The sequence below is a fragment of the Pseudozobellia sp. WGM2 genome, assembly GCF_017810075.1.
GTDB lineage: Bacteria > Bacteroidota > Bacteroidia > Flavobacteriales > Flavobacteriaceae > JADNYK01.
On the sequence record NZ_JADNYK010000004.1, the window covers coordinates 57,672 to 115,342 of the forward strand.

Annotated in this window: 51 protein-coding genes (2 of these 51 cut by a window edge); 23 read left to right on the forward strand and 28 right to left on the reverse strand. The window is 37.7% G+C overall.

Annotated elements, in window-relative coordinates; all coding sequences use genetic code 11:
- On the forward strand, positions 1–2,134 hold the 3' portion of the coding sequence (gene uvrA, locus IV512_RS10140; protein WP_209403007.1) for an excinuclease ABC subunit UvrA. The gene continues 644 nt to the left of window position 1, outside the view; only the last 2,134 of its 2,778 coding nucleotides appear in the window; the start codon falls outside the window, past its left edge; it ends in the stop codon at positions 2,132–2,134.
- A 264-nt stretch (positions 2,135–2,398) separates the two neighbouring features.
- Positions 2,399–3,556 carry a hypothetical protein gene (locus tag IV512_RS10145; RefSeq protein ID WP_209403009.1) on the forward strand — a complete coding sequence of 386 codons (1,158 nt, stop codon included), beginning with the start codon at positions 2,399–2,401 and terminating at the stop codon, positions 3,554–3,556.
- 71 nt (positions 3,557–3,627) lie between these two features.
- Here the strand turns inward: IV512_RS10145 and IV512_RS10150 are convergent, their stop codons facing one another.
- The 7 genes from IV512_RS10150 to IV512_RS19965 form a co-directional block, all read right to left on the reverse strand.
- Complete coding sequence (locus tag IV512_RS10150; RefSeq protein ID WP_209403011.1) at positions 3,628–5,931, reverse strand: FdhF/YdeP family oxidoreductase; 2,304 nt, start codon at positions 5,929–5,931, stop codon at positions 3,628–3,630.
- A 105-nt stretch (positions 5,932–6,036) separates the two neighbouring features.
- Positions 6,037–6,849, reverse strand: a complete 813-nt coding sequence (locus IV512_RS10155; protein ID WP_209403013.1) for a hypothetical protein — start codon at positions 6,847–6,849, stop codon at positions 6,037–6,039.
- An 88-nt stretch (positions 6,850–6,937) separates the two neighbouring features.
- Complete coding sequence (locus IV512_RS10160) at positions 6,938–8,398, reverse strand: lipopolysaccharide biosynthesis protein (RefSeq protein WP_209403015.1); 1,461 nt, start codon at positions 8,396–8,398, stop codon at positions 6,938–6,940.
- A gap of 23 nt (positions 8,399–8,421) precedes the next feature.
- Positions 8,422–9,702, reverse strand: a complete 1,281-nt coding sequence (locus tag IV512_RS10165) for a glycosyltransferase family 4 protein (protein WP_209403017.1) — start codon at positions 9,700–9,702, stop codon at positions 8,422–8,424.
- Between the two features lie 45 nt (positions 9,703–9,747).
- Entirely contained in the window at positions 9,748–12,198 is a 2,451-nt protein-coding gene (locus IV512_RS10170; RefSeq protein ID WP_209403019.1) for a YfhO family protein, read from the reverse strand.
- Positions 12,199–12,350: 152 nt separating this feature from the next.
- The gene (locus IV512_RS10175; RefSeq protein ID WP_209403021.1) at positions 12,351–12,614 is read right to left on the reverse strand and encodes a DUF4834 family protein; all 264 of its coding nucleotides are present in this window, start codon (positions 12,612–12,614) and stop codon (positions 12,351–12,353) included.
- Between the two features lie 62 nt (positions 12,615–12,676).
- Positions 12,677–12,802 (reverse strand): hypothetical protein, encoded by a 126-nt coding sequence (locus IV512_RS19965; RefSeq protein WP_256439295.1) that lies wholly within the window; start codon positions 12,800–12,802, stop codon positions 12,677–12,679.
- On the opposite strand from IV512_RS19965, the gene IV512_RS10180 reads away from it, so the two are divergent.
- Positions 12,801–13,868 (forward strand): transporter, encoded by a 1,068-nt coding sequence (locus IV512_RS10180; RefSeq protein WP_245224723.1) that lies wholly within the window; start codon positions 12,801–12,803, stop codon positions 13,866–13,868. The genes IV512_RS19965 and IV512_RS10180 overlap by 2 nt on opposite strands.
- Positions 13,869–13,961: 93 nt before the next feature.
- Complete coding sequence (locus tag IV512_RS10185) at positions 13,962–15,080, forward strand: GNAT family N-acetyltransferase (RefSeq protein WP_209403025.1); 1,119 nt, start codon at positions 13,962–13,964, stop codon at positions 15,078–15,080.
- A 13-nt stretch (positions 15,081–15,093) separates the two neighbouring features.
- Here IV512_RS10185 and IV512_RS10190 read toward each other — a convergent pair whose 3' ends face one another.
- Positions 15,094–17,148 (reverse strand): HAMP domain-containing sensor histidine kinase, encoded by a 2,055-nt coding sequence (locus IV512_RS10190; RefSeq protein ID WP_209403027.1) that lies wholly within the window; start codon positions 17,146–17,148, stop codon positions 15,094–15,096.
- A gap of 303 nt (positions 17,149–17,451) precedes the next feature.
- On the reverse strand, positions 17,452–19,530 hold the full coding sequence (locus IV512_RS10195) for an ATP-binding protein (RefSeq protein ID WP_209403029.1): 2,079 nt from the start codon (positions 19,528–19,530) through the stop codon (positions 17,452–17,454).
- Positions 19,531–19,684: 154 nt separating this feature from the next.
- Here IV512_RS10195 and IV512_RS10200 point away from each other — a divergent pair, with 154 nt between their 5' ends.
- The 3 genes from IV512_RS10200 (at position 19,685) to IV512_RS10210 (ending at position 22,184) form a co-directional block, all read left to right on the forward strand.
- Complete coding sequence (locus tag IV512_RS10200) at positions 19,685–21,145, forward strand: potassium/proton antiporter (protein WP_209403031.1); 1,461 nt, start codon at positions 19,685–19,687, stop codon at positions 21,143–21,145.
- Between the two features lie 68 nt (positions 21,146–21,213).
- The gene (locus IV512_RS10205; RefSeq protein ID WP_209403033.1) at positions 21,214–21,582 is read left to right on the forward strand and encodes a hypothetical protein; all 369 of its coding nucleotides are present in this window, start codon (positions 21,214–21,216) and stop codon (positions 21,580–21,582) included.
- A gap of 104 nt (positions 21,583–21,686) precedes the next feature.
- Positions 21,687–22,184 (forward strand): hypothetical protein, encoded by a 498-nt coding sequence (locus IV512_RS10210; RefSeq protein ID WP_209403035.1) that lies wholly within the window; start codon positions 21,687–21,689, stop codon positions 22,182–22,184.
- 56 nt (positions 22,185–22,240) lie between these two features.
- Here the strand turns inward: IV512_RS10210 and IV512_RS10215 are convergent, their stop codons facing one another.
- The 3 genes from IV512_RS10215 to IV512_RS10225 form a co-directional block, all read right to left on the reverse strand.
- Positions 22,241–23,500 (reverse strand): aminotransferase class I/II-fold pyridoxal phosphate-dependent enzyme, encoded by a 1,260-nt coding sequence (locus IV512_RS10215; protein ID WP_100871914.1) that lies wholly within the window; start codon positions 23,498–23,500, stop codon positions 22,241–22,243.
- 122 nt (positions 23,501–23,622) lie between these two features.
- Positions 23,623–24,666, reverse strand: a complete 1,044-nt coding sequence (locus IV512_RS10220; protein WP_209403037.1) for a PLP-dependent cysteine synthase family protein — start codon at positions 24,664–24,666, stop codon at positions 23,623–23,625.
- A gap of 80 nt (positions 24,667–24,746) precedes the next feature.
- Complete coding sequence (locus IV512_RS10225; RefSeq protein ID WP_245224724.1) at positions 24,747–26,804, reverse strand: S9 family peptidase; 2,058 nt, start codon at positions 26,802–26,804, stop codon at positions 24,747–24,749.
- Between the two features lie 141 nt (positions 26,805–26,945).
- Between IV512_RS10225 and IV512_RS10230 the strand changes: the two genes are divergently transcribed.
- A complete protein-coding gene (locus tag IV512_RS10230; RefSeq protein ID WP_100871911.1) occupies positions 26,946–27,275 on the forward strand; it encodes a YbaB/EbfC family nucleoid-associated protein in 330 nt (109 codons plus the stop codon).
- 133 nt (positions 27,276–27,408) lie between these two features.
- Positions 27,409–27,732 carry a YegP family protein gene (locus IV512_RS20025; RefSeq protein ID WP_209403041.1) on the forward strand — a complete coding sequence of 108 codons (324 nt, stop codon included), beginning with the start codon at positions 27,409–27,411 and terminating at the stop codon, positions 27,730–27,732.
- Here the strand turns inward: IV512_RS20025 and IV512_RS10240 are convergent.
- On the reverse strand, positions 27,727–28,749 hold the full coding sequence (locus IV512_RS10240; RefSeq protein ID WP_209403043.1) for a low specificity L-threonine aldolase: 1,023 nt from the start codon (positions 28,747–28,749) through the stop codon (positions 27,727–27,729). The genes IV512_RS20025 and IV512_RS10240 overlap by 6 nt on opposite strands.
- 225 nt (positions 28,750–28,974) lie before the next feature.
- Between IV512_RS10240 and IV512_RS10245 the strand changes: the two genes are divergently transcribed.
- The 7 genes from IV512_RS10245 to IV512_RS10275 all read left to right on the forward strand — a co-directional run bounded on the left by IV512_RS10245 (position 28,975) and on the right by IV512_RS10275 (position 37,145).
- Positions 28,975–30,438, forward strand: coding sequence for a circularly permuted type 2 ATP-grasp protein (locus IV512_RS10245; protein ID WP_209403045.1), 1,464 nt, complete (start codon positions 28,975–28,977; stop codon positions 30,436–30,438).
- A gap of 62 nt (positions 30,439–30,500) precedes the next feature.
- Positions 30,501–31,448, forward strand: a complete 948-nt coding sequence (locus IV512_RS10250; RefSeq protein ID WP_209403047.1) for an alpha-E domain-containing protein — start codon at positions 30,501–30,503, stop codon at positions 31,446–31,448.
- A 122-nt stretch (positions 31,449–31,570) separates the two neighbouring features.
- Positions 31,571–32,350, forward strand: coding sequence for a transglutaminase family protein (locus tag IV512_RS10255; RefSeq protein ID WP_245224725.1), 780 nt, complete (start codon positions 31,571–31,573; stop codon positions 32,348–32,350).
- Between the two features lie 95 nt (positions 32,351–32,445).
- Positions 32,446–33,547, forward strand: a protein-coding gene (gene prfB, locus IV512_RS10260; protein ID WP_209403905.1) for a peptide chain release factor 2 whose coding sequence is annotated in 2 segments (ribosomal slippage) — positions 32,446–32,508 and positions 32,510–33,547 — 1,101 coding nt in all. Because the reading frame shifts where the segments join, the coding sequence is not laid out codon by codon here.
- Positions 33,548–33,586: 39 nt separating this feature from the next.
- Positions 33,587–33,934, forward strand: a complete 348-nt coding sequence (gene arsC, locus IV512_RS10265) for an arsenate reductase (glutaredoxin) (RefSeq protein WP_209403049.1) — start codon at positions 33,587–33,589, stop codon at positions 33,932–33,934.
- Between the two features lie 191 nt (positions 33,935–34,125).
- Positions 34,126–34,635, forward strand: coding sequence for a hypothetical protein (locus IV512_RS10270; protein ID WP_209403051.1), 510 nt, complete (start codon positions 34,126–34,128; stop codon positions 34,633–34,635).
- Positions 34,636–34,637: 2 nt separating this feature from the next.
- On the forward strand, positions 34,638–37,145 hold the full coding sequence (locus IV512_RS10275) for an outer membrane beta-barrel family protein (protein WP_209403053.1): 2,508 nt from the start codon (positions 34,638–34,640) through the stop codon (positions 37,143–37,145).
- A 103-nt stretch (positions 37,146–37,248) separates the two neighbouring features.
- On the opposite strand, the gene IV512_RS10280 is transcribed toward IV512_RS10275, so the two are convergent.
- Positions 37,249–37,419, reverse strand: coding sequence for a hypothetical protein (locus tag IV512_RS10280; RefSeq protein ID WP_209403055.1), 171 nt, complete (start codon positions 37,417–37,419; stop codon positions 37,249–37,251).
- Between the two features lie 170 nt (positions 37,420–37,589).
- On the opposite strand from IV512_RS10280, the gene fumC reads away from it, so the two are divergent.
- On the forward strand, positions 37,590–38,987 hold the full coding sequence (fumC, locus tag IV512_RS10285) for a class II fumarate hydratase (protein ID WP_209403057.1): 1,398 nt from the start codon (positions 37,590–37,592) through the stop codon (positions 38,985–38,987).
- Positions 38,988–39,059: 72 nt separating this feature from the next.
- Here the strand turns inward: fumC and IV512_RS10290 are convergent, their stop codons facing one another.
- A complete protein-coding gene (locus IV512_RS10290) occupies positions 39,060–39,947 on the reverse strand; it encodes a hypothetical protein (RefSeq protein WP_209403059.1) in 888 nt (295 codons plus the stop codon).
- Between the two features lie 207 nt (positions 39,948–40,154).
- Here IV512_RS10290 and IV512_RS10295 point away from each other — a divergent pair, with 207 nt between their 5' ends.
- The 4 genes from IV512_RS10295 to IV512_RS10310 all read left to right on the forward strand — a co-directional run bounded on the left by IV512_RS10295 (position 40,155) and on the right by IV512_RS10310 (position 42,417).
- Positions 40,155–40,676, forward strand: a complete 522-nt coding sequence (locus tag IV512_RS10295; RefSeq protein WP_209403061.1) for a hypothetical protein — start codon at positions 40,155–40,157, stop codon at positions 40,674–40,676.
- Entirely contained in the window at positions 40,673–40,948 is a 276-nt protein-coding gene (locus tag IV512_RS10300) for a hypothetical protein (RefSeq protein ID WP_209403063.1), read from the forward strand. The genes IV512_RS10295 and IV512_RS10300 overlap by 4 nt, the downstream gene beginning before the upstream one ends.
- A 156-nt stretch (positions 40,949–41,104) precedes the next feature.
- Positions 41,105–41,617, forward strand: a complete 513-nt coding sequence (locus IV512_RS10305; protein ID WP_209403065.1) for a GNAT family N-acetyltransferase — start codon at positions 41,105–41,107, stop codon at positions 41,615–41,617.
- Positions 41,614–42,417: an MBL fold metallo-hydrolase gene (locus IV512_RS10310; RefSeq protein WP_209403067.1), complete on the forward strand. Its 804-nt coding sequence runs from the start codon at positions 41,614–41,616 to the stop codon at positions 42,415–42,417. Before IV512_RS10305 ends, IV512_RS10310 begins: the two co-directional genes overlap by 4 nt.
- Before the next feature lie 62 nt (positions 42,418–42,479).
- Here IV512_RS10310 and ettA read toward each other — a convergent pair whose 3' ends face one another.
- From ettA to IV512_RS10325, 3 genes are all read right to left on the reverse strand, one after another.
- Complete coding sequence (gene ettA / locus IV512_RS10315) at positions 42,480–44,171, reverse strand: energy-dependent translational throttle protein EttA (protein ID WP_209403069.1); 1,692 nt, start codon at positions 44,169–44,171, stop codon at positions 42,480–42,482.
- 64 nt (positions 44,172–44,235) lie between these two features.
- Positions 44,236–44,418, reverse strand: a complete 183-nt coding sequence (locus tag IV512_RS10320; protein ID WP_100871896.1) for a CAL67264 family membrane protein — start codon at positions 44,416–44,418, stop codon at positions 44,236–44,238.
- 87 nt (positions 44,419–44,505) lie between these two features.
- A complete protein-coding gene (locus IV512_RS10325) occupies positions 44,506–45,486 on the reverse strand; it encodes a Gfo/Idh/MocA family protein (RefSeq protein WP_209403070.1) in 981 nt (326 codons plus the stop codon).
- Positions 45,487–45,559: 73 nt separating this feature from the next.
- Between IV512_RS10325 and IV512_RS10330 the strand changes: the two genes are divergently transcribed.
- Positions 45,560–47,188: an acyl-CoA carboxylase subunit beta gene (locus tag IV512_RS10330; RefSeq protein ID WP_209403072.1), complete on the forward strand. Its 1,629-nt coding sequence runs from the start codon at positions 45,560–45,562 to the stop codon at positions 47,186–47,188.
- A gap of 12 nt (positions 47,189–47,200) precedes the next feature.
- On the opposite strand, the gene IV512_RS10335 is transcribed toward IV512_RS10330, so the two are convergent.
- Genes IV512_RS10335 through IV512_RS10345 form a run of 3 tightly spaced genes read right to left on the reverse strand, consistent with a single transcriptional unit; the run spans position 47,201 to position 50,242 of the window.
- Positions 47,201–48,280: an AMP-binding protein gene (locus IV512_RS10335; protein ID WP_209403074.1), complete on the reverse strand. Its 1,080-nt coding sequence runs from the start codon at positions 48,278–48,280 to the stop codon at positions 47,201–47,203.
- Positions 48,252–49,199, reverse strand: a complete 948-nt coding sequence (locus IV512_RS10340; protein WP_209403076.1) for a CPBP family intramembrane glutamic endopeptidase — start codon at positions 49,197–49,199, stop codon at positions 48,252–48,254. Before IV512_RS10340 ends, IV512_RS10335 begins: the two co-directional genes overlap by 29 nt.
- A complete protein-coding gene (locus IV512_RS10345) occupies positions 49,190–50,242 on the reverse strand; it encodes an o-succinylbenzoate synthase (RefSeq protein WP_209403078.1) in 1,053 nt (350 codons plus the stop codon). The genes IV512_RS10340 and IV512_RS10345 overlap by 10 nt, the downstream gene beginning before the upstream one ends.
- A gap of 45 nt (positions 50,243–50,287) precedes the next feature.
- On the opposite strand from IV512_RS10345, the gene IV512_RS10350 reads away from it, so the two are divergent.
- Positions 50,288–51,082, forward strand: a complete 795-nt coding sequence (locus tag IV512_RS10350) for an SDR family oxidoreductase (protein WP_209403080.1) — start codon at positions 50,288–50,290, stop codon at positions 51,080–51,082.
- A gap of 29 nt (positions 51,083–51,111) precedes the next feature.
- Here IV512_RS10350 and IV512_RS10355 read toward each other — a convergent pair whose 3' ends face one another.
- From IV512_RS10355 to menD, 7 genes are all read right to left on the reverse strand, one after another.
- Complete coding sequence (locus IV512_RS10355) at positions 51,112–53,079, reverse strand: sensor histidine kinase (protein WP_209403082.1); 1,968 nt, start codon at positions 53,077–53,079, stop codon at positions 51,112–51,114.
- Positions 53,080–53,721: 642 nt separating this feature from the next.
- The gene (locus tag IV512_RS10360) at positions 53,722–54,474 is read right to left on the reverse strand and encodes a LytTR family DNA-binding domain-containing protein (protein ID WP_100871889.1); all 753 of its coding nucleotides are present in this window, start codon (positions 54,472–54,474) and stop codon (positions 53,722–53,724) included.
- Between the two features lie 33 nt (positions 54,475–54,507).
- The gene (gene menA / locus IV512_RS10365) at positions 54,508–55,416 is read right to left on the reverse strand and encodes a 1,4-dihydroxy-2-naphthoate octaprenyltransferase (RefSeq protein ID WP_209403084.1); all 909 of its coding nucleotides are present in this window, start codon (positions 55,414–55,416) and stop codon (positions 54,508–54,510) included.
- A gap of 1 nt (position 55,417) precedes the next feature.
- Positions 55,418–56,017 (reverse strand): SPOR domain-containing protein, encoded by a 600-nt coding sequence (locus IV512_RS10370; RefSeq protein WP_100871887.1) that lies wholly within the window; start codon positions 56,015–56,017, stop codon positions 55,418–55,420.
- Positions 56,018–56,207: 190 nt separating this feature from the next.
- Positions 56,208–57,038, reverse strand: coding sequence for a S1 RNA-binding domain-containing protein (locus IV512_RS10375; protein WP_209403086.1), 831 nt, complete (start codon positions 57,036–57,038; stop codon positions 56,208–56,210).
- A 79-nt stretch (positions 57,039–57,117) separates the two neighbouring features.
- Positions 57,118–57,459, reverse strand: a complete 342-nt coding sequence (locus IV512_RS10380) for a DUF2853 family protein (protein ID WP_209403088.1) — start codon at positions 57,457–57,459, stop codon at positions 57,118–57,120.
- Between the two features lie 40 nt (positions 57,460–57,499).
- On the reverse strand, positions 57,500–57,671 hold the end of the coding sequence (gene menD, locus IV512_RS10385) for a 2-succinyl-5-enolpyruvyl-6-hydroxy-3-cyclohexene-1-carboxylic-acid synthase (RefSeq protein ID WP_209403089.1). 1,583 nt of this gene lie beyond the right edge of the window; 172 of the gene's 1,755 nt are visible here — the last part of the coding sequence; its start codon lies beyond the right edge, outside the window; the stop codon is at positions 57,500–57,502.

Here is a 57,671-nt window from a genome sequence, read left to right on the forward strand (position 1 = left end):
AAAAGACGATGAAGATTTCTACAATCGGTTGGCCAATGCTGTCGACACTGCATTCTTCGAAGGAAAGGGCCAATGTATTATCGAAGATTTGAATTCTGAGGTACAAATGCAATTTAGCAACAAGTTCGAACTTGACGGAATGTCATTTTTAGAACCCAATGTTCACCTCTTCAGTTTCAACAACCCCTACGGTGCATGCCCAAAATGTGAAGGATATGGCGATGTTATAGGTATCGACGAAGATTTGGTAGTACCGAATACGGCCTTATCGATTTACGAAAATGCGGTTTCTCCATGGCGTGGAGAGAGCATGAGTTGGTACAGAGACCAATTGGTGAATTCCGCTTACAAATTCGATTTTCCTATTCATAAACCTTGGTTCGAGCTTTCTGAGGAACAAAAACAATTGGTTTGGGATGGTAATAAGCACTTTATCGGTATTCATAAGTTCTTCAATACCTTAGAGGAGAAAAGTTATAAAATTCAAAATCGGGTGATGCTCTCGCGTTATCGAGGTAAAACCCGATGTACCGTTTGTAAAGGACGAAGGCTACGCAAAGAAACCGACTATGTGAAAGTTGACGGACATAATATTTCCGACTTGGTCGAACTCCCTATAAAAAAGCTTATTACTTTTTTTGAAGAGCTCTCTTTAAATGATAATGATAAGCAGATTGCATCACGATTATTAAAAGAAATAAATACCCGGCTTGGCTTTTTATATAAAGTAGGATTAAGTTATTTAACTCTTAATCGAAAATCAAATACATTATCAGGGGGTGAAAGCCAACGAATCAATCTAGCCACATCTTTGGGCAGTAGCCTTGTCGGAAGCATGTATATACTCGACGAACCCAGTATAGGGCTTCATCCAAAAGATACCGAAAACTTAATCGATGTCTTAAAATCTTTACGAGATCTTGGCAACACCGTAATTGTGGTTGAGCATGATGAAGATATAATGAAAGCGGCAGACCAAGTCATCGATATAGGCCCTGAGGCCGGCACTAATGGTGGTGAAGTGGTGGCCTATGGCCCGTTGAGCGAAATCTTGAAGTCAAACTCCCTGACTGCCAGCTACCTTAATGGTTCAAAAGAAATAGCAGTACCCAAAGAAAGAAGAACCTCTAATCAGTTTATAGAAATTAAAGGGGCACGTGAAAACAACCTTAAAAACATTGATGTTACATTTCCTCTGGGCATGTTGACTGTGGTCACGGGTGTTTCTGGTAGCGGTAAAAGTACTTTGGTCAAAAAGTTACTTTATCCTATTATCTTAAAGGAAGTTGGTGGTTACGGCGAAAAAGCGGGACAATATACCAGTGTCAACGGTAATTATAAAACTATCAAGCATGTTGAATTCGTTGATCAGAACCCTATTGGCCGATCATCACGATCCAACCCTGTAACATATATTAAGGCCTATGATGATATTAGAGCATTGTTTGCAGCTCAAAAACTAAGTAAGATCAGAGCCTACCAGCCCAAACATTTTTCTTTTAATGTAGATGGTGGTCGATGTGAGAAATGTAAAGGAGAAGGCGAGATAACAGTAGAAATGCAATTCATGGCCGATGTACACTTAGAATGTGATACCTGTGAGGGCAAACGTTTTAAGAAAGAAGTCTTAGAAGTAAGGTTCAATGGTGTAAATATCGATGGTGTATTGAATATGACCATTGATGATGCCATTTCTTTTTTTGAGGCTCATGGTGAAAATAAGATTATCAACAAGCTTAAACCTCTTCAAGATGTAGGTCTGGGTTATGTTACTTTGGGGCAGTCCTCATCTACCCTATCTGGAGGGGAAGCGCAACGAATCAAACTTGCCTCATTCTTGGTTAAGGGCACTACAAAGGATAAAGCTCTATTTATTTTCGACGAACCTACTACAGGCTTACATTTTCATGATATTCAGAAACTATTAAAATCATTCAATGCCCTTATCTCTAAAGGGCATTCTGTAGTCGTCATCGAACATAATATCGAACTGATAAAATGTGCAGACCATTTAATCGACCTAGGCCCAGAAGGCGGTGAGAACGGGGGTAATTTATTGGCAGTTGGCACTCCCGAAGAGCTTATAAAGAACGATAAATCTTTTACCGCAAAATATCTGGCAGAAAAGCTTTAATTATCACTTAAATCTACTTCCCTTAAAAAAGCATTCTCATTTGAATTATGAGGATGCCCAATACTTTATTGCTTCTATTTTTCACAGAGCTATAATCTATATATAAGTTCGTACTGAGAAAATTTGAAATCTTTAATAATTAAAATATTATTTTAATATATTGATTTTCAGTTGTTTATTCTCGTAAATATTTTTTGGCATGCTGTTTGTTTAATACTCAACGAATGTGAATAGTTGCATTCGAGAATTTAAAAACCTTATATCATGAAAAATATAGTACTCTTTTTTTCGGCCTTAATTATGAGCACCTCAGGTGTTTTGGCCACTAGTACAGAAGATAAGGTTGCAGAACGCAATGCTTATAGATACAACGACGCCTTTATTTTTGTCGAAAATGGCATTACGTTTTCAGTTTACCCCGATGGTGAGTTTGATTTTTACATCGATTCATATGTTAGTGGACGAAAAAACGGCGTGACCTTCAACTCTGGCTTTGACTATAGTCCTTATGCACAATATGATGATTATGGTGCGGTAATTCAAGTTGAAAACGTACCCGTATACTATGATTATCACGGGCGTGTAACTCAAATTGGTGATGTTGACATCAGTTATAATAATGGTAGAGTACGTCGTTTAGGCGGAATGAACGTTTTCTATAACCGTAGAGGATTTTACGACTATCATACCGGTTACATTAATGTTTATAACAGGCGTTATGTATTCAGACCTTTTCATTCTTTGTTCGTTAGACCGGCACTTGGTTTTTGCCTGGTATTCAACAAGCCTTATAGAAGATACTATAGCCCTATTCGCTACACCTATCACAGGCCTTACAGACATAATACCAGAAGGGCTTATGCGAAAATCGGTAGAACTCATAAGTATAATCAAGCTAGAAGAGAACGTGCCAAAATCTATAGAAATGATAGAAAGGTAGCAGTTCGTAAGAATGCCATACGAAGCAGTAGAGCAGTAGCGTCTAGAAGCAATAATGCAGTTAGAAATAGAACTAATTCTGCAAATAGCACAGTTCGTTCAAGAACGACCGTGAACAGAAATGCTACAGCACCGAAACGTGGAACGGTACAGAGAAGTTCTACCGTAAATAGAAATACTAATGGCAATATAACCGTAAACCGTAAATCTACGGCTATTAAGTCACCAAGAAGTAATACTGTAACGAAGAGAACGGTTACAAGAACACCTCAGAGAAAAACGGTTACAAGAACAACGAAGACTTATAATAGTCCGAGAAAGAGAACCACGAGTAATACGACTGTTCGTCAAAGAAGTTCAAGTAGTAGAGGTAATGTTGCTACTAGAAATACTTCGACTCAGCGAAAGGTTAGAAAGACACCTGTCAAAAGAAGTAGTACAGCTTCAAGAACCACTACTTCAAGAAGTACAAGAAGATATTAAGATTAGTTTTTAGGTTGGTTAGTTGTTACCCCCGTAGTAGATTTATCTACTGCGGGGGTTTTAATTGGATTTCATTCCGATTTAACAACCGTGACTTTTACCGATTTACTTATTGGGGTTTTACTTCGATGCGCATAGCGGTTATAGGGCACCAGAACATTGGTCTCAGGAAAATAGGCCGCCAAATTACCTTTAGGAATACTGTAAGGGATAACCAAAAATTTATATGCCGTGCGCTTCTTATTGTCATAATGGCTACTAATATCCACTACATCCATTTTTTTGAATCCGTGCGACTTCATGTCATTGGAATTCATAAACAACACCCTCCGTTCATTATAGACCCCGCGATATCTATCATCAAGTCCATAAATGGTTGTATTGAATTGATCGTGAGATCTGATGGTCATCAACAAGAATTCATCTCTTTCTAGGTTATGCTCCGGTAAATCGTTCAGGGTGAGCTGGGCCTTACCACCGGGCAACATACTAAAATCTAAATTTCGAACATTGTTCGGTAGATAATACCCCACTCCTTTAGAACGCTCAGTGGTATTATCAAAACCTTTCGCAACCTTGTCGATGCTCTGCCGTATAAGGTTATAATCTTCGGCCATGGCCTTCCAATTGACGGAGTGTTTCCCATCAAAAAAGACATGTGCCAGTTCTCCGATGAGTTCTGGTTCGCTTTTTATATGGTCCGAAGCCGGTTTTAAAAGTCCGCGAGACTGTCTTACCCTACCCATACTATCTTCCATAGTAAAATAGCGAAGCTTGCCATCTTTCATATCCTTTTCCGAACGGCCATAAGTCGGTAGAATAAGGGCAGTCTTACCTGTCACTAAATGGGTTCGGTTCAATTTGGTACTGATCTGAACCGTTAGTGAACAATTCTGTAAGGCTTGTGCCGTGTATTCCGTGTCATTGGCAGCCATCAAAAAATTACCCCCAAGACAAATGAACACCTTTCCCCTACCTTCATACATGGCTTTTATTGCACCCACGGTATCAACCCCTTCTTCCGCAGGGGGAACAAAACCGAGATGCTTCTCAATTCGTTGGTTCAGTTTTTCATCCACATAATGCATAATACCCACACTTCTATCACCCTGAACATTACTATGACCCCGAACAGGGCAGGTACCAGCATTGGGTTTGCCCATTGCTCCTTTCAATAATAAGAGGTTCACAAATTCTCGAATGTTCTGTACCCCATTTTCGTGCTGGGTAAGCCCCATGGCCCAACAAACTACGATATCTTCTTTAGCAGCCAACAATGCTACCGTTTCATTAATCTTCTCTTCCGGAACACCACATCGCTCCAATAAATCTTGCTCATCATATTGAACTAAATCGGCCAAGAGTTCATCATAGCCATTGACATATTGCGCGATAAAATCATGGTCGAAAACATTCTTATCTCTTGCATCTAATTCAGCCAACCGCTTCAGTATCAATTTAACAAGAGGTATATCTTGGTTGATTTTTACAGCTAGATGAATGTCGGCCATATCTTCTCCTGAACCCACTAATCCCTTTAAGTTCTGCGGATTTTTAAAATTCACCAGTCCGGCTTCCTCCAATGGGTTTATACTGATAACCTTACCTCCGTTCTGTTTACATTTCTCAAGTGCCGAGAGCATCCTTGGGTGATTGGTACCTGGATTTTGACCAACCACTAAGACCACTTCAGCTGCATATAAATCTTCCAATTTTGTCGACCCTTTACCAATACCCAACGTTTCAGATAGTGCGACCCCACTTGACTCATGGCACATATTAGAACAATCGGGCATGTTATTGGTGCCAAATGCCCTAACGAACATACCATATAGATAGGCAGCTTCATTACTAGAGCGTCCAGAAGTGTAAAAAATAGCTTCGTTGGGGTCGTTTAATGAACGTAATTCTTCTGATATCAATCCATATGCCTCTTGCCAGGAAATAGGTTCATAGTGTATACTTTCTGGTCGCAAAACCAAAGGTTCGGTCAACCTACCGAATTTATTTAATTGGTAATCGGTGAATTGCGATAGTTCTTCTACCGAATATTTAGTAAAAAACTGTCTAGCTATCTTATTCGTCGTCGCTTCATCTGCAAGAGCTTTGGCTCCGTTTTCGCAATACTCGGCAACTGTGGATGGGTTCTCAGGGTTAGGCCAAGCACAACTGGGGCAATCGAAACCATCTTCTTGATTCATTTCAAGTAAAGCACGCATTGAACGTACAATACCCATTTCTTTAAAACCATGTTTTAGGGCTTCTTTGACCCCAAGCTTACCTGCAGCATATCGCATTGGCTCCTCGAGCTTAATATTCGTAAACTCCGTAGATCCGGTAAACGATGTTTTTCTTTTCAACTTCTTTTCTGACATAGAATTATTTATTCGCCCTTGAAACAATTAGAACAATAATTGCTTATTCGTTATGAAAAAATCTTTTATTTGGAGTGGGAATGTACACAATAATCAGATAAATACTTAAACTACCTTATCATCAACAAGGGTAACATTTAATTTTACAAAGTAGCAACGAGGTATATTTTTGCGTTCATCCGTGTGCCCTTGAACACTATCTTCTTGGTAAATAATTTTACCTTCAGGCGATAAAACTTTGAAATAAATCCCGGGCCCGGGTATTGTCGAAATAGGGGTTTCAATATTTAGAATCGGTGAAAGAAACGTCTTTTTAAAATCTGCACTAGTATAATCTACTCTAAAGTATCCCTTTTCATCGGTTATGGCCGTACCGATTAAATCATCTTTGATCCAGTCGACATCCATTACTACAATCTTAAATCCAAAAAGTTTAGTATTTGTGGCTCCGGTTATCTTTAGACTTCCACAAATGGTCCATGCATCGAAAAGGGCGCGTATCTGACACCAATTTTTAAAGGGAAAGGTATGGTTGTAACTGTAACTAAAATTCTGCCCATCAGGTCTCCAAACGGGATTAAGCTTAATAAGGGTATATTGAATTTCCTTTTTTCGATTGATTGACTTTTGATAAGGAGCTTGGCTTAACTTTATGTCTATGGTTATTCTCTGATTGTCATAGGCTTCGAACAACTTTATTTCAAAATTGCCATTGCCATTGGTTTTGGCCTGACCAATACATAAGTCTTGTTTATCTATTATTTCCTTTTTTGTAAGCTGTCGTGCTTCCTTCTTTGAACTATGTCGATTTTCGGCTAGATCATCATCCAAATAAATTAGAACTAGTGCATCACTTACATTTTCCCGTATATCAGGAAATAGAGATGCATTTACAGTTCCTTTTATTATATAGCCCATTCAAAGTGGTTATGTATTAAATATACTATAAATATTAATTAATGATATCAGGCAAATATCACAGTAAGCTCATAAGAGCACTTCACAATTACCTTATTTTTTTAATGTATTTGAATAGTAGCTCATAAACATCTTCAGAGATTCTAAACCGATATAGTATCACGACATAGAATATTGTGATGAGTAAGCCCTTTAAAATAATATTTAATATGGAATGAAACGGGAAGTTGACCAAATAGAAAAGTACACCGGTACCAAAAATGAGTATGGCAGCTATAAAGGTTTCTTGGGTAAAGGGTGTCATTCCGAATTTTAGCTTCACATAAATTATTTTTAATGTATTGTAAGTGAAAAGAGCTGAAAAGCTTGCAATTGCAGCACCATTCAAACCAAACTTAGGTATCAACCAAAGGTTTAAAAGAATAGTCATTACGGCCAATAGAACCCCTAAAATCAAAACGGCACGGTAATAATCTGAATTGTAGAGAATAGAGTTGTTATTACCCATCAAAGAATCATACAATTTTGCCAAGCCCAACCATACAAATATGATATAGCCATTTCTGTAAGCATCCGGCATTAAATTATACATATCGTCAAGGTTAAGCAGGATGAGCAGAAACAATAAGCCGGAAATAATGAACAAAGTCAATGAACTTTTTTGATACAATCGTTGTAAACCCTGCGTATCTCTTTTGTTCAATAATTCTGCGGTCATCGGGTAAGTTATCTGATGCATTGATCGTGAAGGTACTGCGATGACCATTGCTATAAAGCCCGCAACACTATAATAGGCCACATTTTCGATTTCAATAAATTGGTTGATCATGACCTTGTCAACTTCCAAGAGTACCACTGCCACTGAACCTCCCAATATAATCAGTGTGCTGTAAACCAATATATTTCTTGTATTTTCAGGGAAATTAAACACCAGTTTCGGAGCATGAAGCCGATAAGCATATACTTTCATAACTATCGTACGAAAAATATAAACACCTACCATAATATGTATATAGAGCTCTACCGAAATGACATCAAAATATAATAGAAAGAGCATGATGAATACCATTACACGAGAAAAAACCTCCTTCATAAAATTACCAAAGACAGATTTCATTTGAACCCTCGCCCAGCCATAAAAAACCTCAAAATATGCCATGGCCATGCCTATGAAAAAGATGTGCCATATATACCCTTTTACAATTGGGTTTTCGCGTGACAAAAAATCGCCTATCGCTTCATAGCCCAAAAAGGTAATTAAACCTACGGGTAGAATCAGTGCAAGAGGCAATAGCAGCATCATGGTCAAAAAACCATCAATTGTTGTACTATCTTTAAAACTGCTATAAAATTTCACCAAGGTATTAGGTACACCAAAAGCCAATATCGGATTCAACACTAATGAAGCCGATAAAATAACCTGAATCAAACCGTAATACTTCGGTGACATGAAATTCAGGTACAAAACCAAGGTATTAAGCGCACCTATACCAAAACCTAAATAAGTTATGATAGAGTTGTTCAATGACTGCTTAAATACAATACCCATTTTCTATTGATCAGTAGTACTCATTAAATTTTCTGAAGAATTTTAGCCAAATCTTCGGTCAACGATTTGCGGCTATACTTCTCGATATCAACAGAATTTGATATTAAGTTATTCTTTTTATAAGCGGCGTACCATTCTAGTATAGTGTCCCTTAAGTCAAAATCAGAATTGTAGTCGAAAGTTTTTCCCGAGTTGGTCTGAGAAATTATTTGACCAGCTTCCCAATCTTTAGGTCCTAAGGCAAGAATCGGACGTTTAGCTGCCATATATTCGAATAGCTTACCTGGTAGAATTCCTTTAGTTTCTTCAGAATCAATCTCTACAAGCAACAATAGTTGTGACTGCCGTTGTTTTCGCTGCGCTTCGGCATGCGAACCGTAGCCCCTCATTTTAATATAGGGCCCCAATTCATAACGGTACAGGCTATCCATTACATCTTGACTTACAACGCCCATAAATTCTAATTGAAGATCTGCTCTGAACACAGCATTTTCGGCAGCAATTCTCGATAATGTTTTCCAAAGATTTTTCGGATTTCTACCCGTGAGTAACGATCCAATATGAGAAATCGTAAAACTCTTATCAAGGTCTACCTCTGTACTGTGCCCAGAATCATAACCGTTTGTTATTACGGAAATCGGTTTAGAAGTAATTTCTTCAAATTCCTTTTTAGTGGTTTTACTAGTAGTTATTACGTGATCGGCTTCATTCAAAACTGCGCTCTCCATGATCTTATGTTTTTTCTGCGAAGAGGTAGTTAATTTTAATTTTTTGTGATATCCTATAGACGTCCACGGATCTCTAAAATCGGCCAACCAAGTTATCTTCAGGTTTGTTTTAAGTTGAAGGCCTATTAGATGAACACTATGCGGTGGCCCCGTCGTAATAATGGTATCAATATTATCACTTTCTATTACATCAGTTAAAAATTTGACCGATGGTTTTACCCAAAACTTTCTAGCATCAGGAATAAAAAAATTACCCCTCACCCATAGCATTGTTCTTTCTATAAATGATTGATTATTAGCTTGAATAATACCCGAGCTGATACGTTTTGTTTTCTTAGAGGATAAGAATTTTGCTGCGCCATAAGGCTCAAATAAAGGTTGACTGTAAATCGTCAAATCTTTGGGTAATTCTTTTGTCAATGAAGCATCTTCAATGGGATAATGCGGATTTTCAGGAATATATACTATTGGTTCGATATCAAAATCACGAAGATATTTCACGAACTTCAACCACCGTTGTACCCCGGGACCACCAGCGGGAGGCCAATAATATGTTATAATGAGCACTTTTTTCATGGGGTCAAAATGGGGTTAAAGTAAAGAGCAATTGTCAACTTGATTTTACGCGTCTTCGTAAACATCTTCTTCAGGCTTACGTTTCTGGTAAAATGTAAGACCTAAACCACCTATAACAGCCAGGGCCAAGAGAATGGACGATGCTAATGTTATCTGACTGCCCACCTGCACAACTTCAGGTTCAAATTTGAACTCTATGGTGTGTTCACCTTCGGGAACACGTAGTGCTCGAAGACTATAGTTAACCTTAAAATGTTCTCTCAATTGACCATCAATATATGCGTTCCAGCCCTGGGGGTAGTACATTTCTGAAAAAACGGCTACTCCAGCATTAGAATTATTCGACGTATAGGTCAAATGGTTCGGCTCATAATTGGATAGTTTGATAGTAGCCAAAGAATCTACTTGAAAGTCAAATCTGTTAAGTGAGTTTACTTCTGCAGTGTTTATTACAGCCTCCTTTTTAGTATCAAGATTCTCCAACGCCGTTATCTCCTCGTCGGCACTGTTTACCTTATTCAGTTTGCTAATAAACCAAGCATTTCCGTTTGCATCTGGGTTTAAAGCAGGGTAGCTTCTACCCTCTTCATCCTGTTGCACTACATATTTCACGTTTAGCATGTTCGGAACATTCAAGTTTCCTTTATAAATATGAAAACTGAACAAATCTTCTAAAGCAGCCGGTTTAGCTGCATGATAACCACCTATTGATTGGTGGTAGAATGAGGTGCGGGCACCGTTAATTCCCTCTGAAGGATTATAAACCCTAAAAACACCTTCATCTTTCTTAATTTCTTTATCTAAGGCGGTTTCGGTGAATGGTTGTGTCATTCTTCGCTTTGCCACAAAATTATCACCATCAACATACCGCAGACCAACACCGACCAAATCGAAGACAATCAATAGGCCTATGGTACCAATAGCAATATTCTCTTTTAGCTTTCCCTTTATATATAACCAAATTGCTGCCGCCGTAAGCAAAACGTATATAAGCGAGCGCATCAAGTCGCTATTGTAAACGGCCCTACGATCAGCTTGAATCAATGAAACCAATTCATCCCCATAATTTTTTTTCAAATAGTCATCACTTGGGCCTATAAAATCGAAAGCGCCTTTGAAAACAAATAATAGAACGCCTAATCCTCCGACAATTATAACCGAAATCTTTAAAGATTTCATTTTCTTAGAAGCCTCAGTAGTACTACTTAAAAGCTGGCCTAATGCTAAAACGGCCATCACGGGAGCGCAAAGCTCTAATACTATCTGAATGGAAGACACGGCCCTAAACTTATCGTACAACGGAAAGTAATCGATCATGAAGTCGGTCAGAAACGAAAAATTCTTGCCCCAAGATAGCATCAAAGACATTAAAGTTCCGCCGAGCAGCCACCATTTGACCTTTTCCCTGATTAAAAACAACCCTAGAATAAACAAGAAAAATATAATAGCGCCAATATAAGCCGGGCCCGCAACTATAGGTTGATCCCCCCAGTATAAGGGTAAACCGCTTGAAAAATTCAAAGCTTGACTTCTAGAGACCCCTTGGTCGATAAGAAAATTATAGCTTTTTGAACCCTCGCCCAAATCTTCACCGTTCGACCCGCCAAAAAGCCGGGGTACAAAAAGGTCTAGCGATTCTGCAATACCATAACTATATTGGGTAATATAATCTCTATCAAGACCATTGACATTTTCTTTAGACGACCCATCAGGGTTAATAGTAAGTTGAGATTTACCGCGGGTGCTCCAATCTGCATATTCCTTGGTTGCCAACAGCCCAGTGGCGTTTGCTGAAATACCCAAGGCCACCGCAATCAACAAAATACCAACGGAAGTAAAAAAGTGAGGCAACTGCTTTTTTCTAATGGCATCGACCAAATAAACAACGCCAAGAATTAAGACCAGTAGCATAAAGTAATAGGTCATTTGATAATGATTGGCACCTATTTCTAATGCCATGGCAATTGCCGAAAGTATAAAACCCCAGACGTATTTCTTTCGAAACACTAGAACAATACCCCCAAGAAGCATAGGTAAATAACCTAGAGCGTGAGCTTTTGCATTGTGGCCAACACCTAATATAATAATCATATACGTAGAAAAACCAAATGCAAGAGACCCTATAATAGCCAAGCGATAGTCTACTTTAAGGCAGCACAATAAAATATAAAAACCGATAAAGTAAAGAAAGAGGTAGTCAGCAGGGCGAGGTAAGAAGCGTATAAGCCGATCTAATTTTTTCACATAGTCATGTGGGTAATAAGCACCTAATTGATAGGTAGGCATACCCCCAAAGGCACTATTGGTCCAGTAGGGCTCTTCACCAGTGCGCTTGCGAAAATCATTCTGTTCTTTAGCCATACCCGTGTACTGAACAATATCAGACTGTTCAATCACTTTCCCCTGAAGAACTGGGTGAAAATAGGCCAAAGCGGCTATAACGAAAAAAACAGCTACAAAAAAGTGAACGAAGAAGGCTTTAAATCCTTTTTGCATAACAGGAAAATCTTATTGACGCGGCTAAAATAACGAACTTAATCTGACTTTAGTAAGTCTGCGGAAGATTTCCGAATTCATGAATCGATAATACGAATCCGATTAATTAATTAAGATTGTAAAGTAAGTAGTTAGTTCAAAGTAACGATTGCTTAATCGACTTCCTCAAAATCGATATAATCGCCAACCTTATTAGAACTAGAACTTTTTTTTGAAGGTTTTTTATCTATAATAACTTCCCCAATCTGTTCCTCTGTGTCCCTATTCTGTTGGGCAAACTCACCGAACTTCTCTTTAAAATGCTCTTCGGTCTTTCGTGCTGCATACCCAAAGATTTTGGGAGCGAACATTTTTACCAAAATCTTAAAGAGGTAATAGACCAGTAAGATTATGAGGATTGTTTTTAAAAATGTCATCTTTTCTATAAATAATTATATCAAAAATACGATTCTGACGTTGTAATAGCAGGGCAGAACTGCTAAAATTTAGCTAAAGTACCATTAGCAGTACCACTACAACGGTAGGTAAATCGGTTTTTGACCGCCATCACCGGAAAAATTAATTCATTAGAACGCATGTTAGCCGTTACCAATTGTAATGACATGAAAAACTTTTTAAAGATTATTGCATTTGTTTTACCCTTCTTCAGTTTGGCGCAATACACAGATGTAATCAACTCAAATCGCCCTGGGCAATCGGTCAGTGCCTATGCTGTAGGCAGAAATGTTCTTCAGCTCGAGGCCGGTATCTATTATGAGCAAAAAGACCATGCCCTATTAAATACACAAAGTGACATTTGGGGCAGTGAATTTGCACTGAGATATGGCCTATTGTTCGAGCAGCTTGAATTGATTTACGAAGGAGCTTATCAAAACCAGAATATAACTTTCTCAGATTTCGGCACATCGAACAACCTAACTGATTTCTCAAGAAACAGAGTTGGATTGAAATTTCTGATTTATGACAGATACAAATCAGAAGAAAGAAACAAACCGAACCTTTACAGCTGGAGAGCGAATAATGTTTTTCAACTTAAAAATCTTATTCCTTCGATTTCTATGTATGGAGGCGCAACTTTTAATCTGGGAGGCAATCCGTTTTATGTAGGTGACCCAACTGTCTCATACCGAGCTTTATTAGCAACTCAAAGTAGGCTGTCACCCAGATTTGTCTTGATAACCAACTTTGCCTATGACCGTATAAGCAGTGATTTTCCTGAACTTAGTTATTTAGTGTCGCTTTCCCATGCCTTTAGAAACCCTAAATGGAGTGCATTCGTAGAAAACCAAGGCATTGACAGCGATAGGTATTCAGATGTTCTCATTCGTGGGGGTATCGCCCATCTACTTGGTGAAAATTTACAGGTTGATTTCAATCTCGGCGCCAGTCTTAAAAATACCCCATCGAGAGTTTTTGTTACCATAGGCGGTTCTTATCGTTTAGACCTTCATAAAGACAAACTCAAGGCCATTGACGATCAGAATGCCAATGAAAATGGAGGTGCTATCAAGAAAAATAGCATGAAAAAGAAGCGTAAGGAAAAAGAGAAGGCAGGTGGTAGCGGTGCGGAAGATATTAATCTCGGGCCTTCAAAAAAACAACTTAGAAAACTCAAGAAAAAGGAAAGGAAGCAAAAAAAATCAGAAGGCGGCGGAGCTATTGATTTTTGATGGACCACACCCCAAGTTACTTCTATAAATTAGGAGGTTTAATTTTATTCTCAGTTGAATTATGCCTAATATTGACCTTACAAAATAAACGGTATGGTCTCCTTAAAAGAAGCGGTTTCAAAGAGCGAAATAAAAAGTTTCGTTAAGTTTCCCTTCTCCATTTACAAGGATTCCAAATACTGGGTGCCACCCATCATAGCAGATGAGATGGAAACCTTCGACAAAAATAAAAACCCTGCTTTTAAAAATGCCGATGCCCGTTTTTTTATCGCATACAAAAACAATGAACCCGTAGGGCGCATTGTTGCGATTGTAAATCACCTAGAAATCAATCAACAAAAAGTAAAAAAAATGCGCTTTGGTTGGTTTGATTTTATTGATGATCCAGAGGTATCTAAATGCTTACTTGATAAAGTAGCCGATATTGGCCGAGAGCATCAGCTCGAATTTATGGAAGGACCAGTGGGCTTCTCTAATTTAGACAAGGTCGGTGTTCTTACCGAGGGTTACGACCACATTGGCAGTATGGTGACCTGGTATAATTACCCGTATTACGTTGAGCATTATGAACGTTTAGGTTTTCAAAAAGAAAAGAGGTATGTTGAGAACAAGTTTCCTAGTAGTAATGCCGATCCGGCATTATTTACCAAACTAAACGGAATCGTAAAAAAAAGGTATGATTTACGTGAGGTAAATTTTAAAAAAACAAAAGAAGTTCTGCCCATGGCAGACCAAATGTTCGACCTTTTCAACGAAACATATTCGAAGTTATCATCACACGTGCCGATTACAGAAGAACAGAAAGCTTATTTCAAAAAAAAATACATCTCATTTATCAACCCTGAGTACATAAAATTTATCGTTGACAAAGAAGATAAGTTGATAGCTTTCGCAATTGTTATGCCCTCCTTCTCTGTTGCTCTCCAAAAAGCTAACGGCAAATTGTTCCCGTGGGGAATATATCATTTACTTAAAGCGAAAAAACACAATAAAGACGCTTTGTTCTATTTGATAGGTATACATCCTGAGTATCAAAACAAAGGCGTTACCGCAATCATATTCAACGAGTATTACAAGACATTCAAGAAAAAAGGTATTGAAATGTGCTATCGCACACCCGAACTAGAAGATAATATTGCGATTCGTCAAATGTGGAAACACTTCGACCCAAAAATCTATAAACGCCGCTCTACTTATAAAAAGTACCTCTAATGCACCTTAGGAATCAACTTAAATTTTGATTGCTATATTTAGGTATGGTAAAATAAAAGCAAGAGCCACTCCCCTCCTGACTATCCACCCATATCTCACCACCATTATTCTCAACCATCTCTTTGCAAACCGTTAAACCAAGGCCCGTACCTTTTTCTCCTTTGGTGCCATATGTAGTGAAATTCGTATCGTTTTCAAAAATATGTTTTTGTACATCAGGGCTCATTCCAACTCCTGAGTCCTTCACATAAATTTCAAGCATTTTATCTTGTGTATTACAGCCTACGTTTATAGTGCCATTTATGGGTGTAAATTTAATTGCGTTACTAAGCAGGTTTCTTAGAACAATATCCACTTGGTCTTTATCTGCCCAAGCCAACTCATCTTCACCAAATTCGTTCATTAGTTCAATAGACTTTTTATTAGCTACTTCCGATAAAAGCGAAATATTAGCATTGACGATTTCGCCCATGTTAATTTTCGCTGGAATTGTCTTTATACCATCCATTTGAGTCTTTCCCCAAGTCAATAGATTATTCAATGTAAAAAGAAGACCATCTAAACTATTTTCGAACTTCGGTGCAAAATGCAAGAGGTCATCTTTTGATAGTTTTCCCCTATTGATCATACTCACCAAATCTTTAAATGAATTCATAGGGCCTTTTAAATCATGACTTATGATTGAAAATAATTTGGTTTTGTTTTCATTGCTTTGGTGTAGCACTTTAGACCTTTCTTCTAGCTCGACTTTGCTTAAATGCAGTTCTTTGTTTAAAGATTTTTGCTGTTTTTCATTATGAATCACAAAGAAAGTAATGGTCAGTAAAATAAGAAGTAAGGTTATAGTAGTATAAAGTATATATTTTTGACGTTTTAAATTTCGGTTTGATTCTAGACGTATGGTCTGCTCTGTATTCTTAAAATTCATTTCGGCCAAGGAAACTTTTAATTTAGTTTCGCTCGTTGCCACCTCTAAAGAATCGGAGAGTTTCGTATAACTGACCAAATAATTATTGGCTTCTTTAAAGTCGTCGAGTGCTGTATTTATTTTGTGCATCAATAACGAAGCTTCTAACTTTCCGTTATTATAATTTGATTTATTAGCCAACTCTAAAGCCAAAAAGCCAAAGTCTTTAGCTTCAGCATAGTTTTGGCTTAAAAGTTGAACTTTGGCCAATCCCAGATTAGTTTCTACAATTCTTTTGGCATCTTCTCTACCTTCCAATAATTTAAGAGCCTTTGTAAAATAATTTTGGGCAGACTTTAAATCTTTATGTTCAAGATTAACTTTACCTAAAATTATATAACCTTCGGTTTTTGTTAATTTATCATCAATATTTTCAAGAATTTTAAATGAATTTAAAACCTCTTTCTTGGCAAAATCATATTTTTCTTGGTTATAATATAAATCGGCCTTGTTCATATATATTTGGGCCAAATGAAGATTTTCGGGTTGAGTTAAAAGCAATTCTAGTGACTTGTCGAAATACATTAAAGCCTTCTCATACTCTTTGATTATCGAAAGAATCACACCTGCGTTGGTAGTGAATTTCAGTCTCTTCTCCCAATTACCAATAGTAAGAGCATGATTTAAGCCTAATTGATTATATTCAAAAACCTTATGGAATTCTTTTTTTCTTAAATGACCGATACCCAAAATGTTTATGCAATCTAGATATACGGAATCGGCGCCGATTTTTTTGGCATATTCCAAAGCTTCTCTAGCCAATTTAAAACTTTTGTCATTTACCACTTTGAGCATCGATGCTCTTGCGATTATCTGCTTTCCTTTGGCTATGCTCTGCTCTATACTGTTAGATTCTCCAAATGCAATTAATTTCTCACCTATATGATATGCGGTAGTGGGATCGTCTCTGACAACTAGTTTTGCTTTTTTACTCAAGTAGGCTATATAGGCTTCACTACTTTTGCTCAAATTATTTTTAACCAATTCGTCATCAGAATATTTCAAATCAAAAGGGCAGTTCGCTACCATTTGCAATGGAAACAAAAGTAAAATTGCAAAGAGATAGAATAGCATTCTAAAAAAAGTAAACAAATACTTCATCACTAGCGGTTTGGGTAGAAATTCTTGAAGACTAAACTGTAGACGGTACATATACCATAAGCCTTCAAAAACTTTTGGTTGCACCTCTTGAAGGTAAATTAAAAATTTTAAATCAATTCCAGTGAAAAGTTAAAATCTCACAGATTTGATAGATACCCATTCATCACATCTAAAATTATAAAAATTCTCTCACCTCTAGAAGTCTAATAATTGATAAGTAATAGGAATAATCTGTTTTTAAGGGGAAGTAGAAAGAAAATATAAACAGAATAACTGCACGTCTGCCTTTAACCCCCTTAATATTTATGGTATAAGTTTAGGCACTGTAAAATAGAAGTTTGAGCCACTACCTACTTTACTATCGACCCAAATATCTCCTTTGTTGTTCAAGACCATTTCTTTGCAGACCATTAAGCCCAATCCGGTACCTTTTTCACCCTTGGTACCATAGGTAGTAAAACTAGAATCATCATTAAATATTCGAGCAACAGTTTCTTCATTCATGCCAATTCCTGAATCTTGAACGCAGACCTGCCATTTATCATTCATATTACTGGCGTAAATGGTAATCACTCCATTTTCTTTCGTGAATTTTATGGCATTGCTCAGCAAATTTCTAATAACTATATCTATTTGGTCTCTATCGGCCCATGCATTACTTTTTACACTGAGCTGATTGACCAATTCTATAGATTTTTTCTGGGCAATCTCTGATAAAAGAGAAATATTAGTAGCTGCTAAATCATGTAAATTGATGTTGACAGGCTCAGTTTTGATTCCGCCCATTTGATTCTTTCCCCAAGTCAACAAATTATTTAGAGTCAATAAAATACCATCTATTTTATTTTCAAACTGAGGTGCGAACATGTCTATTTCTTGTTTTGAAATCACCCCCCTGTTGTACATCTTAACCAATTCTTTGAATGAGTTCATAGGACCTTTCAAATCATGGCTTATGATAGAAAAAAGTTTACTTTTATCATCATTGCTTTGGCTCAATATCAACGATTGTTTTTCAAGCTCCATTTTACTCACGTATAGACTCCTATTTAAAACCCTCTGCTTTCTCTCATTCTGCATAATTATAAGTGTGATGCCCACCAATATCAATAACAAAAATACTGTCGCATATAATATAAAGTTTTGGCGTCTCTTATTTATTCTCTCCTCGGCTTTCGCTTGATCTTGTTTCTGTTTTAAATTCATCTCTACCAACTTGATTCTCACTTTGGTTTGGTTTTCAGCTACCTCAAGAGAATCTAACAAATGCGTATGAGTGAGCAGGTACTTGCTAGCGCGTTCATAGTTTTTAAGATGTGAATTAATTTGATGAAGTAGTTTCGATGACTCTAACTTGCCATTATTATAGTTCGATGTATTTGAATATTTACTAGCAATAAGAGCATATTTTTCTGCCTCTTTTAACTTACTACTTTTAAGAGCAATACCGGAAAAACCAAGGTTTACTTGGGCCAATCGTTTATAATCTTGCCAGTTTACAAGCAATTTATCGGCTTTATCGTAATAATTTTTTGCACCTAACAAATCACCTTTCTCAAAGCTAATTTTTCCTCGAATTAAATTTGCCTCAGTTTCTATAAGTTGATTTTCGAACCCATCTAAAACTTGCAGAGATGTTGAAATTTCTCTTTCCGCTAAATCATATTTTTTTTGGTAATAAAATAGATCGGCTTTGTTCATATGAAGTTTTGCCAACTGTATCGATTCTTTATTAGTTGTCGATAAGTTTAGAGCTTCATCAAAATATTTAAGTGCTTTATCGTATTCTCCAACTTTTAGAAGTATTACCCCTGCATTTGTCGTGAACCTTAACCTTCTATCCTTAATATTGGCTTTCTTAGCAAATTCAAGCCCCATTTGATTGTATTGAAAGACCTTGTGATATTCTTTTTTTCTAAAATGGCCTAAGCCTAGAATGTTAATACAATCTAGATAAACAGTATCTGCTTTAATTTTCAGGGCGTAATCAAGGGCTTCTTTTGCCATTCGAAAGCTGCTAACGTTTACCGTTTTATTCATAGAGGCACGAGCCATAACTTCTTTCCCCTTCGCTATGCAAATCTCTAAATTATTGGTTTCGCCCAATAACACTAACTGCTCTCCTATTGAATAGGCTTCGTCAGGTTTTTTACGAAATAGCTCACTCGCCTTCTCACTCAGGTAATCAATACATTCATTAGTATTTCTATCATTGCAGTCAGTTGTATCTTCATAAAAGTGAGTAAGTAGGTTTAAATCGGAAACAACTACTTCTGAAAGTGGTGAAGCTGAAGAATCAGATTTACCAATTAGCCATAGGAAAAGAACCATTATACTAATTGTAAATGGTATTTTTACACGAGAAATATTTAACTGTTTCATGACCTCAAAAGTTTGAAGCGCGAGGGTTAAACTATATAACGCCATGAACATCAAATTGTTATAAAATCTTATTTATTTTGTAGTAAAAAACCTATAAAATTGGTTTTTCAAAATTATATCAGCTAATACGATTTAAATCTCAAGATAAAACACAATGAATCTTACCATAGAAAATATTGTTCTAGTCGGGTCATTATTGTTGTTGATCAGTATTATTGCAGGAAAAACTTCTTACAAGTTTGGAGTACCAATATTACTTTTCTTCCTTGCCATTGGTATGCTTGCGGGCTCTGACGGACTTGGAGGTATTCAATTCAATGATCCTAAGACTGCACAATTTATTGGACTTGTTTCATTGAATTTTATACTTTTTTCAGGAGGGTTAGACACTAACTGGAACTCGATTAAACCCGTTTTACGCGAGGGCATTGCCTTATCAACATTAGGTGTTTTACTCACGGCCTTATCTTTGGGAACCTTTGTTTGGCTGATAACCGATTTTACGATTTACGAAAGCATGCTTTTAGGTTCGATAGTTTCATCGACCGATGCGGCAGCAGTTTTTTCAATCTTACGCTCTAAAAGCCTTGCCCTGAAAACCAATTTGAGACCTACCTTAGAACTAGAGAGCGGTAGTAACGACCCAATGGCCTATGTATTGACCATTGCCTTTTTAACATTGGTAGTCAATCAAGATCAAAGCATTTTTTCGGTAATACCAATGCTCTTACAGCAAATGATTCTTGGTGGTATTGCCGGTTTTATATTCGGTAAACTCAGCAAACTGATTATAAATAAAATAAAACTTGATTTTGAAGGGCTTTATCCCGTACTGGTCATTTCGTTAATGTTCATTACCTTTTCTGCTACCAATGTTTTAGGTGGTAACGGATTTCTTGCTATTTATATTTGTGCCGTATACTTAGGAAACCAAGATTTAATACACAAAAAAACTATTTTAAAAGTCTATGATGGGCTCGCATGGCTTATGCAAATCGTGCTCTTTCTTACGTTAGGCCTACTGGTATTCCCAGGTCAGGTAGTACCGATTTTTGGTATTGGCCTTCTCATTTCCGTATTTTTGATTCTTATCGCTCGACCTATAGGAGTGTTCATCAGTTTGATTTTCTTTAAAATGAAAATGAGAAGACGTCTTTATATTTCTTGGGTAGGCTTAAGGGGGGCGGTACCCATTGTATTTGCAACCTATCCTCTTTTGGCAGGTATTGAAAAAGCCAATATGATATTTAATATCGTTTTTTTTATATCTGTAACTTCTGTACTAATTCAGGGTACGACCCTCTCACTTATTGCGAAATGGCTTCATGTTGCATTGCCCGAAAAAGCCAAAAAACTGACGGCGACCGACTTGTTAATGACCGAAAACCCAAAGGCCGAAATGAGAGAGATAACCGTAACAAAAAACTGTTTTGCTGTAGATAAAAAGATAGTCGACCTCAGTTTTCCAAAGAATGCGATAATCGCCATGATTATTAGAGACAATAGCTATATTACACCAAACGGAAGCACCGAGATTTTGGCAGATGATACCTTAGTGGTTCTGGCAGATAAGGCTCAAGCCTTTGAAGAGGTAAACAGAACTCTTAAAATATAGGATGTCTATTTTATTTAAATTAACATCTTAGATGGTATTTTTGATTTCCGCTCGACTAATTTTGCACTATGGGCAAGCTTCTTAAGCCACTTTTCGGAATTTTCTTGGTTGCAATCTTGCAGCTTTCATTGGGTATATTATCTATCCCAAAAGATAATTCGTTTGCTGAAGTAAACCCACACTCAAAGAAAGAGCTCTTTGTTCATCATTCTCAGGTCAAATTTAATTGTGCTCTTCTTGGAATTGATATTAGCGGTGAGAATGTAGCAGTATCGCCACTGATCAAAAGTAAGAATCCATTTGATTTTCAGGCGAGCGTAAAACATAGTGAAAAATTTTACTTAGCCAAACATAGGTCTTATATAAAGTTTTCGAAACAGCTTCTTATCCGCTTACGAAAATGCGATATAATCTTTCCTTTCCATTATTTCTGGTAACATTTCTTCTCTAGAAAATTTTATCATGCTCGACTGAGCAAAATAAACGCCGGGTAAATACCTATTGGCGCAAATCATCAATTTTATTATTTAAATAAATACCCATGAATACAGATTTTGGTAGTGCACTCGTGTGCGCAGTAATTTTAATTATATGTATACTACCGTTCGTTTTTCTTTTTAGAGGGAAAAGCAAAAGGCAGAAAAAATTATTTAAAGTCATTAAATCAATGGCTACCGATAATGGATATGAATTAGGCAAGTTTGAAATATTCACCAACTTCGCCATTGGCGTTGATGCAAAAAATAATTTTCTATTCTTTTATAAGGAAGGGGAAAACTTTGCTAAAGAATATCGCATTGCACTTAATGAAATAAAGGATTGTAAAATAATTCAAACAGATAAAGTAATAAATCGTGATAAGAAACGAAGTTTTATTGTGGATAAGCTTGAACTGAACCTTTTACCTTTTTCGGCGCAAGGGTCTGAGATAAGCATAGAATTCTTTAATACTGATGATAATTTACCTCTTTATAGTGAATTAAGTTCCTTGAAAAGCTGGAAAGAATACATTCAAAAAAATCTTCAAATAGCAGCGTAAAAACAAAAGGCCTTTCAAAAATTTGGAAGGCCTTTTAGTCTATATTTCTTATCGCACTATTCTCCCATTGCAGCGGCAACTGCAGCTGATAGCTTTTTATAAGTACCGTTCTCTAGGCGTTCTCTAATTGCAGAAAATGCCTCCAACGTCTCCTCGATATCTACCAAGGTATGTGTTGCTGTAGGAATCATACGTAACAGAATCAACCCTTTAGGTATTACTGGGTATACAACTATAGAACAGAAGATTCCGTAATTTTCACGTAAATCTTTTACCAACGCCATAGCTTCCGGTATACTGCCGTTTAAATAAACCGGGGTAACACAACTATTGGTATCACCAATGTTAAAACCTCTACTGGTCAAACCATTTTGCAATGCATTTACATTCTCCCATAACTTCGCCTTAAGTTCTGGCATGGTACGTAACATATCAAGCCTTTTCAGCGCTCCCTTAACATAAATCATAGGTAACGACTTAGCGAACATTTGAGAACGTAAGTTATATTTTAAGTAATCAATGATTTGCTTGTCAGCAGCCAAAAATGCTCCGATACTTGCCATCGACTTTGCAAATGTTGCAAAATAAACGTCTATGCCATCTTGAACCCCCTGTTCTTGACCTGCACCTGCACCGGTCTTACCAAGGGTACCGAAACCATGAGCGTCATCAACAAAAAGCCTAAAGTTATACTTTTCTTTAAGTGCAACTATTTCCTTTAGTTTGCCTTGCTCTCCACGCATGCCAAAAACACCTTCTGAAATCACCAAGATACCACCACCAGTTTGCTCGGCCATTTTGGTAGCACGCTCGAGATTTTTTTCAAGACTATCAATATCATTGTGCTTAAAGGTAAAACGCTTGCCCATATGCAGTCTCACACCATCGATAATACAGGCATGGGAATCAACATCATACACTATGATATCATCTTTCGACACCAAGGCATCTATAGCAGAAACCATTCCCTGATAGCCGAAATTCAATAAATAAGCAGATTCTTTATCTACAAAATCAGCGAGTTCTTGCTGCAATTGTTCGTGAAAATCGGTGTGACCACTCATCATTCGAGCTCCCATAGGGTAAGCGGCGCCATATTCGGCCGCAGCTTCACCGTCTACTTTCTTTATTTCAGGCAAATTTGCCAGACCAAGGTAATCGTTGATACTCCAAGTAATTACATCTTTACCTTGAAACTTCATTCGGTTAGAAATAGGCCCTTCAAGTTTAGGAAAAACGAAATAACCCTCTGCCTGTGATGCCCATTTTCCCAATGGTCCCTTGTTGTCTAAAATTCTATCAAATAAATCTCGCATTCGTTTCGATTAAGTTCTGCCTGCAAAAGTATGATTTTCAGCACGAAATTCATAAATAATTGATGTACAAAAAAAGCAACGACCTTTCGGGTTGCTGCTTTTTATGACCTCACAGGAAAATATTATTCTTTTATGTATTGTATCTTCTGAGTTTCTTCGACCTTCTTTGTATCAAAGAAACCTTGATCCTCCATCCATTGATCACTATAGACCTTACTCATGTAGCGCGATCCATGATCTGGGAAAATAACTACAACATTATCATCGGATTTGAATCTACCTGCCTCATTGAGTTGTTTGAGGGCCTGCATTACCGCTCCGCTTGTGTACCCGGCAAATATGCCTTCGGTCTTGGCGATTTCTCGTGCAGTATGGGCACTCTCAGAATCGGTAACCTTTATGAATTCATCGATCATATCGAAATCAGTGGCCGCCGGAATTAGATTCTTGCCTAAACCCTCGATACGGTATGGATAAATTTCTTTGCTGTCGAACTCTCGTGTTTCATGGTATTTCTTAAGAACCGATCCATAGGCATCTACCCCAATAACTTCAACATTAGGGTTCTGTTCTTTTAAAAACCTAGAAGTACCTGAAATCGTACCCCCTGTGCCGCTACAAGCCACCAAATGGGTGATTTGACCACCGGTTTGCTCCCAAATCTCAGGACCTGTAGATGCGTAATGAGCTTCAGTATTTAGTTCATTGAAATATTGGTTGATGTAAATCGAACCTTTAGTTTCTTGATGCAATCTTTTAGCCACTTCATAGTACGACCTGGGATCATCAGCACTAACATGCGCCGGACAAACATATACGGTTGCACCCATTGAACGCAACATATCGATTTTGTCTCTCGAAGATTTTGAGCTTACCGCCAATATGCAATCATACCCTTTAATGATACTGACCATAGCTATACTAAACCCAGTATTGCCTGAGGTAGTTTCAATAATGGTACTACCTTCTTTAAGAAGACCTTTACGTTCTGCCTCTTCAATAATATGCATTGCAATGCGATCTTTTGAAGAATGGCCTGGATTAAATGATTCTATTTTTGCAAAAAAATTACCGGTAAAACCTTTGGTAATTTTATTCAATCTAACGAGGGGAGTATTGCCTACGAGTTCTAAAATATTATCGTAAGCCTTAATCTTTTGTTCCATAAAGGATGTCTAGTTTGTAAAATGAGAAAGTGTTGAACTTTCTACATTTTCCTTGAGGCAAAATTACTATTTTTTTTCGATTAGTCGATTTTCCCTTCCAAATCCAATAAAAATGCATATTCTTTGGCTACTTCCTTTAGTGCTTCAAAGCGACCTGAAGCTCCACCATGACCTGCATCCATATTAATATCAAAAAGTAAAAGTTTATTATCGGTTTTCATTTCGCGCAACTTTGCGACCCATTTTGCCGGTTCAAAATACTGTACCTGCGAATCATGAAAACCTGTTGTAACCAGGATATTCGGATAAGCCTGAATCTTCACTTGGTCATAAGGTGAATAGGATTTCATGTACTGGTAATATTCTTTTTCATTGGGGTTGCCCCATTCATCATATTCCCCGGTAGTTAGAGGTATAGATTCATCTAACATGGTAGTCACAACGTCAACGAAAGGTACGGCAGCTATGATGCCGTTATAAATTTCGGGGGCCATGTTATTAATTGCACCCATCAACAACCCGCCTGCAGAACCTCCCATGGCATAAAGGTGACCTGCACCGGTATACCCCTCTGCAATCAAAAATTTTGAACAATCGATAAAATCGGTGAAGGTGTTCATCTTTTTGAGCAATTTACCCTCTTCATACCATTTTCTACCCAAATATTCACCACCCCTAATATGCGCTATCGCATATACAAAACCGCGGTCTAAAAGACTTAATCTTACAGTTGAAAAATAGGGGTCGATAGTGTGCCCATAAGAACCATACGCATATTGAAGTATGGGCGTGTTAGAATTCAGCTCCGTATTCTTATGGTACACAAAAGACATCGGTATTTTTTCACCATCTCTGGCCGTAGCCCATAATCTTTTTTCAACATAATTTTCTTTATCGAAATTACCGCCAAGAACCTCTTGCTCTTTTTTCACTGTCTTTTCTCGGGTACCCATATCAAAATCTATGACCGAGTTAGGGGTAACCATAGAATTATAGGCATATCTTAAGATATCGGTATCAAAGTCAGGGTTTCTGCTTACCCCAGCGGTATAGGTTTCACTATCAAAAGGCAAGTAATAGCTCTCATCACCGTTCCACCGAACAATCTTGATTTTATTTAGTCCGTTTTCTCGTTCGGAAACCACGTAATAATCTTTGAAAATATCGATATCTTCCAGTAGTACATCGTCTCTATGGGGAATAAATTCTTTCCAATTTTCAGATGAAGTGTGGTCTTCATTGACTTTCATCAATTTAAAATTGGTAGCCGAATCTTTATTCGTCAAAACGTACCAATGGTCACCGTAGTGTGAAATGCCGTACTCTAAACCTCTCTTTCTAGAGGAAAACATTTTTAAATCACCATCCGGAAAATCTGAAAGTAAGGTTTGATATTCTGAAGTTAGTGTACTATAAGACCCAACAATTATATATTTCTTCGATTTCGATTTATAGACATAGGTGCCAAAAGTTTCATCTTGCTCATGAAATACCAACTCATCATTACTGGCTTGAACCCCTAGTTTATGCTTGTAAATTTTATCTGAACGAAGGGTAATCGGGTCTTTCTGGGTATAAAAAAGCGTCTTATTATCATTTGCCCAAACCGATCCGCCGGTGGTATTCTCGATTTTATCGGTAAGAATCTCACCAGTTTCCAAGTTTTTTATCTGAATGGTATACTGACGTCTAGATACCGTATCTACGCCAAAAGCCGCTAATTTATTATCGGGGCTTATCGCAATGCCACCAATACTAAAGTATTCATGGTCTCTCGCCATTTCGTTACCATCGAACATAATTTCTTCTTTGGCATCCAAGGTTTCTTTTTTTCTTGAGTATATCGGGTATTCCTTTCCTAATTCATATCGTGTAATATACCAATAGCCGTTCTGTTTATATGGTACAGATTCATCATCTTCTTTAATGCGGCCTTTCATTTCATCAAACAGCTTTTTCTGAAATTCTTTGGTATGCTCGGTACTTTTATTGTAGAAATCATTCTCGGCTTCCAAATACTCAACAACCTCTTGGTTTTCCCGGTCATTAAGCCAGTAGTAAGGGTCAATTCTTATATCGCCATGTTTTTCTAATTTATGTGGAATTTTCTTGGCGATCGGTGCGACAACTTGGGTCATAGGTAAATTTTGGCTTTGTAATAAGGGCGCAAAGGTAATACATAGTATTACAATGATATTTCTTTTCAAATACAAGTTCATTAAAAGAGATTTATCCTACAATTTAGTAATTTTGAAATCTAAAACTATAAAAAAGAAAATATGTTTGGAGATATGATGGGCATGATGGGTAAGTTAAAGGAAACCCAACAGAAAGTAGAGGAAACCAAAAAAAGGTTAGACACCGTTACCCTTGAAGAAAGTTCGCCTGAGAACCTGGTAAAGGTAACTATTACCGCGAACCGTGAGGTAAAGGAAATTAAGATTGACGATAGCCTTTTAGAAGACAAAGAACAACTTGAAGATTATTTAATACTGACCGTAAATAAAGCAATAGCCAAAGCTACTCAAGTAAATGAAACCGAACTGGCCGCGGTTGCCAAAGACGGAATGCCGAACATACCCGGCATGGATTCCCTCTTTGGAAAATAAGACTTTTGGCAAGGTGTTCTCTACTCAAGAAACACCTTACCATTCTATTACGAACGTTTAATTGTTGTTCTTTTCGCAGGTAATCTTAGGCGAAGTATTCGTGTAATTTTGTATCTTTTACAAAAAACTGCAAGTGATAAGAATTTTAGAAAACAAGAACGTTGGTTATTACTTTATTCTAGAAGCCCAAAGCGGACAAACACTTCTCAAAAGCATAGATTTCACAAATAAAGATGCTGTTCAAAAAGCGATAGAATCACTGCACAACCTGTCTTTTAATAGAAATCATTTCGAGCGAAAAACAAATAATACAGGTCAATTCTTCTTTAACCTAAATGATGACAAGGCCAATCTTATCGGCACCAGCCAACTATACGATTCTGAGATGGGGATGGAAAACGGAATTAAAAACCTGACCAATCGAATTGTTCTTCTCAAAGAAGAAAATAACCTATAATGCTTTCAAGATTTTTAAAAATCGTTCATGCATATCATCGGTGTAGTCTAAATGGGTCACAATACGTAACTTACCTTGCCCCATTCCTATAATATGCACATTGTTCTCTGCTAGTTTTTCAACAAATCGCGAGCCTGACATTTTATCTTCATGAATCTCAAAAATGATAATATTGGTCTCTATACGTTCAACACTTTTGATAAAAGACAAACTTTTCAAAACGACGCCTATTTCTTTTGCCTTTAAATGATCTTCGCTAAGACGTTCAAGATGATGGTCTAACGCATAGATACCGGCAGCGGCCAAAAAACCGGATTGCCTCATACCGCCGCCCAAAATCTTTCGTACCCGTAAGGCTTTTTCAATGAGAATACGGTTACCGATCAATACGGAACCGACCGGGCAGCCCAACCCTTTACTAAGACAAACACTTATAGTGTCGAATAATGCCCCATATTGTTCAGGTGTCTCATTTTCAGCCACTAAGGCATTCCATAATCTTGCTCCATCTAAGTGATAGGCCAGCCCATGTTTTTCGCATATTGATTTGATTCGCTTCAGCTCTTCATAGTCCCAACAAGCACCCCCACCTTTATTAGTAGTATTTTCTATGGAAACCAAAGACGTTAGCGGACTATGGTAAAAATCTGGTGGATTGATCGCCGCCTCCACCTGATCCGCCGTCATCATACCCCTATGACCATCTACCAATCGACAAGAAACCCCACTATTAAAACTTACTCCCCCACCCTCGTAGTTGAAGACATGCGAGAACTTATCACAAATAAGTTGGTCACCAGGGTTGGTATGAAGTTTTATTCCTGTTTGATTGGCCATTGTTCCTGAAGGAAAAAATAAGGCCGCCTCTTTACCGAACATCGATGCTACTTTGTCTTCAAGAGCATTTACCGATGGGTCTTTCTTAAAAACGTCATCACCCACCTCGGCATGCATCATAGCTTCCATCATACCCTTTGTAGGTTTGGTAACCGTATCGCTTATGAGGTTTATTTCCATATTAAAATTAGTAAGGTTATAGACTGAAAGTCGTATCGAATTACCCCCCCAAAGTTACGTAAAATTGAATCTAGTCTCGGTAAAGAAGCTTTTGCAACTAAGAAAATCATTTTGTTAAAATATTCCTTTATTATTAATGAAATCGATATTTAGAGCTAATATTATTATGGATTTGAGCCCACATTTTATTTTGAAAACCAGTACCTTAAAGCAAAAGAATAGATCATGGGTAAAATTCAAAATCAGATATTCTCATCGTATCAAAGAAACCCTATTTTGTATGATGAAATTTTTGATAAACAGGGTACAATAAAAGAGGTTTATTCGAGGCTTTTCGAACTCTACGGTGGGCATACCATTAAAGAATATGTTAAACTGAACGAAAAAGCAAAATCTTCTTTCTTCAATCAAGGCATAACCTTTCAAGTATATAACGAAAAAGAAACGATGGAAAAGATTTTTCCGTTTGACCTTTTTCCAAGAATAATCGATCAAGAGGAGTGGGACATTATTGAACGCGGAGCCGTTCAACGTAGCAGGGCACTCAATCTCTTTCTTTGGGACATTTATCACGATAAGAAAATAATCAAGCAGGGCATTGTTCCTTTAGAGTTGATCAGTTCATCTGAAAATTATCTGGATCAAATGGTTGGTCTCGATCCGCCCGGCGGCATATACAACCATATTTCCGGCACAGATATAATCAAACATAACGATGGTAAATACTATGTTTTAGAAGACAATATTCGGTGCCCTTCAGGGGTAAGTTATGTTATATGTAACAGAACCGCTCTAAAAAGAGCGCTTTTCGGGGTCTTCAACCACTACAAGACCCATGCGGTTACCAATTATGCCGAAAACTTACTCGATTTGCTAGAGACCGTAAAACCTCAAGGTGTCGATTTACCAAACGTAGTTGTTTTAACACCGGGCATGTACAATTCGGCTTTCTATGAGCATTCGTATTTGGCCAAAACCATGGGGGTCGAATTGGTAGAAGGTCGTGATCTTTTTGTAGAAAATGATTTTGTTTATATGAGAACTATTCGTGGTCCTGAAAAAGTAGATATCATCTATCGGCGGGTCGATGATGGTTTTATTGACCCGTTAGAATTTCGCGCCGATTCGGCCCTAGGTGTACCCGGGCTTTTTGCAGCTTATAAAAAAGGTAATGTTACCTTGGCAAATGCCCCCGGCACAGGCGTAGCTGATGATAAGGCCATATACACCTATATGCCAGAAATTATTAAATACTATTTAGACGAAGAGCCGATTCTGAATAATGTTCATACCTATCACTGTAGCAGACCTGATGAATTGCAATATGTACTAGAACATATACCCGAGCTTGTAATCAAACCTGTCGATGAGGCGGGTGGCTATGGCATATCTATAGGAAACCGCTTGAGCAAAAGTGAAATTGAGGAAGTAAAGTCACAACTGAAGAGCAGCCCGCGAAAATATGTTGCCCAACCCATTATGTCTCTATCGGTTCACCCTACCTATATCGATGAAACGGAATCGTTTGAACAGCGTCATGTAGATTTAAGAACATTTACCGTATTGGGTCAAGACCGTGATTTTGTTCTAAAAGGTGGCCTCACACGAGTTGCTCTCAAACGTGGTAATCTTATTGTAAATTCATCTCAAGGTGGAGGGTCGAAAGACACATGGGTTCTGAAAAAATAATTAAGATAATCACAACAGAAATTGACCAAAACAAAGCAGAATAAGAACTTAGAAAACATTATATGCTAGCACGAGTAGCCAACAACCTCTTTTGGATGGGACGTTATATTGAACGTTCTGAACATGTGGCCAGATATTTGAACGTTAATTATTTCTCATCTTTAGATGCACCACATCAACTTTCGCAGTCTAGGCAATTCGTACTTCGGTCGATGCTTTACATGGTCGGCCTTTCCGATGGCGATGAATCTGAAGAGTTAGATGAAGCAAAAGTGCTTTATAAAATCGGAATGGATCCACAAAGTGAATTCTCGATTTTAAACAATGTAAAGTACGCCCGTGAGAATGCGAATAGTGCACGTGATTTGATTTCTACTGAATTGTATGAAGCTATTAATAAGTTTTACCACTTTGTATTTAATTATGATTCTAATATATACATGAAAAACGGCTTGCACGATTTCACTACCAATATAACCGAAATGAGTGCTATTTTACGGGGGAAGATGAGGGGCACCTTGTTGCACGACGAGATTTACGCCATTATCATGATGGGGGTCAATATTGAAAGAGCTACCCAAATTACACGAATCATCAATGCCAAGCATCATGATGCTCTAAAAGCCCAAGGCAGTTATGGTGATAAATTTAGCAACAGTTACGAATGGACCACTTTATTAAAATGTGCCGAGTCTTATGATATGATGCGAAGATTCTACAAAAAAACGCCTAACAGTATCTCTACGTTAGAATTTTTAATTCTAAACCCAAATTGCCCGAGATCGGTAATGAACAGTCTTAATCAAGTATATAAACATATTAGGTTATTGGACCCCAGTAAAAGATACAATAAAAACTCTACGGCATTTTTGGTCGGCCGAGTAAGGGCCGAATATCAATACAAGTATATTAGGGAAATTGAAGAGGATATTCAATATTTTATCAAGAGTATTTTAGATAGTCTTTCTGAAATTAGCGAAAAAATGGAAAATGAGTTTTTTAACTATTGATTCGTTTTCATTGCCTATCTTTCCTGAAATTTACACTAAAAAATTAATTTCTGGAATATTCAATTACATACACCTGCGAAAACACATATGACCACGAGGTAATTGATGCCCTGTGGCAATTTTTGATTATTCCTGAAGAAAATGAATCCCAAGATTTTGTAAAGGTTGACTTCAGTACTTCCGTTAAAACTATTATCGAATATTCTGAAAATGGTTATGGTTTTCGAACCATAAGGGTAAAATCAAAAGAACCGTTTGATAAAATATCTTTTGAAGCTAGAATACGACTAGTAAAAAAAGCTGCCGACCCTTTTAAGTCGATTAATCTAATTGAAGACCCTGCAATTTCCTATTCAGAGATACAAACGTTACTTTTTCGAATTGAGCACGACTCCTTCTTGCGCACTACTGACCTCACTTTTTTACCATCTAAATATGCTACGCTTTTTACCTTTGATAAAGAGAAATCGATATTCGAGAACCTTCAAGCCCTCAATCAATTCATATTTAACTACGTAAGCTTTAAGCCTAACATGACCGATGTGAATTCAACTGTGGCAGAATTTATAGAAAAAAAACAAGGGGTTTGTCAAGATATGGTTCACCTTTTTTGCGCATTGGCTAGACATAACGGCATACCTACCAGATACGTTTCCGGTTTTCTTCATCAAGGCAATGGCTATTTTGGCGACTCTCAAATGCACGCTTGGTCCGAAGCATTTATTCCCAACGCAGGTTGGATCGCTTTTGATCCCACCAACAACATTTTAGCGAACAACGACCATATCAAAGTAGCCCATGGTAAAGATTACAGTGATTGCGCCCCTTTAAAAGGCGTTATTAATGGGCCAGGCACCAACAAAACTCAATACACAGTGCAGGTCGAGAGTCAGCAGCAGTAAATTCCATTGAACTTTATACAAAAGAGTGAAACTTTTCTTAATGCTATTCAATGCTGAAAAAGTGTGCTACTTTTGCAGAAAATAATAATAGAATGATAATAACCACAGACCACTATAAAGGTCTTCAAGATCGCCTTGGTGCGTTAAGGAGGTATCTTTGACGTTGATACGAAGCTCATTGAAATAGAAAACGAACAAGAAAAAACCCTTGCCCCCGATTTTTGGGACAACCCTCAGGAAGCACAGGCACAAATGAAATTCATTCAATCTAAAAAGCAATGGGTTGATGATTTCAATATTTCCAAGACCTTAGTGGGCGACCTAGAAGTTTTACTAGAGTTTTTTCAAGAGGGCGATGTTACCGAAGAAGAAGTCAATAATCAATACGAAAAGGCACTCACCCAGATAGAAAAACTAGAGTTCAAAAACATGCTTTCTGAAGAAGGTGATGAACTACCGGCCGTGCTTCAGATAACCGCGGGCGCCGGTGGCACTGAAAGTTGTGACTGGGCTTCGATGTTGTTGCGTATGTATATGATGTGGGCGGAAAAAAGCGGTTTTAAGGTCAAAGAACTCAATTACCAAGAAGGTGATGTTGCGGGTATCAAAACCGTTACCCTTGAAATTGATGGAGACTATGCATTCGGTTGGTTAAAGGGTGAAAACGGTGTTCATCGTTTAGTTCGAATTTCCCCATTTGATAGCAATGCCAAAAGGCATACATCTTTTGCGTCGGTTTACGTGTACCCCTTAGTAGATGACAGTATCGAGGTTGATGTCAACCCCGCCGATATTACGATTACCACTGCCCGCTCTAGCGGTGCCGGGGGGCAGAACGTTAACAAGGTAGAAACCAAGGTTCAATTGGTGCACCATCCGACAGGAATACAAATTTCATGTTCAGATTCTAGAAGTCAACACGACAACAGGGCTACTGCCATGAAAATGCTGAAATCGCAATTGTATGAAATCGAGCTGCGAAAGAAAATGGAGGCTCGTAACGAAATTGAATCGTCAAAAATGAAGATTGAATGGGGATCACAAATTAGAAATTATGTGATGCATCCGTATAAATTGGTAAAGGATGTGCGTACATCTCAAGAAACAGGCAACGTTGATTCGGTTATGGATGGCGATATAGATTCTTTTCTTAAAGCCTATTTAATGATGATGGGGCAAAAAGAAGAAGATGAGTAAGTTTGTAAATTATTCGATAAACTAGAAACCAATAATAAGATGATTAAAATATATCACAACCCTAGATGTAGAAAATCGAGGGAAGGCTTGGGCTTAGTTGAAAAATCAGGTCAAGATTTTGAAGTGGTAAAGTATTTGGAAGAAGTACCTACCAAAGAAGACCTTCGTAAAATTTTAGGTTGTCTCGCTATAACCCCAGACATGCTAGTGAGGAAGAACGAAGCTATTTGGAAAGAGAATTTCAGAGGTAAATTACTCTCTGATGATGAAATTCTTGATGCCATGATAAAGTATCCCAAACTAATAGAAAGACCAATTGTGGTCAAGGGTGATAAAGCGGTAATCGGGAGACCTACCGAAAGGGTTGAAGAGATCCTGGCACAGTAATAAGCGCTCTTAATTTCAATTGATTTGCATAACATTTCTTTCCGAAAGGCTTTAGATTGTTGTGCATTTTTTTTATTATATACATCATTCTTAATAATTGGTACATTTGTTGCCAAAGTAATTTAACAAAGCTTTAACCAAGGTAGGTTAAACCTTCATCAAACATTATAATCTAATAAACCGATATCGTCATGAAAAACTATATCAATTACACGTTCTTATTCTTTGCATTGCTACTTACCGGAGCCGAATTACAGGCGCAGTACGGCTATAGAGGTGGTGGTTATGGTTATGGTGGAGGAGGTTATGGTTATGGCAGACAGCGAAACGCCATACCACAAGTAGAGCAAACTCCTAAAGAGCCAGAGCCCAAAACTGCCGAACAGATAGTGGACGGTGAAATGCCTAAAATATCTGAAACTCTTGAACTCAACGAATTTGAGAGCGCAGTTTTAAGTTCAATTCTAAAAAAATACGTGCAAAAACGTATTGAGATGCAGATTTTAGAACTGACACCTGAGCAGATGCGTGAAGGCATGGAAAAAATCACCAAGGCCCAAGACGAAGAGCTTATGGCCGGCTTGCCTTTAGAAAAATATGAGGCTTTTGTAGAAATGCAGAAAAAAGGTATTCAAAAAAGCCAAAAAGAGAAGAAGAAAGAACGAAAGCGAAAAAATAAAAAGAAGAAAACCAAAGACTAAAAATGAAAAAACTGTTCCTAATCGCCCTTCTAACAATAGCAACGAATATTCACTCACAAAGACCAGAAGGACGCCCCCAAGGAGAAGCAGGTGGCCCAATAACAATAACAGGAACAGTTTTAGACAAAGATACCGGCGATCCCTTAGAATATGCTACCCTAGTATTACAAAGTATGAAAGACCCCGCCAAAATGAGTGGGGGTATCACCGATATCGACGGTAAGTTCTCTGTCGAAGCACCAAGGGGTCGATACAATGCCTCAATCGAATATATCGGCTACAAAACTTTCAAAATTCCTCAAAATACATTCAGTGAATCTATAGATCTAGGCACAATTTCATTAGAAATTTCAGCAGCAGAACTTGAAGGTGTCGAAGTGGTTGGTGAACAAACTACCGTCGAGGTTCGATTAGATAAGAGAATATATAACATAGGTAAAGATATTACCACGAGCGGCGCAACCATTAGCGACGCTCTAAACAATGTTCCTTCCGTTAATGTTGACGTAGAGGGCGCTATTAGTTTAAGAGGTAACGAAAACGTTAGAATTCTTATCAATGGTAAGCCTTCAGCCTTGGCCGGTTTTGGCTCTACCGATGCCTTGCAGCAATTGCCTGCCGATGCCATCGAAAAAGTAGAAGTTATTACTAGCCCGAGTGCGCGCTACGATGCAGAAGGTACGGCCGGTATTTTAAACATTATTCTAAAAAAAGAAAAAACTCTAGGCTTTAATGGCTCTGTGAACACCTACATCGGCTACCCAACCAGTAGTGGTATCACAGCAAATGTGAACCTGCGCACCGATAAGTTCAATATCTTTAATACTACAGGTTTTAGGTATAGAGATGCCCCGGGAAATGCCTTTTTTGACAATACTTATACTTCAGGAACATTTGATCGCGTATTCGAAGACCGAATTTATAATAGAAGAGACAAATCGTTCAACACGAATTTAGGAGCGGAGTATTTTTTAAACGACAAATCCTCAATAACCGCCAGTATTTTCTATAGAAAATCTAAAGATGAAGATGTAACGGAAAACACGAATGAACGCTATATTTCCAATCAATTGAGCAGTAATACCTTTCGCGAAGAGTTGGAAGATGAAGACGATGATAGTTATCAGGTTTCGTTGAATTACGTCAATAATATTAATGATGATGGTCAAAAACTTACGGCCGATTTTCAATATTCGAATTCAGACGAGATCAAAAACACCGGTATTGAAGAACGACAGACATTACCTGGCGACCAGCTTATAGCATTGGAGCGTATTTTTGAGAATGAGGTAGAAAACGAATATTTGATTCAGGCCGATTATGTGCTTCCTTTAGGAGATTCGCAGTTTGAGGCGGGTTACCGAGGTACATTGGAAGAAAGTATTACTGATTATCAACTTGACACCCTAGATCAAGGCACAGGGGTGTTTGTTACAAATGAGAATCTCACCAATAAATTCACCTATGACGAGAATGTGCATGCACTTTACACGCAGTACGGTAATAAGTTTGGCAGTTTCTCTTTTCTCTTAGGACTTCGTTTGGAGAGTACACAGCTGAAAGGGCAATTAGATTCTGATTTTGATACCAGTCAATTAGAAGAAGATTTAGGTGTAGAGGTCGATGTCAATTTTGACAAGAATTATTTAGGCCTATTCCCGACATTGAACCTGATCTATGAGTTGGATGAAGAAGGTATGGAAAGTGTTTCATTGGGCTACAACAGAAGAATCAATCGCCCAAGGGGGTTTTTCATCAACCCATTTCCTTCACGGTCTAGTAGAACGAACATTTTTCAGGGTAATCCTGATTTGAACCCCGCATTTTCGAACACATTTGATTTGGGCTATTTAAAACGATGGAAGAAATTAACACTGACTTCATCTATTTACTACCAAAGGGAAACCGATAGCTTCGAAAGAGTACAACAAGAGACGGGCCAGACGACAACTGACGGAATCGATATCATTCGTACTTTACCGATTAATCTATCTACAGAGAACAGGTATGGAGCTGAAGCTGGCGTTCTGTACAACCCTGCCAAATGGTTACGATTGAACAGTAGCTTCAATATCTTCAAATTTGAAAAAGAAGGATTTTATGATGGGGTAGATTACGGAGCTGACAATACCAGTTGGTTTGCAAGATTTAGTTCAAAGGTTTCTTTACCCAAGAAAATAGAATGGCAAACTAACGCTTTTTATAGAGGCCCTAGTCAAAACTCTCAAACTGAAAGTGAAGGACTTTTTGGAATCAACATGGCCTTTAGTAAAGATATCATGAAAGATAATGGTACCATTTCGTTGAACGTTAATGACCTATTAAACTCATATAAACGCCGTTCGTACACAGAAACGGAATTTTTTACTTCACGCAGTGAATTTCAATGGAGACAACGCTCATTCAGGCTTTCATTCGTATATAGATTCAACCAGCCGAAAGAACGTAATAGAAGTGGCCGAGGCAATGGTAATGATGATGGCGGTGGCGATGATGATATAGAAGGATAATCGATTTGTTCAGCGCGAACAACTAAAACAAAGCAAACGAACAAAAAAAGGGAACGTAAAATAACGTTCCCTTTTTTTGTTCTATAATTTTAACGCAATTAAACTAAGCGTTACGTTTTGCTTTTTTCTTTTCCCTGCGTTCTTTAAGCAGTTCAATAATATTTCCTCCCAACCAATAAGGCACAACGAAGGTCAATAAAAAAATCATCAACCAAAAACCGATGGTCAAGATGGTCAAAAAGGCTAAAAATCCGAGGTACTGATCAAATTCCATTTAAAAAATTTTGCTTTACAAAGATACTTGAGAAAAGATGAAAATTGCAAATGGAAATCAAAAAAAATACAATCGGTACCAAAATCTAAATTTTCAAGTACCTCCAATGGAAATAATTACACTAAACCCTACCTTTGTTACTGCAGTTTCATTAACGAAATATAATCATCATGAGTTTCAGAATAGAAAAAGACACAATGGGGCAGGTTGAAGTACCTGCTGACAAATATTGGGGCGCACAGACCGAACGCTCTAGAAACAACTTCAAAATAGGCGCGTCGGCCTCGATGCCTTTAGATGTGGTCTATGGCTTCGCTTATTTAAAGAAAGCAGCGGCCTACACCAACCATGAACTAAATGTGTTATCTGAAGAGAAAAGAGATTTAATCGCTCAAGTATGTGATGAAATTCTTGAAGGCAAGCACGATGACCAATTTCCTTTGGTGATTTGGCAAACGGGATCAGGTACCCAGAGCAATATGAACGTAAACGAGGTGGTGGCCAATCGCGCTCATGAATTGGCTGGTAAAAAAATCGGGGAAGGAGAAAAGACCATTCAACCTAATGACGATGTGAACAAATCGCAATCTTCGAACGACACCTTTCCTACGGGAATGCATATCGCGGCCTATAAGAAAATCGTAGAAACAACTATTCCCGGCATTGAGCAATTAAGAAATACGCTTTCAAAGAAAGCCAAAGAATTCGCTAATGTGGTTAAAATTGGTAGAACCCATTTGATGGATGCCACTCCCCTAACCCTTGGGCAAGAGTTTTCTGGTTATGTTTCTCAATTAGACCATGGTCTCAAAGCTTTAAAAAACACACTCGAACACTTAAGGGAATTAGCGTTGGGTGGCACAGCTGTAGGCACCGGACTAAATACGCCTAAGGGGTATGATGTTCTAGTAGCTAAATATATTGCCGAATTTACAGGTCTTCCCTTCATAACTGCAGAAAACAAATTTGAAGCTTTGGCGGCTCACGATGCAATCGTCGAAAGTCATGGAGCCTTAAAGCAATTGGCAGTTTCACTGAATAAAATTGCGAACGATATTCGAATGATGGCATCAGGGCCTCGATCAGGTATTGGCGAAATCATTATTCCTGCGAATGAACCAGGTAGCTCTATTATGCCCGGTAAGGTCAACCCTACCCAATGTGAAGCTCTAACAATGGTCTGTGCCCAAGTAATGGGCAACGATGTGGCCATATCAGTAGGTGGTACTCAAGGTCACTACGAACTAAATGTATTCAAACCGATGATGGCAGCCAATATTTTGCAGTCTGCTGAACTTATCGGCGATGCTTGTATAAGTTTCGATGTCAATTGCGCGTCGGGTATTGCGCCTAACCATGAAGTAATCAAACAATTACTCAACAATTCTTTAATGTTGGTAACAGCACTTAATACTAAAATTGGATATTATAAGGCTGCGGAAATAGCCAATACTGCCCATAAAAATGGTACCACCCTAAAAGAGGAAGCTATTAACCTTGGTTATGTTACTTCAGAAGAATACGATGAGTGGGTCAAGCCCGAAGATATGGTCGGTAGTATGAAGTAGAATCTTAAAATTCTTGCAATAAAAAAAGGGCAATCATATGATTGCCCTTTCTGTTTTAATGGATAGTGTGTGTTATTTTAAAGCGAACTTAGATGTACCTAACAGTTTTAATCTGTCGTCATAAACATTCACCATATAATTACCTTCTTGAAAATCGCCCGCTGGCTTGCTGATATAATCACAAACATCAAGAGATTTATTCTCGTAATAAAAACTGGTTCCCTTGCTATAGGTTATAGATGATCCAGAATCGTTCGACTTAGAGTAACTCTCGCCAAGAATGTTACCCTGTGGATCAAGAACCTCGATAAAAAATTCTCTGTCACCAGCTTCAGAAATAACATTGTCAGCTACGGTAAAGCAAATCTTGAATTTATCGGTTCTCTTTGCTCTTGAAGTAGACACCATCTTTCCGCTGTTTCGCTCTCTAACGGCATCAACATTGAATTTAGATAAGTTCAAGGCCGAACCTTTCTCAACAACATCGGCCAACTGGGTGTTCTGTACAACCAACGAATCGTTGAAAACAGTCTGCTTCTCTAATTCAGAGTATGTACTATCACGCTGCATAGCGATAAAAGTGTTGCTCTTAGTAAGCGAATCAACTTGTTGTAGCAATTGTTCTCTTTCTTTCTTCAACACACCTACTTGTCGTCTATATCGAGAAAGAGAGGTAATATCAGCTTTCATGTTCTTCACAGAATCAATGTATTTAGCGATATTATCCCGTGCGGTAACCAATTCTTCATTTGTAGCGTTACTTTCTAAAATAGCTTTGTCGTATTCTGACTTCAAACTATTCAAATCTTCAACTACCAACTGCTTCTCATCTGATAGAACGGCCTCATTCTTCTTTTTCTCTTGGTAAAGACTAACCGTATAAATAATGGTACCGAGCAGTACTACAGCCAAAAGGCCAGCAAGTACCTTTAATCCGTTATTACTTTTTGTTTCAGTCATAATGTTTAAATTAATTTCTTTAAAGATGTTTGTTTGTATCGTTCTATATACGTTAAGATTTTATTTTTAGATTATTTAATAGAAAAAAATGAAAGATTAACCTTATTAAGAGCATTCAAAATTCTAACTTTAGGTAAATATCATTCCATATTCGAAAAACAGCTCATTTCAAAGTAAAGAATCTAAATATTGCTGAGTTATTTAAGATTGTTCCAGGTATTACTTTTGTTCACATTGTCCATAGGCTTTAGCCAAGAAAGACCGATTGTGTTAAATGGCCAGGCTAAAAGTTTTCAAAACGATGTTTCCAATATATTGGTCGTAAACCTAAATTCTAAAGAATCTACGATTACCGATTCTCTTGGGTTGTTTTCCATTAAAGCCAAATTGCGAGATTCACTTCAGTTCAGTGCAGTTCAGTTTCTAAAAGAGACCATAGTTATTACCGATTCAATTCTTCACAAAAAATCGATTATAGTATATCTCTCAGAAAACATAATAAATTTAAACGAAGTCACTGTAATGCCCTATAACCTAACAGGAAATATTGATTCGGATATTGATCGGTTGAATTACAGGCCCGTTGTTACTTCCTCGACTTTAGGGCTACCTCATGCAGATGTCGAAAAATTGACCCAAAGTGAGCGATTGCTTTTAGAAGCCGATAGAGGAAAATACGTCCGTTATTATGTAACGAGCATTGTCATTAACACACACACAAAATTTTGAATCGAATCTCTGGTAGAACCCAAACATTTGAAGAAATGGTCGCCCGTGATATTGACATGGAAATGGAAAAAGAAATTATTTCTAAATTTTCAAAGAAGACCTTGTCAGCTGATTTCGATATACCTGAATCAAGTATCGATGCATTTCTCACCTTCTGTATGGCTCAACACGATTTTTCAAAATTGACGGAGACAGAAAACATGATGGAGGTTTGGAATTATCTACAGGACAAAAGTATCGAGTTCAAGGCAACGAACCTGCCACAGGAATAAGATGACTAAATCTTTAATGTTAGCTAGATGATAATCAAAAGGATTACGTATTTTTAATTAGTGTCAAGAAATAATCTTATTTGCAAGAAAATTTAAGATACGATACTACAATAATTAAACTTTTACTCGATAATCTAGACCAAGTTAAAATTTTCTATGTCACTGGAAATTGTACCATATACATCTTTATTTGCTACTTCTTTCAAGAATTTGAACCTAGAGTGGATAAATACTTATTTTCAAGTAGAACCAAAAGATGTCGAAGTATTTGAAAACTGTGAAGAGGCTATTATAAATCAAGGAGGCCATATTTTCTTGGCCAAATATGGTGGGCAAATAGCTGGGTGTTTTGCCTTTATTCCTTTTGACAAAGATTCTTATGAGTTAGGAAAAATGGCCGTAGCCCCTAATTTTAGAGGAAAGAAAATCGGACAGGCCCTGCTCACTTTCGCAATCAATTTCGCTAAAGAGAATCAGTGGTCGAATATTGTACTCTACTCCAACACCAAATTAAATAATGCCCTACATATCTATAGAAAAAATGGTTTTATTGAAATACCTATGGAGCCGGAAACGGTTTATAAAAGAAGTAACATAAAAATGATTTTAGATTTGAACGCACAAACCAACTCTTTAGAAACGAACACCATAATTAAAAAGACACTATGAGACAATCATTAATTTTTACGCTAAGTTGTTTAATCTTTTTTTCCGCTTGCAAGGAAACGAAAAAAGAAAAATCTTCTGATACCATTTCCGAAGACGTTGCCGTTAAAGGAAATATACCGGAGAATTCTGACGAACTGAAGATAAAACCTATCGAACATGCCACTGCGGTTCTTGAATGGGGAGACACTACCATTTATATCGACCCTGTAGGAGGCTTAGAAGCTTTTGAAGGTCAAAACAAACCCGACCTCATATTGGTTACCGATATTCATGGCGACCACTTTAGTGTAGAAACCTTAGAATCTCTAGATACTGAAAAGGCAAAAATTATGATGCCACAAGCCGTTGCAGATAAAATGCCTGAAAAATTCACTCCACAAATTGATGTATTGAACAATGGAGATTCTAAAGAGCGATTTGGAATTATGGTAGAGGCCATACCCATGTACAACCTTCGAGAAGAAGCAAAACAGTTTCATGAAAAAGGTAGAGGTAACGGTTATATATTAAATGTTGGTGATGAAAGAATTTACTTTTCTGGCGATACCGAAGACATACCTGAAATGCGCAATCTTAAAAATATCGACAAGGCATTTGTCTGTATGAATTTGCCCTATACCATGACACCTGAAAGTGCAGCCGATGGGGTGTTAGAATTTAAGCCAAAACAAGTATACCCCTATCACTATCGCGGTAAGCCTGATGTAAGTGATGTTAATAAGTTTACAGCCATCGTAAATGCAGGAAATAAAGAAATTGAGGTAGTACAGTTAGACTGGTACCCTAATGAAGAATACTAACTAAAAAGCCGTGCTGAAATTAGTTTTTTTCAGCACGGCTCTTTCTTTTTTGTAAGTTGCTCTTAACGAATAAGCTTCTTGTATTTTATTCTTTTCGGCATGATATCGGCACCAAGTCGCTTCTTTTTATTCTCTTCATAATCTGAAAAAGAACCTTCAAAGAAATAAACCTGAGAATCGCCTTCGAATGCTAAAATATGAGTACAGATACGATCTAAAAACCATCTGTCGTGAGAAATGACAACCGCACAACCGGCAAAATTCTCAAGACCCTCTTCTAAAGCCCTCAACGTGTTAACGTCCAAATCATTAGTTGGCTCATCTAAAAGCAACACATTACCTTCTTCTTTGAGGGTCATTGCCAAATGCAGCCTGTTGCGTTCACCACCAGAAAGCATATTCACCTTCTTGTTCTGTTCGCTTCCAGAAAAATTGAATCTACTTAAATAGGCCCTAGAATTTACTTGTCGCCCGCCCATCATAACAAGCTCTTGTTCATCACTGAAATTCTGCCAAATGGTTTTTTCAGGATCTATGTTTGAATGGCTTTGGTCGACGTAAGCAATTTTAGCAGTTTCACCCACTTCAAAATTACCTTTATCGGGCTGTTCCTCGCCCATAACCATTCTGAAAATTGTTGTCTTACCGGCCCCGTTCGGTCCAATTACGCCAACTATACCTGCCTGCGGAAGTTTAAAGTTCAAATCTTCATAAAGCAACTTATCGCCATACGCCTTGCTGACCCCTGTGGCTTCTAGAACATTTGTACCCAAACGTGGGCCGTTCGGTATATAAATTTCCAACTTTTCGTCAAGCTGTTTTTGGTCTTGACTCATCAGCTTATCGTAATTCTTTAATCGAGCCTTTTGTTTCGTCTGCCGACCTTTTGGCCCTTGACGTACCCATTCTAGCTCACGCTCTAAAGTTTTTTGTCTTTTCGAAGCGCTTTTACTCTCTTGTGCCAAGCGTTTGGCTTTTTGGTCTAACCAACTGGAATAGTTACCTTTCCACGGTATACCTTCTCCTCGGTCTAGCTCTAAAATCCATCCTGCAACATTATCCAAGAAATAACGGTCGTGGGTTACTGCGATTACGGTACCCTTATATTGGGCCAAATGGTGCTCTAACCAATGTACCGACTCTGCATCTAGGTGGTTGGTAGGCTCATCGAGCAATAAGATTTCAGGCTCTTGTAATAAAAGTCTGCACAGGGCTACACGTCTTCTTTCTCCCCCAGAAAGCACTCCGATTTTTTTATCTGCGTCTGGGGTTCGAAGTGCATCCATCGCAATCTCGAGTTTGGTATCAAGTTCCCATGCGTTCGAAGCATCTATTTGGTCTTGAAGCTGCGCCTGCTTATCCATCAACTTTTGCATCTTATCGGCATCTTCATAGACTTCAGGTAGACCGAACATATCGTTGATTTTATTGTACTCGTCAAGTATAGCGACAGTTTCACCCACACCTTCTTTTACAATTTCAAGAACGGTCTTGTTTTCATCTAATTTTGGTTCTTGTTCTAGATATCCTACCCGGTAACCTGATGAAAAAACCACATCGCCCTGATAATTCTTATCAACCCCTGCGATAATTTTAAGTAGGGTCGATTTACCAGATCCATTAAGCCCCAAAATACCTATTTTGGCACCATAGAAAAAGCTTAGATATATGTTCTTTAATACCGGGGTATTGGCATTTTTATATGTTTTGGTCACCCCGGACATTGAGAAAATTACTTTCTTATCGTCGGACATTGTTCAATTTATTGAAAGTTGCTAAATTTTAATATTGATAATCTAAAGTGCGAAAAGTATTTTATTAAACCCGCCCTTTTAAAGCATTGAAGACCCATGCAATCGCAAAAAATCCGATTCCGACCGAGCCAAAACCCCATCCTGCAACCTCTTCATAACGGAAAGCGCCCAAAGCAATCAAGGCGAGACCAACGATAATCATGATAAAGGTGGCCCAAGCCAATACGGTATTTTTATTCATTCCCATAATATTCAGTGACAATTAAAGATAACTGCAAATATCGTAATTTTAAAGTAAAATGTTAATTCAATCTATTTTTTGAATAACTCCATTTTACTCAAAAGGAAAGGTTGTATCGGTCAAACTACGTACTTCGTCTAATAAATTCACCAAATCAAGACTGTTTTGTAGGCTCCATTTATCACTTTGCAACAAACCTGAATTCAAACACTCATGAACCTCTTCTATCTCATGGGAGTAACCAATTCCTTTAGTGGGTAAATCAAAACTTTTTTCGTCTCCATCAAGTTCGGCAATGTACCCCTGCGTTTCATGCCAGCGCTCCTGTAGATACAGAGAACCTTCGCTACCTCCAATTTCTGCTTTCATAGATATCTTTGACCGCAAACCGCTACTTAACAGAGCTTGGGCATAAGGGTAATCGAAAATCATCGAAGTCTGAGCCTCTATCCCTGTTGAATGAAACTTTGAAATGGCCTCTATTCTATCGGGTTTTCCTAAAATCAGATAAGCTAAGAAAATAGGGTAAATTCCTATATCCAGTAAAGAGCCACCTGCTAAATCTGGGTTCAATAGTCTACTGTCTTCATCCCTGTCCAAAGCGTAAAATCCGAAATTCGCATTAAGAAAAGCTACTTCTCCGATGATACCTTCATCAACCATCTGTTTTACCTTAAGTATAGATGGGTTAAATCGACTCCATAAGGCTTCCATTAGAAATACCTCATTTTTTTTGGCCGCAGAAACCATCATTTTAACTTGGTCGGCATCTATACCCATCGGCTTCTCACAAAGAACATGCTTTCCGTGGTTCATGGCCTCTATAGAAAGTTCACAATGTGAGGTATGCGGTGTTGCAATATAGAGTACATCTACGGTATCGGCCTCAAAAATTTCTTGGTATGAACCGTAACTATGCGCTGCGCCATACTCATCGGCAAATTCTCTTGCCCTATCTAGACTTCGTGACGCTACAGCGGTCAACTCGCCACCTTCGACCAACTTCAAATCTTGTGCAAAACTTTGTGCAATTCTACCCGGGCCAACAATACCCCATCTTATTTTTTCTGCCATAACTGATTCTTGATTTTCCCAAATGTAATGAATTTTACTCCTTATCTTTAGCATTCAAAACGTATGCATTTGTATGGACCTCAAATTCAACAAGAACGAAGATCACAATAAATTACTCTTATCAGAGCTGAAAAGAAAATTGGCTAAAACCATGCTAGGTGGCGGAAAATATCGAATCGAAAAGCAGCATGAAAAGGGAAAAATGACCGCAAGGGAAAGAATTGATTTTCTACTCGATAACGATAGCAAGAGTATAGAAATAGGTGCTTTTGCCGGTGAAAACATGTACGAAGAACATGGTGGCTGCCCTTCTGGTGGCGTTGTCATAAAAATAGGATATGTTTCGGGCAAGCAATGTATCGTAGTCGCCAATGACGCAACTGTAAAGGCCGGAGCCTGGTTTCCTATTACGGGAAAGAAAAATTTAAGAGCGCAGGAAATAGCTATCGAAAACCGATTACCAATTATTTATTTAGTCGATAGTGCCGGAGTTTACCTACCCCTTCAAGATGAGATTTTTCCTGATAAGGAACATTTCGGGCGTATATTCAGAAATAACGCGGTGATGAGTAGTATGGGCATCACCCAAATTGCCGCCGTAATGGGTAGTTGTGTTGCAGGAGGTGCCTATTTGCCAATTATGAGCGACGAGGCGTTAATAGTTGACAAAACCGGAAGTATTTTTCTTGCCGGAAGCTATTTGGTCAAAGCTGCCATCGGTGAGAGTATCGATAATGAAACGCTCGGAGGTGCTACGACCCACTGTGAGATAAGCGGTGTAACGGACTATAAGGCCAAAGACGATGCCGAAGCACTAAACACCATAAAAAACATTATAGACAAAATCGGTGATTTTGATAAAGCCGGTTTTAATAGAAAGGATTCGAAGAAACCAAAGGAAAACCCAGATGATATTTATGGCATACTACCTTCTTCGAGAACGGATCAATACGATATGCTCGAAATAATTAAAAGGCTTGTCGATAATTCTGAATTTGAAGAATATAAAGAGGGGTACGGAAAAACTATTTTGACAGGTTACGCCCGTATCGATGGTTGGGCCGTGGGTATCGTTGCCAACCAACGTAAGGTGGTTAAAACCCAAAAAGGGGAAATGCAATTTGGCGGAGTCATTTATTCCGATTCTGCCGATAAGGCCACCCGGTTTATAGCCAACTGTAACCAGAAGAAAATACCCTTGGTTTTTTTACAGGATGTCACCGGCTTTATGGTAGGCAGCAAGAGTGAACATGGTGGTATCATAAAAGATGGCGCTAAAATGGTGAATGCCGTAAGCAATTCTGTAGTACCGAAATTTACGATAATACTCGGTAATAGCTATGGCGCCGGAAATTATGCCATGTGCGGTAAGGCTTATGACCCTAGATTAATTGCCGCATGGCCCAGTGCAGAACTCGCTGTTATGAGCGGTAATTCGGCCGCAAAAGTATTGCTACAGATAGAAAAAGCCTCGTTAAAGAAGAAAGGGGAAACAATTACAGAAAAGAAAGAAGCCGAACTTTTTAATAAAATCAAGGATCGATACGACAATCAGGTATCTGCGTACTACGCGGCAGCACGCCTTTGGACGGATGCCGTAATCGACCCGCTAGACACTAGAAAATGGATATCGATGGGCATCGAAGCCGCAGACCACTCCCCCATCACAAAAGATTTTAATATGGGAGTGATTCAGGTTTAATGCCTAAATGTATTATTTGACCTGTTCTAAAGTCTTTTTTCTTTGAACTTTACCGCTATCCGTTTCTTTGAACTTTGGCACTGTGAAGATTTGCTTAGGTACTTCATACTTATCAAGTGAAGTCAGTTGTTTTATTTTTTCTAGCAATTGATCTGTAGCCGTATTACCCTCAACGACCAAGACTAGTTTTTGACCCAAAATATCATCGGGCAGCCCCGCAACAAAAAATCGGGCTTTGATAGTTTCGTGAAGTTTATGTTCTATTTGTTCCGGAAATAATTTCACACCCCCAGAATTGATGACATTGTCATATCGACCCAACCATTCAAATTCTGTATTCGAGACAATTCTTACGATATCGTTCGTGCTAATTATATCATCGCTTACCAACGGTGCATCAATGACAAGACAATCCCTTTCATCTGTATTTATGGCCACACCCGGTAAGGTCTTAAAAACTATATTTTCAGTTTCAACCGGATGAACCTTTTTCACGGCGATATGGGTAATTGTTTCCGTCATACCATAAGTTTCAAAAATTTCGGTTTTCAAACCTCGATCTTTGATTTTGGTTTTCAACTCTTGATTCATCGGAGAACCGCCCACAATGAGCTTTTTTATATTTTTTAGCTCGTCTAAAGAGTTAGCTACCTGCAGCGGAACCATCGCACAGAAATCATGGGATTCAAACTCTTTGCCTATAGGCTTTGAAGTAGGGCTTACATAGTCTAATTCAAGCCCTAAGACCATAGCTCGCACTAACATCATTTTTCCGGCAATATAATCGGCCGATAAACATAGCAACGCGGTATTTCCTTCTTTAAGATTAAAAAAATCACCTGTGGCCTTTGTCGAATTCAACATTTTCTCCTTCTCTAAAACAATTGTCTTTGGTGCTCCAGTAGATCCAGAGGTTTGAACTGTTAGCGTCAATTTATCGTTCAGCCAATCGAGCAAAAAATCACCGATAGCTATTTCATAAACCTCTCCTTCCTTAACCAAAGAGTAAGCTATTTCTTTTAACTCCTCTAAATTATAGCTGCTTCCTTGAAGTCGAAATCGATTATGCAAGGTCTTGTGTGGGTGCGTCATTTGATTTTATCGCTGAGAATTCTTGTTTAGACATTACTTTTCCGGTAAGTTTCTCCTTCCAATTTTTCCATCCATATTTTCGTGAAAATATGAACAAAACGATGGGGAAAATAACAAAAACAGGAATGGCAGCGTCCCACCCTAAACTTGGTTCAGAAATGTCTCTGTAAATCGAATTTGTTTGAAAGGCTGTCCAATCTGCAGTTACCAAAAGCGCTGTGACCATATTATTGGCAGCATGAAAACCTAAAGCAAGTTCTAAGCCCTCATCCATAAGTGTTAAAATTCCTAAGAAAAAACCAGTACCGATATAGTAAACCATGATACCGTATCCCAGCTTACCCACTTCAGGGTTGCCCAAGTGCATAAGGCCGAAGAGTACCGAGGTAATCACCAATGGCACCCAACGGTTCTTGGCCATGATACCGATACCCTGCATCATATGGCCCCTGAACAAGTACTCTTCAAAACTGGTCTGTAACGGAATTAAGAGTATAGCTATAACCGCCAACCATAAAAAAGGAATAAGTTCAAAATTAAACACAAAATTATCAGGTTCTACAACCACCCAAAACAGTGTCATTGCTACGATAATACCGCCCCAAAGAAGAAAAGAAAAGAAAACTCGCTTCCAGTCGATCTTTCGCCTGCTTGTGGTCAAAGAAGTTATCGATTGTCGATGAATCAACTTCGTCCACCCTAAAACCAGAAATAAACATACCGCCAAGGGTGCAAGTAAGATTATCAAAACAACATTAGACCCAAAATTCTCTATAAGATTTTGCATTACTTCTTCGACCGGAACGGGAGACATTAAGGTCGAAATATAATTGAAGACCATCAGAGCTATAAAGCCCAAGGGCACTACACAATACTTCCACAAACCTATTTCACCCTTATACCCCTGTTCTATATACATAGTTCTTCCATTAAGTTAGTTTTCCAGTTTTTGTTATTTCTATATAAGAGTTTTCCATTTGAAACAGATAATGGGCTTTCTAAATTATTGGTGAAAAGTGCACCTGTACCAAGACCTTGGGGCATATCGTTATTTAAGGTAAATGTCCATTGTGCGATGGCGTTCAGCCCAATATTACTCTCTAATGCACTGGTAATCCACCAATCGATATTCATGCTTTCGGCCAAGTCGATCCACTCTTTGCTACCTACGTAACCACCTACCAAACTTGGCTTTAAAATTATATACTGCGGTTTTATGGTTTGTAACAGTTCTCGTTTGTTCGTTACATCAAAAACCCCAATTAATTCTTCATCTAGAGCAATGGGCACCGGTGTTACCTCGCACAGGTTCTTCATTTCTAAAATGTTACCCTGCCTTATAGGTTGTTCTATAGAATGTAAATCATATCTGGCCAGTACTTTCAGCTTATCAAGTGCCGTTTCTGTTCTAAATGCACCATTCGCATCGACCCTCAACTCTATTTCTGTTTTTGAAAATTTCTTGCGGATGGACTCCAACAAAGCGATTTCAGACTCAAAATCGATGGCTCCTATCTTCATTTTTATACATTGAAACCCTTCTTCAAGCTTTTGGGAAATCTGTTCATGCATAAAAGTCTCATCGCCCATCCAAACCAAGCCATTTATTGGTATGGGGCTTTGATCTCTGGTAAAGTCAGACTCAAAAAGTTCAAACGGATTTTCAGAACGAAGAGATAAAAAAGCCTGTTCGAGACCAAATTGAATACTCGGGTACTCTTTCAATTGCCTCAACAGTATCCTTTCACCCAAATCGAGATGATTACATACCCAATCTAGCTTCTGTTCATAATCAGGAACATCATCAATACTCAAACCTTTTAAAAGTCCACACTCGCCTATACCATATTTTCCTTCATGATGGAATATGAGAAACCAAGTTTCCTTTTGGGTCAAGACCCCACGCGACGTACCACTAGGGCGTTTAAAGTTTAAAGTATACTTTTTGTACTTGGCATCCATAGAATGGAAACAAATTTAGCTATATTTTAGCCATAAACCATTTCAATGGCAAGTATTGCACAAAAACGAATTTGGATTACCGGGGCCTCTTCCGGTATCGGGGAAGCATTAACCTATGAGTTGAGCAAAAGAGGGTGTAAGCTTATTATTTCAGCCCGAAATATTAGTGCCCTAGAAGGTGTGAAAAGCAATTGCACTAACCCAAACGACGTTTATATTCTTCCTCTTGACCTTGCCGATTTTTCTATAATGGATATAAAGTCGAAAGAGGCTTTGAAAGCCTTTGGTGGCATAGATATTTTAATCAATAACGCCGGTATTAGTCAGCGTTCCCTTATTATAGAAACGGATTTTGATGTCTATCAAAAACTAATGGAAATCAATTACTTAGGCACAATAGCACTAACAAAAGCTCTTTTACCACATTTTACGGCGAGACAATCAGGTCACTTCGTATGTGTTACCAGTCTTATGGGCAAATTCGGCTCACCACTGCGATCCGGGTATTGCGGTGCTAAACATGCATTGCATGGTTTTTTCGACGTGTTGCGTATGGAACATGACCTAGACTTCATAAAGGTTACTTTGGTGTGCCCGGGGTTTATTCAGACAAACATTGCCAAAAATGCACTTGTGGGCGACGGTTCAGCCCAAAAAGAAGAAGATAGCGCCACTCAGAACGGAATGCCCGCAAACGTGCTGGCTCAAAAAATGATAAAAGCTATAGAAAAAGAGAAATTCGAAGTTTACATTGGTGGAAAGGAAGCCCTGGCGGTATATATAAAACGTTTCTTTCCGAAACTTCTTCATAAAATCGTACTGCGTAGTAAGGTAACTTGAGCGAGTAATCGACCTTTTAAAAAGTTACATCATTTAAAATTGAACCAATATCGAACTCCGTCATCGGCGTTTCTATCGATATTCAAAGTTGTTTGCAGCTGATTTGCCAAACGATTCATTAATCTTATACCCATAGAAGTATTGGCTCGTTCTTCGGTATCTTCCGGTAGGCCTACCCCATTATCTGAATATTCAAAATAACCTTCTTGTTCACCTGATTTTCTAATATGAATATAAATTTTTCCGTTTTCGTCTCCATGAGGAAAAGCATATTTGAAAGAATTCGATACCAATTCATTGAGCATTAAGCCAAACGGTATCGCTCGATCAATATCAAGTTCTACATTTTCAGCATCTACGGTTATATTGATATTGTGCCCCCCCTTCTTGTACACCGATTGAACACTATTGATCAAACTTTCTATATAACTCTGCATTTCAATAACTGAGAGATCTTCGTTTTGATAGAGTTTCTGATGGATTAAGGCCATGGCTTTCACCCTGCTCTTTCCTTCCTCTAGCGCCTCAATAGCGGCCTTACTGCGAGTATTCTTAGTTTGAAGACTCAACAAGCTTGACACCATTTGCAGGTTATTTTTTACCCTATGGTGTATTTCTTTAAGAAGTGAATCTTTCTCGACGAGCGAATTTTCAATAATATATTTTTGCTCTGCAATGAGTCTTTGGTTTTTGATACTTTTCAAATATGCATAAACCAAACCTGCAAAGCCTAGAAGCGTAAAAAGTAGAGATATAAGCACCAAGCTGTTTCGCTTGTCTTTGGCTAAATTCTCATTTTTCTGCTTCTCTAAAGCCATTTTCTGCTGCGCCAGCATATCTTGAGAATACTTCAAGTTTTTCATCATTACCGTTGACAATTGCTGCTGACGTAACTGCGATTCATGTTCGCTAATAGAATCACGAATTCTAATTTCTCGTCTTAAATAGGTATTGGAAATTTTAAAATCTTGCGTTAATTCATAGTACAACGAAAGCAATCTATTCTTTTTCAATAAATTTTCAGTAGTATTCGTCTGAAGATTATCACTTAGATAGTCGGTTGCTTTTGCGTAATCTTTAAGTAGCAAATAACACTCTGATATAGCCAAACTATTTTCGGTAAGCTCAGAAGAATAGTGCCTACTACTATTTTCTTTAATACGGTTTATGGCCAGCTCCAAATGCGGAATCGCTTGTTCGTATTGTTTAAGGTCTACGTGACATTTACCAATATTACCTTCAATTATGCCCTTTAGAAGATGGGCCTCTTTCATTATTTGTTCCGTTTTCTTTCTGGTAACATTATCAATGAAAACATCGGCAAAACCTTTGGCTTTTTTATAGTAGCTCAGCGCGGTGGGGGTTGAACCATCTAAGCGCAGGTAATTACCCAAGTTATTATAATATTCTGCTTGACCGTAAAAATCATTTTCCTCGATTGTATTTTTAACATTGGCGATGTAGTCGTTCATCGCCTTTCGATACATACCTAAATTTGAATATATATCGTAAAATGCGACACTCTCCATAATTCCCACTTCTCGTTTTTTCTCACGAATGTCAATTTGCTCTGGGTACATGGTCAACTGACCATAGTTGTCATCCATTAAATCAAGAAGCTTAGACACCAAATAAATATCAAGACTCTCGATCTCTTCGTATAGTTCTTTGGTGATGGCAAGACTCTTATCATAATCACCTAAATCATAAAATATTCTGGCCTGCATCAGCTGAAACCGCTTAATATCGGCATCATCGTCATTTTTTATAGCAGCGTTGAGATTTATCGTAATTAACTCTAACCAGTCGTAAGTAGAATTTTCGCGGTAGAGATCGGCTGTATTGAAGAAGAAAGCCATCTTTTCATCAGTCGTTTTAAATTCCTGAAACTGGTAAAACAAACTTTCATCACTGGTATTCTCCTCCTGTGCCGAGCAAAAAATGGTAAACAGTAATACTGTGAGTACCGAAAGAATTTTTTTGCTATGTTTTTTCATATTGAAGATGGTAACTAATACCTAAAGGTAACATGTTCATTTCCGTCAATAAAATAATTAGACAAATAAACCTGTCAGCTGTTATTTAGACAAAAATATAAAGTTGATGTTCATTATTGATAGTTAACGCTATTTTCTTTTATCGCAAAAAATTAACTCAAATTCATCTCAGGATAATTAAGTCAAATAGAAGGGGAAAAACCAACCGAAAAACTCTTCGCGTACAGTTACTATAACATGGTAATTATTTGCCCCAACAATAAGAATAATGCCCTGAATATCAAAAATATACTTTGTTAGTATTAATCGAAGCAAGATTGTTGTGTAATAATCATTTTATGTTGTAAAGAAGGTTCTTTAAGGCATTACTGCCTCTAATGTCAAGTTTAATAAAACAAAAAGAGTCTTAACCGTTAGGAAAAGACTCTTTTACGAGAACACTATATGAAAATGAAAAATTATTTAAAACGCTTGATAATATCTATGTGATTAATTCTGGAACTAAACTAGGAGGATAAGAATTGAAATGAAAACTATTGTTGTGAAACACTATTTTGATGTGGTCTACTTACCCAAAATTGATATTAAAAAGAAAGGGGAAGGCTAAAAGCCTTCCCCTTTTATAACACTAGAGCGTAAATCTTATGAGTTCATCGCTGAAATTATAAACTCTTTAAAATCTTTTGAAATCGGTATAAGGGTATCTTTAATCATAATATCTTTTGAATTGATCGCGTCTATATGGTCAACATTCACGATATAAGATTTGTGAGCCCTATAAAACTTGTTTTTGGGTAATTTTTCTAAATAGTCTTTTAAGGGTGATCTGACCAAGAACTTCTTATCGACCGTATTCACCTCTAAGTAAACATTATCTGCCTTGATAAATCGAATATCACTGAACTGAATTCTGTAGTACAAGTGTTGCTTTTTTACAAATATAGAATCTTTCAATACCGTATTTGACATAGGTACATCTTCGTCGACCGGTGCGGCAGGTGCCGACGATTTATCTGTTCTTATAAAATTTGAAAGAGCAATTTCAATAGAAGTATAAAGATCTTGTTGCTCGAATGGTTTCACCAAATACCCATTAGGTTTAACTGTCTTTGCATTTTCTACCGTAGCACGGTCTGAGTTTGAAGTCACGAAAATAAATGGTATATCGTAGTTCGCCCGTATATGCTTACCCAAATCAATTCCTGTTTTATCAGAAGCTAAAATTATATCTATCAGTACTAGGTCTACATGTTGGGTCTTTAGCACCTCTTCGGCTTGTTCATAGACGATAACATTGTCTACAATTTCATACCCGATTTCTTCGAGCATCGATTGCATATCATCGGCAATTATAACATTATCTTCTACAATAAGAATTTTAATCGGCTGTTCCAAACTGGGTAGTATTTAGTAGGTTTATTTATAAAATTACAAAAAATTATTACAAGTTACGTAAAGTAATACCGCCAAAAAGAATGCACTCAAAGCAAGTTTCTTCAATTCGGGGTCAAACAATTCAGGTTTTGTGGTTTTGTATACTTTTCTCAAATGTATAACAATCGGTACAAATGCAAACAATGGTAGTATAGCAGTCCAATTTTCAAATGCAATGGCACAAAATATTATGACACTTATTAAAGCGAACAGTAATAAGATATAATGATACTTTTTGCCTCGGCTAAATCCCATTTTTACTACCAGGGTATTTTTACCTGCTTTCTTATCAGAATTATAGTCCCTCAAATTATTAAGATTAAGTACACCTGTACTAAGTAAGCCGATAGCAATCGCCGGTAATACCGACAACCATGTTAAAAACTTCGTGTAAAGAAACATACACCCCATAACGGACAATATCCCAAAAAATATAAATACAAAAACATCTCCTAAGCCTCTATATCCATACGCCTTTTGCCCAACCGTATATCTCACTGCCGCCCAAATACTGAAACCACCCAAAAACAAAAACAGTAATGGGTAAAAACCATTTTCTATACCAAAAGCAACATAAATCAATGCCAATACTAGAAAAACGTCGACCCCTATAGCTACAATTATACCTTGTTTTAGCTCTAAACGATTTAACAAACCACTTTGTATTGCTCTCTTTGGGCCAATTCTATCATCATTATCAGTACCTTTCACCCCATCACCATAGTCATTTGCAAAGTTGGAGGTTACTTGAAATGCCACTGTAGTTACCAATGCCAATATAAAAATAATACTATCAAATTTTCCGTAGTAAATAGCCAGCGCAGTACCTACTATAATACCTGAAACGGATAAAGGTAATGTACGTAATCTGGCCGCGCTCACCCATGCCTTAACTTTTGTCAAATCAAAAAGGATCTTCTATTTGAATTCTTTTACCATCTTTATACGAAGCCACAAATGCATCAGGAAAACCAAGATCTACCAATTGTTGTCTGAATGTTTGAGCCTCTTCTAAAGTCTCAAAGTTACCTAAAGAGTAGGAATAAAATGGATTTGTCTTAACAAATAAGGTGTTTGTTAAGGCCTCTGAGGCTAGTGTTACATTGTTTTCAACAAATGATTTTACCTGCACTGAGTAAATTTTTTCTTTCTGTAAAAATTTCTTGGCAAGATAAAATTCACGAACCAGACTCAATTCTTCATTTTGCTGCTTAAGGTTATCTATACGAGATTTGATTGCATCTAAACTATCAATTGAAACCAGTAAATTACTTGGGCTCTCAAAGTTATTAGAAACACTTCTACCCGCCGTAAAAGAGAATACTATCAAGGTTCCAATCAGAAAGAGTCCGGTGATACCAGCCAAAACATTTCGCTGTACTTTACTTTTCTTTATCTCTTTGTTCTTGAACTTGATTTGGTCTAAGAGACGTTCATTAATGATTTGGGCCTTATCTATATCTTTATGCAATTCTAAAAGATCGCTTTCTTCAATAAATGGCATATGTCATTAGGTTTTACGGGGTTTCAATGTTAAAGTTAACCAAAATACCCAAAGATCGATGAAATACACTCTTTGAATGTTGCGAAATTATAATTTTTTGTGGTAAAAAAGTAGAAATATGTGGTTTAACGCAGTTTATTTAATTGATTTACAGAATTATACAGCACTTAACTATAACTGAAAATTAAAGTTATAGCACCTGAATACCATCTTCTTTTATCTCAATTTTACGTTCCTTATATAACGTTCCGATACCTTTCTTAAAAGTTTTTTTGCTCATCTGCAATTCTCTCTTAATATCTTCAGGAGACGATTTGTCATGAAGAGCCAAGAAACCACCGTTGACCTTTAGTTTTTCATAGATAAGACTTGCTGTGGGTTCTAAAATATTTTCACCTATAGGTTGCAGTGAAATATCAATTTTATTGTCAGACCGAATCTTTTTAACGTAACCCTTAGCACAATCACCTACTGCTACCCTTTTATAAATTTCATTTGAATAAACGAGACCTTTATGAACATTATTTATGATAACATCCCAACCCAAATCGGTCAACCGGGTGAACAATAAATCTACTTCTTGCCTTTCTCTGACAGATAAATTTTCATTATCTAAAAATTTGTCAGTTTTATTAGACCCCACCAATCGAAAAGAAATATCATCTAAATAACAGTGCACTACATACCACTGCCCTTCTTTCATTTTATCTCGCTGCTCACTAAAAGGAACTAACAAATGTTTTTCAAGTCCCCAATCTAAAAATGCCCCGATTTTATTGACTTCGACCACCTTTAGAAAGCCGAATTCATTACGTAATACTGTAGGTGACAAGGTAGTAGAAATGGGCCTTTCTTCATGGTCTAGGTAGCAAAACACCTTAATTTTATCACCGATTTCTATATTTTTTGGAACATATTTATTCGGTAACAATATTTCTGTACCCGTTTCACTGCCCAAAAACAAACCAACACTGGTATCTCTTAAAACTTCGAGATTATTGTAATTTCCTAATTCGATCATTTGGCAAAAGTAATCTTAATAATCGGGTATAAAAAAACCGCCTATTGTAGAACAGGCGGTTATTTAAAGTTTAAAGCGATTAGTTGTAGACAGAAGCTTTATCAAAATGCTTGCACAACATGTAATAGACTACCGCTCTATGTTTGTTCTTGTTAGACGAACCGTATTTCTCAACGACTTGTTTAACCGCGTCCATTAATTCAGGACTATCAGCCATACCCAATTTTTTTATCAGGTAGTTTTTCTTGACAGTCTCCAGCTCTTTTTGGTCTCCCCCAGAGACCTTTGAAGCATCGATATTGTAAATCGCCGGACCGAGACCTACGGTTACTTTTGTTAAAAGATCCATATCGGCACTTTCACCGAATTTATCTTTAATGTCTGTTGCGTACTTGGCAATTAAATCGTCTCTCTTACTCATAATAGTTAGTGTCTATAATTAATTAAGGTTAATATTTAGCCTAAGATATAAAATCAAAATAACCGAGCAAAATTTTGTCATTCAATAATCTCGGGGTAACTACTTCAAGTATTTTAGGAGAATTCGACGGCAAATAGAAATCTTTTAAGCACTGATTTAAACTTTCTTCGTCAGAAACGATTGAATGATCAAAACCGAACTGCTTACTGATT

Excerpts from the sequence above, each read along its gene's own strand:
- IV512_RS10230 (WP_100871911.1), top strand. The coding sequence starts at position 26,946 with ATGTTTGGAGATATGATGGGCATGATGGGTAAGTTAAAGGAAACCCAA.
- IV512_RS10185 (WP_209403025.1), top strand. The coding sequence starts at position 13,962 with ATGGTCTCCTTAAAAGAAGCGGTTTCAAAGAGCGAAATAAAAAGTTTC.
- IV512_RS10165 (WP_209403017.1), bottom strand. The coding sequence starts at position 9,702 with ATGAAAAAAGTGCTCATTATAACATATTATTGGCCTCCCGCTGGTGGT.
- IV512_RS10355 (WP_209403082.1), bottom strand. The coding sequence starts at position 53,079 with ATGAAAAAACATAGCAAAAAAATTCTTTCGGTACTCACAGTATTACTG.
- IV512_RS10370 (WP_100871887.1), bottom strand. The coding sequence starts at position 56,017 with ATGCCATTTATTGAAGAAAGCGATCTTTTAGAATTGCATAAAGATATA.
- IV512_RS10150 (WP_209403011.1), bottom strand. The coding sequence starts at position 5,931 with ATGTCAGAAAAGAAGTTGAAAAGAAAAACATCGTTTACCGGATCTACG.
- IV512_RS10200 (WP_209403031.1), top strand. The coding sequence starts at position 19,685 with ATGAATCTTACCATAGAAAATATTGTTCTAGTCGGGTCATTATTGTTG.
- IV512_RS10180 (WP_245224723.1), top strand. The coding sequence starts at position 12,801 with ATGAAAAACTTTTTAAAGATTATTGCATTTGTTTTACCCTTCTTCAGT.
- IV512_RS10330 (WP_209403072.1), top strand. The coding sequence starts at position 45,560 with ATGGACCTCAAATTCAACAAGAACGAAGATCACAATAAATTACTCTTA.
- IV512_RS10195 (WP_209403029.1), bottom strand. The coding sequence starts at position 19,530 with ATGAAACAGTTAAATATTTCTCGTGTAAAAATACCATTTACAATTAGT.
- fumC (WP_209403057.1), top strand. The coding sequence starts at position 37,590 with ATGAGTTTCAGAATAGAAAAAGACACAATGGGGCAGGTTGAAGTACCT.
- IV512_RS10210 (WP_209403035.1), top strand. The coding sequence starts at position 21,687 with ATGAATACAGATTTTGGTAGTGCACTCGTGTGCGCAGTAATTTTAATT.
- IV512_RS10325 (WP_209403070.1), bottom strand. The coding sequence starts at position 45,486 with ATGGCAGAAAAAATAAGATGGGGTATTGTTGGCCCGGGTAGAATTGCA.
- IV512_RS10335 (WP_209403074.1), bottom strand. The coding sequence starts at position 48,280 with ATGACGCACCCACACAAGACCTTGCATAATCGATTTCGACTTCAAGGA.
- IV512_RS10205 (WP_209403033.1), top strand. The coding sequence starts at position 21,214 with ATGGGCAAGCTTCTTAAGCCACTTTTCGGAATTTTCTTGGTTGCAATC.
- IV512_RS10310 (WP_209403067.1), top strand. The coding sequence starts at position 41,614 with ATGAGACAATCATTAATTTTTACGCTAAGTTGTTTAATCTTTTTTTCC.
- IV512_RS10250 (WP_209403047.1), top strand. The coding sequence starts at position 30,501 with ATGCTAGCACGAGTAGCCAACAACCTCTTTTGGATGGGACGTTATATT.
- IV512_RS10145 (WP_209403009.1), top strand. The coding sequence starts at position 2,399 with ATGAAAAATATAGTACTCTTTTTTTCGGCCTTAATTATGAGCACCTCA.
- arsC (WP_209403049.1), top strand. The coding sequence starts at position 33,587 with ATGATTAAAATATATCACAACCCTAGATGTAGAAAATCGAGGGAAGGC.
- IV512_RS10245 (WP_209403045.1), top strand. The coding sequence starts at position 28,975 with ATGGGTAAAATTCAAAATCAGATATTCTCATCGTATCAAAGAAACCCT.
- IV512_RS10240 (WP_209403043.1), bottom strand. The coding sequence starts at position 28,749 with ATGGAAATAAACCTCATAAGCGATACGGTTACCAAACCTACAAAGGGT.
- IV512_RS10215 (WP_100871914.1), bottom strand. The coding sequence starts at position 23,500 with ATGCGAGATTTATTTGATAGAATTTTAGACAACAAGGGACCATTGGGA.
- IV512_RS10175 (WP_209403021.1), bottom strand. The coding sequence starts at position 12,614 with ATGACATTTTTAAAAACAATCCTCATAATCTTACTGGTCTATTACCTC.
- IV512_RS19965 (WP_256439295.1), bottom strand. The coding sequence starts at position 12,802 with ATGTCATTACAATTGGTAACGGCTAACATGCGTTCTAATGAATTAATT.
- IV512_RS10305 (WP_209403065.1), top strand. The coding sequence starts at position 41,105 with ATGTCACTGGAAATTGTACCATATACATCTTTATTTGCTACTTCTTTC.
- IV512_RS10270 (WP_209403051.1), top strand. The coding sequence starts at position 34,126 with ATGAAAAACTATATCAATTACACGTTCTTATTCTTTGCATTGCTACTT.
- IV512_RS10225 (WP_245224724.1), bottom strand. The coding sequence starts at position 26,804 with ATGACCCAAGTTGTCGCACCGATCGCCAAGAAAATTCCACATAAATTA.
- IV512_RS10190 (WP_209403027.1), bottom strand. The coding sequence starts at position 17,148 with ATGAAGTATTTGTTTACTTTTTTTAGAATGCTATTCTATCTCTTTGCA.
- IV512_RS10320 (WP_100871896.1), bottom strand. The coding sequence starts at position 44,418 with ATGGGAATGAATAAAAATACCGTATTGGCTTGGGCCACCTTTATCATG.
- IV512_RS10155 (WP_209403013.1), bottom strand. The coding sequence starts at position 6,849 with ATGGGCTATATAATAAAAGGAACTGTAAATGCATCTCTATTTCCTGAT.
- IV512_RS10220 (WP_209403037.1), bottom strand. The coding sequence starts at position 24,666 with ATGGAACAAAAGATTAAGGCTTACGATAATATTTTAGAACTCGTAGGC.
- IV512_RS10290 (WP_209403059.1), bottom strand. The coding sequence starts at position 39,947 with ATGACTGAAACAAAAAGTAATAACGGATTAAAGGTACTTGCTGGCCTT.
- IV512_RS10350 (WP_209403080.1), top strand. The coding sequence starts at position 50,288 with ATGGCAAGTATTGCACAAAAACGAATTTGGATTACCGGGGCCTCTTCC.
- ettA (WP_209403069.1), bottom strand. The coding sequence starts at position 44,171 with ATGTCCGACGATAAGAAAGTAATTTTCTCAATGTCCGGGGTGACCAAA.
- IV512_RS10380 (WP_209403088.1), bottom strand. The coding sequence starts at position 57,459 with ATGAGTAAGAGAGACGATTTAATTGCCAAGTACGCAACAGACATTAAA.
- IV512_RS10375 (WP_209403086.1), bottom strand. The coding sequence starts at position 57,038 with ATGATCGAATTAGGAAATTACAATAATCTCGAAGTTTTAAGAGATACC.
- IV512_RS10275 (WP_209403053.1), top strand. The coding sequence starts at position 34,638 with ATGAAAAAACTGTTCCTAATCGCCCTTCTAACAATAGCAACGAATATT.
- IV512_RS10160 (WP_209403015.1), bottom strand. The coding sequence starts at position 8,398 with ATGGGTATTGTATTTAAGCAGTCATTGAACAACTCTATCATAACTTAT.
- IV512_RS10340 (WP_209403076.1), bottom strand. The coding sequence starts at position 49,199 with ATGTATATAGAACAGGGGTATAAGGGTGAAATAGGTTTGTGGAAGTAT.
- IV512_RS10345 (WP_209403078.1), bottom strand. The coding sequence starts at position 50,242 with ATGGATGCCAAGTACAAAAAGTATACTTTAAACTTTAAACGCCCTAGT.
- IV512_RS10170 (WP_209403019.1), bottom strand. The coding sequence starts at position 12,198 with ATGCAAAAAGGATTTAAAGCCTTCTTCGTTCACTTTTTTGTAGCTGTT.
- IV512_RS10280 (WP_209403055.1), bottom strand. The coding sequence starts at position 37,419 with ATGGAATTTGATCAGTACCTCGGATTTTTAGCCTTTTTGACCATCTTG.